The sequence below is a fragment of the Sunxiuqinia rutila genome (genome assembly GCF_050589705.1).
In the GTDB taxonomy this organism is placed as follows: Bacteria; Bacteroidota; Bacteroidia; order Bacteroidales; family Prolixibacteraceae; genus Sunxiuqinia; species Sunxiuqinia rutila.
The window spans coordinates 1-57671 of record NZ_JBNGOT010000008.1 but is presented as its reverse complement, the minus strand read 5'-3'; the positions used below and the strand labels follow the sequence as shown (position 1 = coordinate 57671).

General features: G+C 43.4%; 48 protein-coding genes and 1 tRNA gene (1 of these 49 running past the window's edge). 24 read left to right on the top strand and 25 right to left on the bottom strand.

Translation table 11 applies throughout. From position 1 onward, the window contains the following. The 5 genes from ACRD6K_RS11610 to ACRD6K_RS11590 all read right to left on the bottom strand — a co-directional run. Positions 1-1016: the start of a RelA/SpoT family protein gene (locus ACRD6K_RS11610; protein WP_430973384.1), read on the bottom strand. It extends 1237 nt beyond the left edge of the window; the window shows 1016 of its 2253 coding nt (coding positions 1-1016); its start codon is at positions 1014-1016; its stop codon lies off the left edge, out of view. Between the two features lie 176 nt (positions 1017-1192). Beyond that, positions 1193-2338 (bottom strand): glycosyltransferase, encoded by a 1146-nt coding sequence (locus ACRD6K_RS11605; protein WP_430973383.1) that lies wholly within the window; start codon positions 2336-2338, stop codon positions 1193-1195. A gap of 42 nt (positions 2339-2380) precedes the next feature. Further along, positions 2381-2842, bottom strand: a complete 462-nt coding sequence (locus tag ACRD6K_RS11600) for an NUDIX domain-containing protein (protein WP_430973382.1) — start codon at positions 2840-2842, stop codon at positions 2381-2383. Beyond that, the gene (miaA, locus tag ACRD6K_RS11595; RefSeq protein ID WP_430973381.1) at positions 2839-3744 is read right to left on the bottom strand and encodes a tRNA (adenosine(37)-N6)-dimethylallyltransferase MiaA; all 906 of its coding nucleotides are present in this window, start codon (positions 3742-3744) and stop codon (positions 2839-2841) included. The genes ACRD6K_RS11600 and miaA overlap by 4 nt, the downstream gene beginning before the upstream one ends. A gap of 62 nt (positions 3745-3806) precedes the next feature. Then, on the bottom strand, positions 3807-4334 hold the full coding sequence (locus ACRD6K_RS11590; protein WP_299579270.1) for an IS1096 element passenger TnpR family protein: 528 nt from the start codon (positions 4332-4334) through the stop codon (positions 3807-3809). 360 nt (positions 4335-4694) lie between these two features. On the opposite strand from ACRD6K_RS11590, the gene ACRD6K_RS11585 reads away from it, so the two are divergent. After that, complete coding sequence (locus ACRD6K_RS11585; protein WP_430973379.1) at positions 4695-5942, top strand: ABC transporter permease; 1248 nt, start codon at positions 4695-4697, stop codon at positions 5940-5942. Positions 5943-6106: 164 nt separating this feature from the next. Here the strand turns inward: ACRD6K_RS11585 and gap are convergent, their stop codons facing one another. Further along, positions 6107-7114: a type I glyceraldehyde-3-phosphate dehydrogenase gene (gene gap, locus ACRD6K_RS11580; RefSeq protein WP_299579264.1), complete on the bottom strand. Its 1008-nt coding sequence runs from the start codon at positions 7112-7114 to the stop codon at positions 6107-6109. A gap of 1214 nt (positions 7115-8328) precedes the next feature. Between gap and ACRD6K_RS11575 the strand changes: the two genes are divergently transcribed. Continuing rightward, positions 8329-11631: an Ig-like domain-containing protein gene (locus tag ACRD6K_RS11575; RefSeq protein ID WP_430973378.1), complete on the top strand. Its 3303-nt coding sequence runs from the start codon at positions 8329-8331 to the stop codon at positions 11629-11631. Positions 11632-11795: 164 nt separating this feature from the next. Next, the gene (locus ACRD6K_RS11570; protein WP_430973377.1) at positions 11796-12536 is read left to right on the top strand and encodes a nitroreductase family protein; all 741 of its coding nucleotides are present in this window, start codon (positions 11796-11798) and stop codon (positions 12534-12536) included. Positions 12537-12651: 115 nt separating this feature from the next. Here the strand turns inward: ACRD6K_RS11570 and ACRD6K_RS11565 are convergent, their stop codons facing one another. Genes ACRD6K_RS11565 through ACRD6K_RS11545 form a run of 5 tightly spaced genes read right to left on the bottom strand, consistent with a single transcriptional unit; the run spans position 12652 to position 16955 of the window. Further along, positions 12652-13359: a LytR/AlgR family response regulator transcription factor gene (locus ACRD6K_RS11565; protein WP_430973376.1), complete on the bottom strand. Its 708-nt coding sequence runs from the start codon at positions 13357-13359 to the stop codon at positions 12652-12654. Further along, on the bottom strand, positions 13356-14396 hold the full coding sequence (locus tag ACRD6K_RS11560) for a sensor histidine kinase (RefSeq protein ID WP_430973375.1): 1041 nt from the start codon (positions 14394-14396) through the stop codon (positions 13356-13358). The genes ACRD6K_RS11565 and ACRD6K_RS11560 overlap by 4 nt, the downstream gene beginning before the upstream one ends. Then, positions 14396-15106 carry a glycosyltransferase family A protein gene (locus tag ACRD6K_RS11555; protein WP_430973374.1) on the bottom strand — a complete coding sequence of 237 codons (711 nt, stop codon included), beginning with the start codon at positions 15104-15106 and terminating at the stop codon, positions 14396-14398. The genes ACRD6K_RS11560 and ACRD6K_RS11555 overlap by 1 nt, the downstream gene beginning before the upstream one ends. Further along, a complete protein-coding gene (locus ACRD6K_RS11550) occupies positions 15099-16187 on the bottom strand; it encodes an Ldh family oxidoreductase (protein ID WP_299579246.1) in 1089 nt (362 codons plus the stop codon). Before ACRD6K_RS11550 ends, ACRD6K_RS11555 begins: the two co-directional genes overlap by 8 nt. Positions 16188-16196: 9 nt before the next feature. Then, entirely contained in the window at positions 16197-16955 is a 759-nt protein-coding gene (locus ACRD6K_RS11545; RefSeq protein ID WP_430973373.1) for an SDR family NAD(P)-dependent oxidoreductase, read from the bottom strand. A gap of 63 nt (positions 16956-17018) precedes the next feature. On the opposite strand from ACRD6K_RS11545, the gene ACRD6K_RS11540 reads away from it, so the two are divergent. The 7 genes from ACRD6K_RS11540 (at position 17019) to ACRD6K_RS11510 (ending at position 22606) form a co-directional block, all read left to right on the top strand. Then, complete coding sequence (locus ACRD6K_RS11540) at positions 17019-18104, top strand: AIR synthase-related protein (protein ID WP_299579239.1); 1086 nt, start codon at positions 17019-17021, stop codon at positions 18102-18104. Beyond that, a complete protein-coding gene (gene ubiE, locus ACRD6K_RS11535; RefSeq protein WP_430973372.1) occupies positions 18101-18823 on the top strand; it encodes a bifunctional demethylmenaquinone methyltransferase/2-methoxy-6-polyprenyl-1,4-benzoquinol methylase UbiE in 723 nt (240 codons plus the stop codon). The genes ACRD6K_RS11540 and ubiE overlap by 4 nt, the downstream gene beginning before the upstream one ends. Before the next feature lie 176 nt (positions 18824-18999). Beyond that, positions 19000-19770, top strand: a complete 771-nt coding sequence (gene porT, locus ACRD6K_RS11530; protein ID WP_299579233.1) for a type IX secretion/gliding motility protein PorT/SprT — start codon at positions 19000-19002, stop codon at positions 19768-19770. 1 nt (position 19771) lies between these two features. Then, a complete protein-coding gene (locus ACRD6K_RS11525; protein WP_430973371.1) occupies positions 19772-21328 on the top strand; it encodes an NAD(P)/FAD-dependent oxidoreductase in 1557 nt (518 codons plus the stop codon). 140 nt (positions 21329-21468) lie between these two features. Beyond that, positions 21469-21705, top strand: coding sequence for a DUF3098 domain-containing protein (locus ACRD6K_RS11520; RefSeq protein WP_363322888.1), 237 nt, complete (start codon positions 21469-21471; stop codon positions 21703-21705). Continuing rightward, complete coding sequence (locus ACRD6K_RS11515) at positions 21681-22247, top strand: RNA polymerase sigma factor (RefSeq protein WP_430973370.1); 567 nt, start codon at positions 21681-21683, stop codon at positions 22245-22247. The genes ACRD6K_RS11520 and ACRD6K_RS11515 overlap by 25 nt, the downstream gene beginning before the upstream one ends. Positions 22248-22258: 11 nt before the next feature. Then, positions 22259-22606: a hypothetical protein gene (locus tag ACRD6K_RS11510; protein ID WP_299579224.1), complete on the top strand. Its 348-nt coding sequence runs from the start codon at positions 22259-22261 to the stop codon at positions 22604-22606. 103 nt (positions 22607-22709) lie between these two features. On the opposite strand, the gene ACRD6K_RS11505 is transcribed toward ACRD6K_RS11510, so the two are convergent. Beyond that, the gene (locus tag ACRD6K_RS11505) at positions 22710-25676 is read right to left on the bottom strand and encodes a glycosyltransferase family 117 protein (RefSeq protein ID WP_430973369.1); all 2967 of its coding nucleotides are present in this window, start codon (positions 25674-25676) and stop codon (positions 22710-22712) included. 241 nt (positions 25677-25917) lie between these two features. Here ACRD6K_RS11505 and ACRD6K_RS11500 point away from each other — a divergent pair, with 241 nt between their 5' ends. Next, positions 25918-26898, top strand: a complete 981-nt coding sequence (locus tag ACRD6K_RS11500; RefSeq protein ID WP_299579218.1) for an isoaspartyl peptidase/L-asparaginase family protein — start codon at positions 25918-25920, stop codon at positions 26896-26898. 1 nt (position 26899) lies between these two features. Here ACRD6K_RS11500 and ACRD6K_RS11495 read toward each other — a convergent pair whose 3' ends face one another. From ACRD6K_RS11495 to ACRD6K_RS11480, 4 genes are all read right to left on the bottom strand, one after another. Beyond that, positions 26900-29374: a helix-turn-helix domain-containing protein gene (locus ACRD6K_RS11495; protein WP_430973368.1), complete on the bottom strand. Its 2475-nt coding sequence runs from the start codon at positions 29372-29374 to the stop codon at positions 26900-26902. 424 nt (positions 29375-29798) lie between these two features. Continuing rightward, on the bottom strand, positions 29799-30407 hold the full coding sequence (locus ACRD6K_RS11490) for a copper homeostasis protein CutC (protein ID WP_299579212.1): 609 nt from the start codon (positions 30405-30407) through the stop codon (positions 29799-29801). An 11-nt stretch (positions 30408-30418) separates the two neighbouring features. Next, entirely contained in the window at positions 30419-31714 is a 1296-nt protein-coding gene (locus tag ACRD6K_RS11485) for a BaiN/RdsA family NAD(P)/FAD-dependent oxidoreductase (protein ID WP_430973367.1), read from the bottom strand. 199 nt (positions 31715-31913) lie between these two features. Further along, complete coding sequence (locus ACRD6K_RS11480) at positions 31914-32423, bottom strand: thioredoxin domain-containing protein (protein WP_430973366.1); 510 nt, start codon at positions 32421-32423, stop codon at positions 31914-31916. Positions 32424-32665: 242 nt separating this feature from the next. Between ACRD6K_RS11480 and ACRD6K_RS11475 the strand changes: the two genes are divergently transcribed. Beyond that, on the top strand, positions 32666-33349 hold the full coding sequence (locus ACRD6K_RS11475; protein WP_430973365.1) for a NigD1/NigD2 family lipoprotein: 684 nt from the start codon (positions 32666-32668) through the stop codon (positions 33347-33349). Between the two features lie 150 nt (positions 33350-33499). Then, positions 33500-35593, top strand: a complete 2094-nt coding sequence (gene dpp5 / locus ACRD6K_RS11470; RefSeq protein ID WP_430973364.1) for a dipeptidyl-peptidase Dpp5 — start codon at positions 33500-33502, stop codon at positions 35591-35593. 74 nt (positions 35594-35667) lie between these two features. Here dpp5 and ACRD6K_RS11465 read toward each other — a convergent pair whose 3' ends face one another. The 8 genes from ACRD6K_RS11465 to mutY form a co-directional block, all read right to left on the bottom strand. Beyond that, complete coding sequence (locus tag ACRD6K_RS11465; protein WP_430973363.1) at positions 35668-37377, bottom strand: sensor histidine kinase; 1710 nt, start codon at positions 37375-37377, stop codon at positions 35668-35670. Positions 37378-37734: 357 nt separating this feature from the next. After that, entirely contained in the window at positions 37735-38469 is a 735-nt protein-coding gene (gene pgl, locus ACRD6K_RS11460; RefSeq protein WP_430973362.1) for a 6-phosphogluconolactonase, read from the bottom strand. A gap of 28 nt (positions 38470-38497) precedes the next feature. After that, entirely contained in the window at positions 38498-40006 is a 1509-nt protein-coding gene (zwf, locus tag ACRD6K_RS11455; protein ID WP_430973361.1) for a glucose-6-phosphate dehydrogenase, read from the bottom strand. 74 nt (positions 40007-40080) lie between these two features. Continuing rightward, a complete protein-coding gene (locus tag ACRD6K_RS11450; protein ID WP_299579188.1) occupies positions 40081-40698 on the bottom strand; it encodes a 4'-phosphopantetheinyl transferase family protein in 618 nt (205 codons plus the stop codon). A 3-nt stretch (positions 40699-40701) separates the two neighbouring features. Beyond that, positions 40702-41277, bottom strand: coding sequence for a gliding motility lipoprotein GldD (gene gldD, locus ACRD6K_RS11445; protein WP_430973360.1), 576 nt, complete (start codon positions 41275-41277; stop codon positions 40702-40704). A 22-nt stretch (positions 41278-41299) separates the two neighbouring features. Beyond that, on the bottom strand, positions 41300-42619 hold the full coding sequence (gene gldE / locus ACRD6K_RS11440; RefSeq protein WP_299579182.1) for a gliding motility-associated protein GldE: 1320 nt from the start codon (positions 42617-42619) through the stop codon (positions 41300-41302). An 18-nt stretch (positions 42620-42637) separates the two neighbouring features. Beyond that, positions 42638-43078 (bottom strand): single-stranded DNA-binding protein, encoded by a 441-nt coding sequence (locus ACRD6K_RS11435; RefSeq protein ID WP_299579179.1) that lies wholly within the window; start codon positions 43076-43078, stop codon positions 42638-42640. 130 nt (positions 43079-43208) lie between these two features. Beyond that, positions 43209-44270: an A/G-specific adenine glycosylase gene (mutY, locus tag ACRD6K_RS11430; protein WP_430973359.1), complete on the bottom strand. Its 1062-nt coding sequence runs from the start codon at positions 44268-44270 to the stop codon at positions 43209-43211. Between the two features lie 130 nt (positions 44271-44400). On the opposite strand from mutY, the gene ACRD6K_RS11425 reads away from it, so the two are divergent. The 3 genes from ACRD6K_RS11425 to ACRD6K_RS11415 all read left to right on the top strand — a co-directional run bounded on the left by ACRD6K_RS11425 (position 44401) and on the right by ACRD6K_RS11415 (position 48710). Continuing rightward, the gene (locus ACRD6K_RS11425; protein WP_299579173.1) at positions 44401-44685 is read left to right on the top strand and encodes an HU family DNA-binding protein; all 285 of its coding nucleotides are present in this window, start codon (positions 44401-44403) and stop codon (positions 44683-44685) included. A 230-nt stretch (positions 44686-44915) separates the two neighbouring features. After that, a complete protein-coding gene (locus tag ACRD6K_RS11420; RefSeq protein WP_299579170.1) occupies positions 44916-46466 on the top strand; it encodes an Rne/Rng family ribonuclease in 1551 nt (516 codons plus the stop codon). Between the two features lie 222 nt (positions 46467-46688). Next, positions 46689-48710, top strand: a complete 2022-nt coding sequence (locus ACRD6K_RS11415; protein ID WP_430973358.1) for a protein-disulfide reductase DsbD family protein — start codon at positions 46689-46691, stop codon at positions 48708-48710. Positions 48711-48853: 143 nt separating this feature from the next. On the opposite strand, the gene ACRD6K_RS11410 is transcribed toward ACRD6K_RS11415, so the two are convergent. After that, on the bottom strand, positions 48854-49621 hold the full coding sequence (locus tag ACRD6K_RS11410) for a TrmH family RNA methyltransferase (RefSeq protein ID WP_430973357.1): 768 nt from the start codon (positions 49619-49621) through the stop codon (positions 48854-48856). A 98-nt stretch (positions 49622-49719) separates the two neighbouring features. Here ACRD6K_RS11410 and tamL point away from each other — a divergent pair, with 98 nt between their 5' ends. The 8 genes from tamL (at position 49720) to ACRD6K_RS11370 (ending at position 57670) form a co-directional block, all read left to right on the top strand. Continuing rightward, on the top strand, positions 49720-52050 hold the full coding sequence (gene tamL, locus ACRD6K_RS11405) for a translocation and assembly module lipoprotein TamL (RefSeq protein WP_430973356.1): 2331 nt from the start codon (positions 49720-49722) through the stop codon (positions 52048-52050). A gap of 120 nt (positions 52051-52170) precedes the next feature. Next, positions 52171-53250 carry a class II fructose-bisphosphate aldolase gene (fbaA, locus tag ACRD6K_RS11400; RefSeq protein ID WP_299579160.1) on the top strand — a complete coding sequence of 360 codons (1080 nt, stop codon included), beginning with the start codon at positions 52171-52173 and terminating at the stop codon, positions 53248-53250. Positions 53251-53438: 188 nt separating this feature from the next. Continuing rightward, positions 53439-54800: a sodium-dependent transporter gene (locus ACRD6K_RS11395; RefSeq protein ID WP_430973355.1), complete on the top strand. Its 1362-nt coding sequence runs from the start codon at positions 53439-53441 to the stop codon at positions 54798-54800. A gap of 135 nt (positions 54801-54935) precedes the next feature. Further along, on the top strand, positions 54936-55847 hold the full coding sequence (locus tag ACRD6K_RS11390; protein ID WP_430973354.1) for a helix-hairpin-helix domain-containing protein: 912 nt from the start codon (positions 54936-54938) through the stop codon (positions 55845-55847). Between the two features lie 135 nt (positions 55848-55982). Continuing rightward, positions 55983-56174, top strand: a complete 192-nt coding sequence (gene rpsU, locus ACRD6K_RS11385; RefSeq protein ID WP_299579154.1) for a 30S ribosomal protein S21 — start codon at positions 55983-55985, stop codon at positions 56172-56174. Positions 56175-56217: 43 nt separating this feature from the next. Then, entirely contained in the window at positions 56218-57102 is an 885-nt protein-coding gene (locus ACRD6K_RS11380) for a tyrosine-type recombinase/integrase (protein WP_430973353.1), read from the top strand. 21 nt (positions 57103-57123) lie between these two features. Beyond that, positions 57124-57426, top strand: coding sequence for a ribosome hibernation-promoting factor, HPF/YfiA family (gene hpf, locus ACRD6K_RS11375; protein WP_299579150.1), 303 nt, complete (start codon positions 57124-57126; stop codon positions 57424-57426). A gap of 170 nt (positions 57427-57596) precedes the next feature. Beyond that, positions 57597-57670, top strand: a tRNA-Thr gene (locus ACRD6K_RS11370). Position 57671 lies beyond the last annotated feature (1 nt).

The window sequence follows — 57671 nt, the reverse complement described above, 5'->3', positions numbered from 1 at the left end:
TTGCCTTCCGGGCCCATTACGGTAACATGAAGTGCTTCATAACCATTGGCCTTTGGAATGGTGATCCAGTCGCGAATACGGTCGGGCTTGGGTTTGTAAATGTCGGTAATCAGCGAAAGAATGTCGAAGCATTGCCTTTTTTCCGAAACATTGGGCTTAGGCTTGAATACAATCCGGATGGCCATCAAGTCATACACTTCGTCAAACGAAACGCCTTTGGTTTGCATTTTATTCCAGATGGAATAGATGGATTTTAAGCGTCCGGAAACCGTAAAGTCGATGCCCTCTTTTTCGAGCTGCTCCTGAACAGGCTTGATAAATTCATCCACCAGGTATTCTCTGCGTTCGCGCTGGCTGTGGAGCCTGAATACAATCTGATTGTAAGTTTCGGGCTGTTTGTACTTTAAGCTGAGGTCTTCCAGTTCTGTTTTGATGGAATAGAGGCCCAGCCGGTGCGCCAAGGGAGCAAATATGTAAAGGGTTTCAGCGGCAATTTTAAGTTGTTTGGGAAGCGGCATGCTGTCGAGCGTACGCATGTTATGGAGTCTGTCAGCCAGCTTGATCAGAATCACCCTAACATCATCGGAAAGGGTCATCAGCATTTTCCGGAAATTGGTGGCTTGTTTCGAATCATGCTGAGCGGTAATTTCATCGGATAGTTTGGTCAGCCCGTCTACAACCTTACTTACTTTCTCGCCAAACAGGTTTTGAATGTCCTCAAGGGTGTAATCGGTATCTTCAACAACGTCGTGCAGAATGGCTGAGATAATTGAGGTGGCCCCCAAACCCATTTCACCAGATACGATTTGAGCAACGGCCAGCGGATGAATAATGTAAGGCTCGCCGGATTTGCGTTTGACGCCAGCATGTGCACTGTTGGCAAATTCAAAAGCTCTTCGAATGCGCTCACGTCCCTCATCGGTAATTCGCTGGGCAAATGTATTGGTCAAATTATCGTAATAGTCAGCAATTAATCGCTGCTCTGCTTTCGTCTGTAATTTATTAATCTCCGTCATGCAACAAGTATTAATGCCTTTTCCGATTTGCAAAAGGTAAATATAGTCTATTTCGTATAAAATTTAGCCTGGTCTGGTGTCCGAAATAAACAGATTTCACCCATCGTTAATGAAAGCATTAAGTGGCTGTATTTGTTCAGACCGACCAGTCTTACTCGTAAAAAAAACAGGATTTTTTAAGGCTTGTTCAGTGAGTTGTAAACCGATTGAAATGCTTGAACCATGTTAGCCCAGGAAAATTTCTTTTTCTCTTCGATGATGTTTTCTTCGAATACTGCCTGGCGTTTGTTGTCGTAAAAATCGACAATGGCATCAGCAATGGCTTTTTCATTGGGGGGCACTACATAGCCAACTTTTTTGTGCGGTATAATTTCAGAAAGCCCGCCCACATCGGTTACCAGCATGGCCTTTTCGAAATGATAGCCAATTTGTGTTACACCACTTTGCGTGGCACTTTTATAGGGTTGTACTACCAAGTCGGCTGCGCTGAAATACTGATTGACTTTATCATTCGGGATAAAGTCCGTGTGTAGTAGAACCCGGTTATTGAGATTCCAATCGGCTAACATTTGCAGGTAGGGTTCGGGCTTGGTGTAAAATTCACCGGCAACAATCAACTTCACCGGAAGCTTTTGTATTCGTTCATCAGCAAAGGCTTTTAGCAAAATATCGAGTCCTTTGTACTCGCGAATAAAACCAAAGAAAAGTAAGTAGCTGGTTTCCTGGTCCAGTTGAAGCATACTTTTGGCTTTCGTTTGCTCCAGGCGTTCGCCAAAGTTATCGAACAAGGGGTGCGGGCAAAGTGCCCGGGGGAGCCCGGGAGTGAAGAGGTTAATGTCGTTGAGTACCGATTGTGACATGGCGACCATGCCATCAATGCTTTTCATGAAATAATGAGTGAGCAAACGATCACCGGGGCGTTTTTCGTGGGGCACTATGTTGTCGGCGAGGCAAACCACCTTGGTATGTGCGTTTTTGCGTACAATGCGACAGATGGTTCCTAAAACGGGACCCATAAATGGCAGCCAGTATCGTACCATCAACAGGTCGGGTTTTTCTTTCTGAATACGTTTTCCAACCCGAAACCAGTTGAGAGGGTTGATGGAATTTACGGTTCGCTTGATTTTTAACTGCTCTGGTGCTTGTCCGTCAACATACTGCGACTTGCCGGGAAACAGAAGTTTCGGATATTGAATGGTAAAGGTTTCTATTTCTACCTGGTAGCCCTGGTTCTGAAACTCAATAGCCAAACGTTCGTTATATGCTGCCAGTCCGCCGCGAAACGGATAAGCCGGACCTATTATTTTGATGGTTTTAGTCATTTCAAGCTATACTTTTGGAGGTAGGACCTCTATCCGTAATTTCTAGGAATTTTGTTGTTTCAGCAAATGTGCAACATGTTTATCAATCGGGAAAGAGAAATCGTCAGGATTTAACGCTTTCAGCTTTATCCATCGAAACGATTGTTGTCCGTTCTCCTCAATTTCAAAATCAAAGGGCTTTTGAGAAATTTTAAATCTGAGGGGCTTTTTTAATCGGGCCTTGTAGTAAATGCTGATGAGTTGATGACTCTCGTAAAAAAAGGCTTTTTGATAATAATCAGTGGTGTAGAAATGGGTGATTGATTCAATCTCCTGTTGACATTCTTCCAGCATTTCCCGTTTTAAGCAATCGATGGTTCCTTCGCCAAACTGCAAGCCGCCTCCGGGGAATTTGGTCATTTTTGTATTGAGTTGAAATTCGTCGGTAATCAACACCTCCTGTTGGTCGTTGATGAAAAGACCATAAACCCGAATGGTAAATTGATTTGGTTGCATTGGTTTCATGTCTTCAGAGTTTCATGAATAAAGCAGATGATCTCCTCCTGTTGATGGGGCTCAAACCAATGAATGTCCGGATCTTTGCGCAGCCAGGTGAGCTGCTTGCGGGCATAGCGCCGTGAGTTTCGTTTGATGAGTTCAACAGCCTTCTCCAAACTGGTTTCGCCATCGAAATAAGCAAAAAGCTCCTTATAACCTACGGTATTGAGTGAGTTTAAGTGTTTGAACGGATAAATGCTTCGGGCTTCCTCTTCCAGACCGGCTTCCATCATAAGGTCTACCCGTTTATTAATCTGGTTGTAGAGTTTTTCACGTTCCATGTTTAATCCAATTTTCAGGATTTTGAATGGACGCTCTTTGATTGTTTCTTTCCGGAATGAAGAATAGGGCTTGCCAGTCATCAGGCAGACTTCCAATGCCCGAATCAGCCGTTTGGGGTTTTTGAGGTCAACTTGCTGGTAGTAGCTGGCATCAAGTTGCTTTAATTTCATGCGTAAGTATTCAATGCCTTTTTCTTCAAAATCGCGGGTTAGTTTTTCCCGAATTTCATGATCAACGTCCGGTTGTTCATCAATTCCTTTGCATACCGCATCAACATAGAGCATGGAGCCACCTGTCATAACCAGCATATCTTGTTTGGAAAAACAGCTTGCAATTAAGTCCAGTGCGTCGGATTCAAAGCGACTGGCATTGTAATCATCATGAATGGAATGGGAATGGATGAGGTGGTGGGGAGCCTGGTTGAGCTCATCCGGTGTTGGAACAGCTGTTCCGATGGACAGTTCCCTGAAAATTTGACGGGAATCAGCCGAAATGATTTCGGTTTTGAAATGTTTGGCCAGTTGGATACTTAAAGAACTTTTTCCAATGCCCGTGGGCCCTTGAACGACTATTAATGTTTTCTCCATTCGTTGTTAAATCATTGAACGGACAAAGGTAGTGCTTTTGGGAAAATAAGGAAGGGGACCCTTTAGTCCCCTTCGATTAGATCCTCCATTTCGCCAAAAATTTCGGTATAATCATCTAAATCACCATAATCCTGATATTTATTCTCCTGATTGAGAATTTCGAGACCCTGGTCCTGTAATTCTTCTTCCAGAACTTGTGCAGGGGCATCACCCTGTTGATAGGTGACTTGGTTTTCGCGAAGATTCTTTTCCATGTAAATTTCAGTTAATTCAATATAAAAAGATCTGTCATTAAAGAAGTCAAATACATAGAGCAAACGTTGTCCTATGCTTGAGAGGATATTATGTAGTTGGGTTTTCCCCATGATTAAAATGGAGGACCCAGGTCTACCAAAATCTAAGAATGTGATTTCTGTTTGTTTCCCGTGGTGCTTGCTGGCCACAAAAAAGGAGGCCAGTTGATCGGAACTGTAATTGCAGCACTTTTGAATGCACCAGTGTAAATCTGCAAAACTGCTTTTTCCATCTATTTCGATTATCCTTAAAAAATCAGCATTCTCAATAGAAGTTATTTTTAACTGGAATACCATTCAGTATTTTTATGTTGTTGATTAATAATTTTAGTTGTTTTATTGGCACACAGGTTTTTTAAACGGTGATCGTTTCAGAAAGGTTAGGCAATAAATGTTAAAAAAGATTAATTGCCGGATTGATGCTTGTTATGTGTTGTTTTATAGCTTGTTGTGGGCTGTGTGTTTTTTGTGAAAAAGTGATTCCAAACTGAAGAATTGAACTTTTTATTTAGTGATTCGATGAATATTTGATTGAATAATTCTGTTTTTTCATGGAATGATTCGTTGTTTTCCTCCGAATAAATTTTGAACTTGGCTACCATTAAGTTTACACATTAATTCGGAACACAGTAACACAAGTCAAGCAAGATTGAGATTATGCAATACCGAGGACTACTCTACGAGAATTTGAAGATTTCACTTCAATCGATTCGCTCAAATTTGTTGCGGACAATTCTGACGGTATTAATTATTGCTGTTGGAATCACCGCTTTGGTTGGGATTCTGACGGCGATTGACTCCATTAAGTCCTCCATAACCAAAGAATTTACCTTTATGGGGGCGAATACCTTTTCCATTACCTCGCGCGGCATGACTGTGCAGGTGGGTAATGAGCGAATTCGTACCAAGAACCACGCTTACATCAGTTATTACCAGGCTCAGGAATTTCAAGAGCAATTTGATTTTCCGGCTACTGTCGCGGTTTCAGTAACGGCCACGGGTACGGCTACTGTAAAATATGGCTCAGAAAAATCGAACCCGAATGTGACGGTTCGAGGGGTTGATGAGAATTACATTGTGGCTTCCGGTTTCGAAATTGAACGGGGCCGCAACCTTATGGGGGCTGACTTGGTTGCAGGGGCTAATGTGGTGGTGCTTGGAGATGGATTGGTTCGGCGCTTGTTTGGAAAAGATGTGAATCCGTTACAAAAGGAAATCAGTATTGGAGGCGGACGTTACAGGGTGGTAGGGACACTAAAATCGAAAGGCGGCGGATTTGGCGATAACGGCGATGAGATTTGTCTGCTCCCATACTCCAATGTTCGAACTTATTTTTCGCGTCCGCAAATGAACTTTACTATTCAGGTTAAAGCTGCAAATACCCAGCTGGTGGATGCGGCAGTTGGTGAGGCTGAGGGGACATTTCGTGTCATTCGGGGACTGAGTCCAATGGATGAAACGGACTTCAATATTGAGAAAAGTGATAACCTGGTGAATATGCTTTTGAATAACATTAAAAACATCACCTTGGTGGCTACTATAATTGGCATGATTACTTTGTTTGGCGCTGCTGTGGGATTGATGAATATTATGCTTGTATCCGTAACGGAAAGAACACGGGAGATTGGCGTTCGCAAAGCAATAGGTGCAAACGGAAGTCTGATCCGCCAGCAGTTTTTAATGGAAGCTGTGGTGATCGGGCAAATTGGAGGTGCTTTGGGAATTGTGCTTGGCATTTTGGTGGGGAATATCGTTTCGGTTCTGATCGGCAGTTCTTTTATTATTCCATGGCTGTGGATTTTTACAGGGGTGATTGTGTGTTTTGGTGTTGGAATTATTTCAGGTTATTATCCTGCGCAAAAAGCAGCTCGTATGGACCCGATTGAAAGTTTGCGTCACGAATAGTTCGTAATCGGTAGCCAGGTGTTCCTGCTTCATTCGAGAGCTTTCTGTTTGTGGCGTTTGCTGAAGAAGAGAATGAATTTGCTCCCACAATTTTAATACAAAATAAAAAAGGCTTTCCGTCATCTTGACGGAAAGCCTTTCTTTTAAACTATTGTAGTCTGTAATTATTTTACAGAATCCATGTATTGGATCAATTCGCAAACTTTTGCAGAGTAACCCATTTCGTTGTCGTACCAAGAAACAACTTTTACGAAGTTTGGAGACAATGAGATACCAGCACCAGCGTCGAAGATAGAAGTACGAGTGTCACCAACGAAATCGTTAGAAACAACCATGTCCTCAGTGTAACCAAGAACACCAGCCAATTCGCCTTCAGAAGCAGCTTTCATAGCAGCGCAAATTTCTTCGTAAGAAGCACCTTTTTCTAAAGTAACAGTCAAGTCAACAACTGATACGTCAGGAGTAGGAACACGGAAAGCCATACCTGTCAATTTTCCGTTCAATTCAGGAATAACTTTACCTACAGCTTTAGCAGCACCAGTAGATGAAGGGATAATGTTTTGGCCAGCGCCACGTCCACCTCTCCAGTCTTTCATAGAAGGACCGTCAACTGTTTTTTGAGTTGCAGTAGTTGCGTGAACAGTTGTCATCAAACCTTCTTTGATACCGAATTTGTCATTCAATACTTTAGCTACAGGAGCCAAGCAGTTGGTAGTACAAGAAGCGTTAGAAACAAAGTTCATATCGTTTGTGTAAGAAGCGTTGTTTACACCCATAACGAACATTGGAGTATCGTCTTTAGAAGGAGCAGACATCACAACTTTTTTAGCACCAGCGTCGATGTGACCTTGAGCTGATTCTTTTGTCAAGAAAAGACCAGTTGACTCAACAACGTACTCAGCACCAACAGCACCCCAGTTAATGTCAGCAGGGTTTCTTTCAGCAGTTACACGGATTTCGTCACCGTTAACGATTAATTTACCGTCTTTTACTTCAACAGTTCCGTCGAATTGTCCGTGAGTTGAATCGTATTTAAGCATGTAAGCCATGTAGTCTACATCGATCAAGTCGTTGATAGCAACTACTTGAATTGTACCTTTTGCAACAGCTTGGCGGAAAACAAAACGACCGATACGGCCAAATCCGTTGATACCGATTTTAATTTTTGACATAGTTGATAATTTAAAAATTAATGAAAGATTATTCTTTTGATCTATTAGCTTTTAAGTATTTTTTCAAAGCCCCACAAAATAACTAACTAAATTTAAGACGATCAAATTTTTCGATTTTGAATTGATTTTTTTCCTCAGGGCTTAAAATACAGTTAATGTTGGGCGCGAGTTGTAATTGAGCCTACGGAGAATTGAACGATTGGTTATTGAAAGGCAGCAAAGGATTTGTTAAGAAATTGCCCGGAGTTTGTGTGTGGTTATGTTAATTTCATCGCAGAGAAAGATGATGATCTCTTGGTTTAAAACGCTTGGGAGGAGCATACTGCATCGTTCCACGAAAGCGTCAAATTGACTGCTTGTGAGTTCTGCATGGTTGGCGTCTTCAAGTCCTGAATATCCTGTTCTGGTGCCCTTTGGCTGTATGCTGGGCATTTGCATGTTTTGCAGGAACTAAGCATGAATAGCGCTAGAGACGTTGCTAGGAGTAGGGGTTTCCAAATAATTTTTGTTTGCATCTTGAAATGATTAAAGGAGTCAAAGTTATTGTATTAACGGAATGATGCAAGTAAAAAGTATTCGGATTGCCTTAAGGCTTGATCATTTTCAGATGATTAATCTCTTTTTTTTAGGCTGTCTGAATCTGGGTGTTTAATTAAATTTATTTATTAATCTCAAGAGATGACAAGTGGGTCATTTTTAGGGGGACGTATCGCTTGTTGGTGGATTTTTTAGATAAACTAAGTTTATTATTGTTCAAAAAAAACCTTGTGCTTTGGCGATAAATTTCATAGGTTTGTAAGTAATGTGTTACTTGAGGGAAATATGGCCGTAATGGTAGTAAATAAAGCCAGGATGGAAAACTTAAACTTAAACCCAAGAATATGAAGAAAAGACTGACACAACTTTTTCGTATTTCAAACTTAATTCTTTGTTCGGGCTGAATTGCAACGTTGCAATTGGAGTGCCCGGAAAACTCTGTGGGGGCCTTTCTAATAACGAATTGGGCGCCTGTTTGTAAGAATCAAAAGTTATGTTTGAATATCCCAATTTCCTGAGCCAAATTCAATGAAACATTCAATTGTTTATTTACGCTGGACTTTTCTCCATTTATGGAGCAAGACGACCTATGGCTGTTAATGTACGGCCTTACCTATTAAGTGGTGAAATGAACGAATATGATGATTATCAAAAAATAATAAATAAAACCAGATTCTATGAGCAAAAACTTTACTCGGTTTCTTAGTTTAACATTGCTTGTCGGCTTGTGCTGTATTTCTTCCTGGAGCTACGCTCAGTGCGCTTGGGAGCTATCTGCAAGTGATGTGGTAATGGTCACAGACCTGTCAACGGTCTGCGATGGGGATGAGCTTACCTACGAGGTGCAGGGATACGCCACCGATTTATACGAATTTGCGTTTAATGCGGGTAGCTTTTCTTCAGTTAACCAGTTTGGGGTAACTGAAGGAGAAAGCTTTACTGTTCAGGTCAAGGAACTTGCCAGCAATTGTCTTTCCACTGAGGTCACAATTGCTTCGGAAGATGTGCTGCCACTTTCTTTTGTAGTGACCAAGAAAGATATAACCTGCTATGGAGCGAAAGATGGAATGATTCACTTGGATATTTCAGGAGGAACGTTCGATGGTGACCATCCTTATCAGATGGTTATTTCAAACCAAGGATGGCGTAATATTGAAGGGGCTAGCAAAGATGTGGTCGTTTATACGCCAGGTGTTTACGAAGTTAGAGTAAGAGACGGCAATGGCTGTGAAACAGCTCCTCAGCAAGTAATAATCAACGAGCCAGCGCCGGTTACTGTCAGTTTGACTCCCAACTTTGCAGGGGATGCCTGTTACATGGATGAAGCGGGTTCGATTGACGTCAAGGTCAGTGGTGGAAACGATGTGGATTATACAATCCAATTAAAGGATTCGGAAGGTACAGTGCTCGAAACAGCAACAGCAATTGCCGGCCTGTACAGTTTTACAGCTGGCTATGCGGCCGGAACTTATTCGGTTGTCGCTTATGATAGCAAATCTTGTGAAGGAACAGGCGAGACCACAATCGAAGGAAAGAGCCCGATTACCTTTGCTGCTGAAGTTACAGAAGACTTGCTGTGTAAAGGGGCCGCCGCCGGAGTGATTGATGTGAGCGGAATTGAAGGCGGAACTGACGGGGCTGGTTATGTGGCTGAGCTATATGATTCAGGCAATACCTTGGTCGCCTCCCAAACCGCGATAGGCGGATCAGCTGAACTTTCCGGGTTAATGGCTGGCGATTATAGCGTGTTTGTCAGAGATGGTAATGGTTGCTTGTCTGAAGGTATCGAGCTTTCGGTGTGGGAACCAGCTGAAGCATTGTTGCTGGAGGCTGAGGTGGTAAGTCACATTCGCTGTACTGAACCGGGCGAATTTACTATTAGAGCTACTGGCGGAGTGCCAGGATATATGTATTACTATGCAACGGTAGACCCGGCAACAGGAGCTGTTCCGACAGCAACTCTGCCAGGTGAAAATACGGTATGGATGCCTGCAGCGGCTGATGGTACGTTGACAGTTTCTGTTGAAACTCCTGCAACGTATGTGGTTTGGGTGAAAGATGCAGATGGTCAGGGGTGCCTGGTTGGAGGAGAACTCGCCCCTGAGTGGCGGGTGCAAGTAGATCATGCTAACCCTCCGGTAACTTTCAATACAGATATTACGAAACTCATTGCTTGCAATGGCGAGTCGACCGGCGAAATTACCATCTCCAACATTGATGGTGGTGAAAGTGCCAATTACGAAATCACCGTTAATGGCGACGTGTTGGATGGAATGGTCATTTCTGACTTGGTAGCTGGAACATATGAGATTACGGTAACCGAAACGGTTGGCGGATGTGAGGCCACTGAGCAGGTGGTCATTTCTCAACCTGATGAGTTGGTAATTACTGAATTTATTCGGGTTGAAGGTGTTTTCTCATGTCCCGATGCAACCGAAGGATGGTTAGAAGCCAAAGCCGAAGGCGGAAGCGGATCCTATTCTTATCAGCTCTACCAAGATGGGACTCCATATGGTTCAGAAGTAAGCATCCCTTCATTTGTTGTGCCAATTGGTGCTGAATATGCCGTGAAGGTAATGGATGATAACTGTGAAGCGATGTCGGAGAGCATTGTGCTGGATCAGGTGCCGGATGTTCAGTTTACGGTTGAAGACCAAACGTGTTTTGGGGCGACTTCCGTGACTGTTCTTGTATCGGCCTCAGGAGCTCCGAGTCATCAGTTTGAAGTGTCTTATGCTCCTGTAGTTGATGGCGTAGAAGGCATGCGCTCAGCCTGGGAAACATTTGATTCAACCATCGAAATAGAAGGATTGTCTTATGAAGAAGCCAATGCCGGTAATTATAATTTTTATGTCCGCTATTTCCCTTACGAATGTGGTGAAACGACCCAGTTGGTGTCGTTGGCTGCAGTTGAAAGTGGACTGACAGCAACCGTGGAACAAGATGATTTGAATGCTACCGTAACACCAAGTGGAGGAGAGGCTCCCTATTCTTATTTGTTGAATGGTGTTTCGACTGCAGGTCCCGATTTTGTTCTTCCCGAAGGAACGAATACCATTACCGTTGTTGATGCGCGTGGGTGTACTTACGATGTTGTTGTAACTGTTGATCCGATAAGCCTGACAGCTAATCCAAGCTCAGGAGACGCCATGCCTCAGGAATTTGATGTTGTGCTGACCTTCAACCGCGAAGTGACACTGAACGAGGGAGATGTTGTAGGAGGAACTGTTACGCCTGGAACCGGAACTGAGTTTACCGTAAGTATGTCGGGCAACGATGGTGAAGTGTTGACCCTCACAGTAGGAACCGGAATTAAAGATGCAGCGAATAATAGTTTTGCAGGTGACGTGTTTACTTATACGCTTGGCAATACGCCTCCGGTGTTGGAGTCATTTTCGCCAACTGGTCAGCAGGATGACAATCATCCCGAGTTTGTGATGACCTTTAGCGAGGCCGTTCAGTTGTCGGGTGTTGCCGGTGATTTAATAATTACCAAAGCCGGAGAGTCGGAAGCCTGGATGGTTATTCCTTTGTCTTCTGCAGTGATTAATGGTAACACGGTTACGATAAGTTATGATTACGATGCTGATAAAGGAGGTCTGGACCGTCAAACCACCTATTTCGTGAATGTTGATGCTGGGGCGATTGAAGATTTGGCTGGAAACGATTTTGCCGGGTTGACCGACCAAACAAGCTGGACTTTTACCACGGGTGATTGGCTTACTTCAATTGAGGATCCAAGCGAAGTTGCTGAGATGTTTAGCGTCTATCCAAATCCGTTTGATACGTACATAACCATTAAAAATGCCAGTAAGTTGTCACGCATCATGATTTCGAACATTGCCGGGCAGCGGGTTAAAGACCTTGTTAATCCAACAGAAATTATCAATACCGGTGATCTGCGAAGTGGAATCTACTTCCTCACCTTAGTCGATAAAGATGATGCTGTTGTAAAAACAGAACGAATCATAAAGCAATAAGAAATTTGCACCAAGAATTTAAGGGGAAGCCAATCGGTTTCCCTTTTTTATTTTTAAGCGTCACTCGAAGTTCGTCTTGAATCCGGAGTTGGAACCTGAGTTCTGACCGATTGAAAGAAATCCTTAACTTTGGTGGCGTCAAAACAAAAAATCAAGGCATACCTATGGAACTTCTATTTCAACACCGTTCAATTCGTCAATACAAATCCACACCTGTTGCAGATGATCTGCTTAACCAGATTGTTGAGGCAGGAACACGGGCATCCAATACGGGCAACATGCAGCTTTACAGTGTCGTGGTAACCCGTGATGAAGAGAAGAAAGCGCAGCTGGCTCCACTTCATTTCAATCAACCCATGGTAAAACAGGCACCGGTTTTACTGACAATTTGTGCAGACATCAACTTGTTTAATCACTGGTGTAAACAGCGCAATGCCGATGCGGGCTACAACAACCTGCTATGGCTGATGAATTCAACGATTGATGCGTCGTTGTTTGCGCAAAATTTGTGTGTTGAGGCCGAGTCGCACGGGCTGGGTATTTGCTACCTTGGAACGGCTTTGTACAATGCACAGGAGTTTATTGATACGCTGGAGCTTCCCAGGGGGGTCATTCCTGTTACAGCAATTGTACTTGGCTACCCGGACCAGGAACCGCCACTGACCGATCGCTTGCCGCTAAATGCCGTTGTGCACCATGAAAAATATGTTGACTTTAAGGAAGAGCAAGTGAATGAACTTTTCTCTGAAAAAGAAAACCTGCCAAGTTCTCTGCAGTTTGTGAGTGAAAATAAGAAAGAAAATCTGGCACAGGTGTTTACCGATATTCGCTATAAAAAGCAAGATGCAGAGGCTTTCTCGGCAAAACTGATGGATACCTTGCGTAAGCAGGGTTTTGAGCTGTAGCTGTCCGTTACCTGAAACCGAGAAAAGATAAAAGCCCATTGCCCCGAGAAATAGTTTCTTCTGTGGGCAATGGGCTTTTATGCATTAGGTGTATTCTTTTGAGGCTAGAGCCCGCCTATTTGATAACATGTTTATTGATAAGTTCTTGAAAGCTCTGCCGGAAATTGTTCCCTACCGGAAGTTTGTTGCCGTTGATCTCGACCAGATTACCTTCAATGCTTTGAATTTGATCCAGGCGAATGAGGTAGGATTTATGGGTTCTGAAAAACTGATCAGCGGGTAGTAGCTCTTCCATCTTTTTCATGGATAGGTTGGTAACCAGATGTTTGTCTTTCAGATGAATTTTGATGTAATCGCCCAAGCCTTCAATAAAACAAATGGACTTAAATTCAACCCGAATGTTTTTTTTGTTGGCTTTTATGAAGATGTAGTCCGCCGCCTGCTTTTCTTCCTGGTGCAGCTGGCGCAGTTTCAGTTGTTCCTCGGCCTTTTGCACCGCCTTGAAAAATCGCTCAAACGAAAAAGGTTTTTTGAGGTAATCCAGAATGTTTAGTTCGTAGCCTTCCATGGCATAGTCCGAATAAGCGGTTGTTAGGATGACCAGCGGAGGATTATTCAGGTTTTTGAGCAGTTCCAGCCCGCTGAGACGGGGCATGTTCACATCCAGAAACATCAGGTCAATCGGGCTTTCTTTTAGTTTGCTGCTCGCCTCCAGGGCATTGTTACAGGTGCAGACAATCTGAAGCCCGGGAATGTCTTTTGCAAATTGCAGAATCACATTTTGTGCCAACGGTTCATCATCAACAATAATTGCTTTAATCATTTGGTCGTTTTTAGTAACAGTTGCAATTCAACCTTAAAGATATTTTCTTTTTTGCTGATATTTAAATGGTATTCCTCTTTTTTGTAGAGGTACTCCAGCCGTTTTTGGACGTTTTTAAGGCCAATGCCGTGTGCTTCGTTCTTGGTAGGTTGAAGCCCCTCCTCGTAGTTGTTGCTTACCTTAAAATGAAGCCAGTTATCTTTTACTTGAATTTGAATGTGGATGAAAGCCTTCTCACTGATGGATTTACTTCCGTGTTTAAACGCGTTGTCAACAAACGGCTCAAAAATGAGTGGAATAATAAGTTTGTCCCGAATAGCACCGTCCAGCTCAAAACGAATGTCTGTTTGATCGGACAGGCGAATGCGTTGCAGCTCAATGAAGTTTTGAATAAACTCCACCTCCTTCTGCAAGCTGATGAGGTTTTCCCGTGATTCATAGAGAACATGTCGCATCAAGTCCGACAGTTTCAGAATCATCTCAGGTGTTTTCTTCGAGTTGGTCAGCGAAAGGGAATAAATGTTGTTTAACGAATTAAACAAAAAGTGCGGGTTGATTTGGGCTTTCAGGGTGTTGAGTTCAGCCTTCAGTTTTTCCCGCTCCACTTTGTTGTACCGCAGCTCGATGTCCTGCATTTTTATCCAGTCGTTCACAAACTTGGCCAGCGAGCTGATGCCAATGTAAAAGCCAGTGGTGAAAAAATAGGTGGAAAACAGCCTGGGTTGGTAAAAATGCTGCAGGCTGTAAAACAGTCCGAGTATAACAAGCGAGGACATCGCCATGGAAATCAACAACCAGAAGGTGTAGAAAATGTAGTGTTTCTTTTTCAGAAACCTTGGAATCAACACCCAAAGGTTGATGTAAACACCAAGCGCAAATCCGGTATTCAAAATCAATGCCCGCAAAATATCTTTTGCCGGACTGAATCGGTAATCAGAAGCCACATAAAATGAAGCCAACGCAAAAGCGGTACTGCTTAGCCAGAATAAAATCTGCAGGAGTACTTTGTAGCGTTGGTAGTTTCTGATTAGTGGCATTAGATGCGGTCTTTTCGTTTGGTAAATTTATTGAAATAATATTTTACCGGGTTGGTGTATTTTAAATGCTTCCACGGACGGCTGCTGTGCGGTTTGTGAATGACGGGCAGCATGGTGGCCAGGTAATTTTTATAGCCCAATGTTTTTGACTTGCGCGAGATGAATACATCATACCAATCCTTTTCGCGTGAGAGCTCCTGAAAGGAAAAATTCCGGAGCAACTCGGGAGTGAGCAGGGTGCAGCAAAAACTTAAGCTGTGTGAGGTATCAATAAGGGGCTGCTTTTCATTTTTGAAATTCAGGTAAGGAAAGTTAATGGCTCCCTCCTCATTGGTGGTTACAGCTCCCAGCATACCGCAGTTTGGAGCAATTTGACTCAAATTCCGCATTTTGTCCAAAGTGTCTGGCTGAATGATAACATCCGATTCAATAACGATCAAAGGGATGTTGAGCTCCAGCGCCTTTTGCTGTGCCATTTGAAGCACCAAATTATAGTTGGGCGATGGTGTTTCTGTTAGATCCTTCAAGTTGACAAGTTTGTAGCCATAGGCCGCTTGCTTCTCCTCCAAAATGGCTGTTGTTTCAGGTGTACTGAAATCATTGTAAACCACATGCTGATGATCTCCATTGGCCCGGTGAATGGCCTCAATGGTTTGCAAGGTTGTTTCGATGGAGTTTTTTACAGGGGTAATGACCAGTGTCTTAGGCATATTGAGTGGCGTTAAAAGTTAATTCAAATTTTGAAGCCAGGTTCTCCAGGTCTTCAATAACTGCTTGTTGGACAGGAATTCCGTTAGCCAGGCGTTCCTGCGTCAAGAGGCGTTCCGGATCGCCCGGAATCAGCGTCTCATCTCCTGAGTTGACAGGCTCCGCTGTTCGGAAAGTACGAATCCAGGTGTCCATATGCTCTTTAAAGTCTTTGGCTGGGCGAAAAGCATCAATGCGGAAGGCGCCAAAAAAGTGTCCAATACCATCACCCACGGGGTTGGCCGGAGGATCGAGGAAAGCGACAAACGGAGGAACCCATGGTCCGTAGTTGGCTCCAGAGAGAACGGCTGAGAAAATGTCAACCATCGCACCTAGGCAATAGCCTTTGTGGCTGCCATGTTCGCGGTCTCCACCTAGCGGAAGCATGGCTCCGCCCTTTTTCAGCGCAAAGGCATCGGTTGTTGGGCATCCGTCTTTATCCTGTGCCCATCCAAGAGGGGCATCTTCGCCCTTACGTTGCAAAACTTCCAGTTTTCCATTGGCAACGGTAGTTGTGGCCATGTCCATCACAAAAGGAGGTTCATCCTGGGCGGGAATAGCCACCGCAATGGGGTTGGTTCCTAAAAAGCGACTTTTGGAAAAGGTCGGTGAAACCAACGGACTGGCGTTGGTCATCGAAATACCAATCATGTCTTCATCCAAAGCCAGCATGGCATGGTAACCGGCAATTCCGTAATGGTTCGAATTTTTCACAGCTACCCATCCGCTACCTACCTGGCGTGCTTTATCCATGGCAATGCGCATGGCTTTAGGTCCGGCAACAAGGCCCAGGGCCAAGTCGGCATCGAGCACCGCTGTTGATGGGGTTTCATGTACAATTTTCATTTGAGGGCTGGCGTTCAGTCGGTTTTTCTCCCACAAACGCACATAACCACTCAGGCGGGCTACTCCGTGTGAATCTACTCCGCGTAAATCTGCCTGGTTCAGGCAGTCAGCAGCCAATGCTGCTTCCTCGGGCGGGCAGCCTATTTTTTCAAAGACTTGTTGGGTGAAGTCTTTTAAATAACTTGAGCTTAACTTCATTTCTCAGCTTTATTTTTTGACAAAATCTCGTGCTGAGGCCTGGGCTGTCGGCATGATCAGTAAATCATCGATATTGACATGCGCCGGTCTCGAGAGCACAAAGTAAATACTTTCTGCAATGTCGCGGGCACTTAAAGGGGTAAAACCTTCATAAACTTTGGCGGCCTTCGCTTCGTCGCCTTTGAAACGAACCAGGGAAAATTCGGTTTCAATGGCACCGGGGCTGATGGTCCCCACTTTGATGTTGTAAGGAGCCAGCTCGATGCGCATGGCTTTGCTGATTGCATTAACCGCATGCTTGGTTCCGCAGTACACCGAACCATTGGGGTAAGCCTGAATGCCGGCAATTGAAGACACGTTGAGGATGTGTCCCTGCTGGCGGGCAATCATCCAGTTCGAAACTTCGCGGGTCATGTACAGCAGGCCTTTAATGTTGGTGTCAATCATTGCTTCCCAGTCTTCCCAGTCTGCTTGATTGATCGGGTCAATTCCGGCAGCCAGTCCGGCATTGTTGAGCAGAATGTCTACCTGTTTCCAGTTTTCGGGAAGTGACGCCAAGGCCTGGTCAACTTCTGTTTTCGAGCGAACATCAAAACAGAGGGGATACACCTGGCAGGTTTCGTGCTCTAATTCTTCTTTTAATTTTTCAAGCCGATCGTGTCTTCTTCCGGATATGATAAGGTTGAAATGATTCTCGGAGAGTATTTTGGCGGTTTCCAACCCAATGCCGGAGGTGGCTCCGGTAATTAAAGCAATTTTTTGTTTCATGGCATTTTGTTGTTTATTCTGAGGGAATTAAAATTCTTCTTTTTTTATGGAAAAATCAACTACTTGACTATTTTTGTTTTCATTATCGACCTAAAGATTTATACAATTATGGCTGAAATTGCTGAAAACCAAGCGGTGTTCTCTATTGATCAGATTGAAGAGCCCAAAGATATCAATGATATCGTTTTTAACCTAATGGTCAATCCCAATCTGGCCCCGGTTAATTACTTTAATGATTTTAGTGAAGAAGGATTTGATCTGGAAAGTGTGGCCAACGGAGAGACCGACGATGCCGGGATTTTCACGGCAGACAATGGGCAAATGATGGCCATGACGACACATGCCTTTCATCATCATCTGGATACAGACCCTAAAACGGCAATTGAAATCCTGATTAGCAGAGCAGCTCGCCGAATGGCTTGTTACGGGGCTAAACCTGAAGCAGTGAGTGCTTTCCTGTATCATATCAACATTGCTCATCCCAACGGACAGTTTATTGCCTCGGGAGCAAAGAAAGGGCTGGAAAATGCTTGCAAAAAGTTTGGAGTGAAAGTGTCGGACCGCAAAATTCGATTCGATTATTTTAGCGGACACGGCACAGTGACACCAACCATTATTGTGAGCTTGATGGGGAGTGTGGAAGATAAAAACAAAGTGATTACGCACAAGCTGAAAAACAAAGGCAACAATATCTTTGTTATCGGAAAATCGTTTGATGATATTAGTTCTTCGGAGTACCTGGAATTTTATCATGAAGTGTATGATTCGCCTCTTCCGCAATTTGACATTGACATGGAAGTTCGCTTGCAGGAAGCTATGAAGACACTTGTGGACCGGCAGTTGATTTCTTCAGCCAGCCCGGTAGGACGTGGAGGTCTTTTCTTTTCATTGCTGCGTGCCGGAATGCCGGCAGGTTTAGGTTTTGACATTACGACTGATGCTGAAATCCGCCGCGATGCCTTCCTGTTTGGCGAGTCTATGGGCCGATTAATTGTAGGGGTTTCGCAAGAAAACGAAGATGACTTTGTGGATTATCTGCAAAGCACAAAATTGCCATTTTTTACCTTGGGACATGTCACTAAAGGAGAAATCCGGGTTGATGATGAATCCCTTGGGTTTATTGATAAAATGATACCAAACGCTGAATGACAGTAGCTCCATATCAAGATTCTGATAAGAATAAAAAACAGCAGGTCGAGCAAATGTTCGACAATATTGCTCCTAAATATGATTTTTTGAACCACTTTTTAAGCCTGGGCATCGACAAGCTCTGGCGGAAAAAAGCGGTTCGTATTTTGAAAAAAGACCAGCCCAAACGCATCCTGGATGTAGCCACCGGAACCGGTGATTTTGCCATTGCCGCTTCCAAGCTGGAAGTGGACGAGATTGTTGGTTTCGACTTGTCGGAGCAGATGATCCGCGTGGGGGAAGAAAAAGTGAAGAAGCGCGGGCTTAGTTCGGTGATTCATTTTCAAAAAGGCGATTCGGAGAACATGCCTTTTGAAAATGAATCATTTGATGCGCTTACTGTGGCTTTCGGGGTGCGTAATTTCGAAAATCTTCAAAAGGGATTAGATGAGTTTCACCGGGTTTTGCGTGAAGGCGGTTTGGCATTGATTCTGGAGTTTTCGAAACCTAAATATTTCCCGTTTAAACAGCTGTATCGGTTCTATTTCTTTCATATTTTACCGCGGCTTGGGGGAATGATTTCAAAAGATGCCTCGGCTTATTCATACCTGCCGGAGTCGGTTATGGCTTTTCCTGATGATCAGGTAATGCTTGATATTTTGCGACAAACCGGTTTTACTGAGGTTAGCCAGAAAAGACTAACCTTAGGGATCGCAACGATTTATATTGCACGCAAATAATGACGTTCACGCGTGCTGCAAGACAATATTTCCTGAATATTGCGGTTTTTCAAGCATGAGATTGTTTGGAATTTGTTTTTGATCCTTATTTTTGATGTCAAAGTTCTCAAACATGGTAAATTAGAACAACTCGCTTTTGAAGGAATTGTTTCAGTTGTAAAATTTGATCAGAACCAGTGAAAAAGCTCATTAGCATTATTATCCTTTTGTATTTGTCAGCAAGTGCTTTTGCTCAGCATCAGCGTGTCAAAAATTTGACCACGTTTGATGACAAAAAACTACACTTTGGATTTACCATTGCAATCAATACGCTGGACTTTAGCATGGAACATTATCGTCCGATTGGTAATAATCCGGATTTTGTTTTTGAAGACTGGCAAAATGTTGATGGGCATGAGATTACCGCTCAGGATACGGTTTTTGCCGATATTGCTCAGCCCATTCCAGGGCTTACGGTTGGGATTGTAAGTAACTTGAGGCTGGGTGAATATTTTGACCTGCGCTTCTTGCCAGGCTTGTCTTTTGGAGAGCGACGCCTGGTTTACAATGTGCCGGTTTACGATATTTCCAATGTCAGTTCAGAGGCGCTGGAGTTTTATTCCATCAAATCAACCTATATTGACTTGCCTTTGCTGGTGAAGTATAAATCCAGCCGACTGAATAATCAACGGCCGTATTTAATTGCCGGACCTGCCATGCGCATTGATATCTCCAAAACAGGAAAAGAAGATCTGGTTCGTGTAAAACGCGGGGGCTTTTATTTTGAAGCTGGTGTCGGATGGGACAGTTACCTGCCTTTCTTTCGCCTGTCAACCGAGCTGAAAGTGAGTCTTGGTTTAGGAAATATGCTTAATGATGGTCCTGATGAAACCCAACGTCAGTATTATACTTCAGCAATCAAAAAGCTGACTTCCAATGTTTTTACTTTAAGTTTTCATTTCGAATAAGTTGAAAAAAGAATTGAATATATCCCTGACTCCTAAACAGGCGTCAGAAGAGCAGTGGTATCGTCCCATAATTGCGAAAAAATTAGGAGTGGCCGATGCTGATATTACGGCTATTGTTGTGCGTCGAAAGTCGATTGATGCGCGCCAGCGACAAATCAGGATTAACCTGGGGGTAGCTGTTTATCTGGGGGAACAACCCGATACCGAACGAGTTACTTACGAGTATCAGCATGTAGGTTCGAAACCGCCGGTAGGCATTGTAGGAGCAGGTCCGGCAGGATTGTTTGCTGCTTTGCGGCTGATTGAACTCGGCTTTAAGCCAATTGTGTTCGAGCGGGGGAAAAATGTGAGCGACCGTAAGCGCGACATTGCCTTGATTCACCGGGATCACCTGGTTGATCCGGATTCGAACTATGGCTTTGGCGAAGGTGGTGCCGGCACTTTCTCGGATGGAAAACTCTATACCCGCTCAAAAAAACGGGGAAATGTTCGAAAAATTCTGGAGGTATTTGTGCAGTTTGGTGCCGATCCTCAAATTCTGATTGATGCTCATCCTCACATCGGAACCGACAAACTGCCACAGGTTATTCGGGGCATGCGTGAGCAAATCCTGGCGTGTGGTGGCGAAATTCACTTCAGCAGTCGGGTAACGGATTTAATCATTAAGAATGATCAATGCAAAGGCTTGAAACTAGCCAATGGCAATTCGTATGAGTTTGGTGCCTTGATTTTGGCTACGGGCCACTCGGCACGCGATATTTACGAAATGCTTTATCGGAATGGAGTTAACCTGGAAGCCAAGACCTTTGCCATGGGCGTTCGGGTGGAACATCCACAAGCGCTGATTGACTCCATTCAATACCATCAACCACAGCGTGGCCCGTACTTGCCGGCTGCAACCTATTCCTTTGTTGAGCAGGTGAAAGATCGTGGGGTGTACTCCTTCTGTATGTGTCCGGGTGGTTTTATTGTGCCGGCTGCAACAGCTCCTGGCGAATTGGTGGTGAATGGCATGTCGGCCTCCAAACGAAATTCACCTTTTGCTAATTCGGGTTTGGTGGTGGAAGTCCGGCCCGAGGATTTGCGTGAATTTCAGCATCACGGTGTTTTTGCTGGCTTGGAATTCCAAAAGCAGGTAGAAAGACTTTGCTTTATGCTGAATGGACAAACCCAGCTGGCACCTGCCCAGCGGTTGGCCGATTTTGTGGCAGGCAAAAAATCGGCTGATCTGCCGGATTCTTCTTATCGTCCGGGATTGGTCGCATCGGCCTTGCACGATAAACTACCCAAACGCATTGCGAGTCGCCTTCGTGAAGGGATTCAGCAAATTGATAAAAAATCGAAGGGGTTTTTATCCAACGAAGCCTTGGCAGTGGGGGTGGAGTCGCGCACCTCTTCTCCGGTTCGCATCCCTCGAAATGACCTTGACATGCAGCATATTCACATTAAAGGATTGTATCCGTGTGGAGAGGGAGCCGGTTATGCCGGAGGAATTGCTTCCTCGGCCATGGATGGTGAGCGTTGCGCCGAAGCGCTGGCACAGAACTTCAAGAAATAAATTGATTACTTCAGACAACGAGTCGGGCTGGCGCATTATTTGCTGTTTGGGCGGTTCTGCTATTTTGAAAAAATGTGCTCGGAATTTACTTTTTAGGTGAACCTTTTTGTTTTCGCGTGTACTGTTCTAAAAAGCAGTCTATGTTATTCGACAAAAGGAAGTATTGGTGGTTAATTGCCGCAGTCGTTTTATTAACTTTAGCGTACGTTTTAATGAGCGGTCCGGCTAATTCAGAAGCCAGTCAGTTTGATGAAAGCATTTTTAGCTTTCGACGAATTACATTGGCTCCACTGCTCATTGTCGGGACCTATGCAGGTTTAATCTATCTAATTTTAAAGCGCACCAAAAACGCATGTTCGGAGCGAAAAGGAAAATAAAGAGCGATGAGCAGTTGATGCAAGCGATTTGTAATGGTAATCAGCAAGCTTTTAACCAGCTTTACGACCGCTACAAAGAGCGTTTGTATTATTACTTCTATCGGATGCTTGGAAATTCAGAAGCCTTGGCGAACGACTTTTTGCAAGATGTCTTTCTGAAAATCATCGAAAACCCAAGCCGCTTTAACCCAGACTTCCCATTTAAAACCTGGATATTTTCAGTTGCTTATAATTTATGCAAGAATGAATACCGGCGTCGGGAGGTTCGTCAGGAAAAATTGGAGAAGGAGCAGTTGGTTAAGCCGGTGATTCCTCATCTGGTTTCGCAGGATGAGTTGATCAGCCGCATTTTTGAAAGCCTGGATGCTTTGAGTCAGGAGCATCGCTCGGTTTTTCTGATGCATTACCGGGAAGGCTTTCCGATTAAGGAGATTGCTGACATGCTTGGGATTGCACCGGGTACGGTGAAATCACGACTGTTTAATACGCGCAGGTATTTGGCTGAAAAATTTCAGCATTTGAAAGGTGAATTTGAATTTTAAGGCAGAAGGCTATGAGGGAAAAACAATTAGAAAAAATCATTCGACAAGATGTTATTGGTAGCCCGGATCCTCAGGTGATCAATCGGCTAAACTATGCTTTTATGATCAAATCAGTTCAAAGCAAGCCCCGGCAAAATTCATTCAGCGGATTTCTGGGATGGATCTTTTCCTTAAAAGGTTTTGGCCTAAAAACCGGGGTGGCAACTGTACTCCTGGCTTTTGTGATGATTGGCCCAAAGCTGAATACTTCTTCAGAAGCTCAGCTATTAATTGATTCAACGCGCGTACAACAAAGTTTTGTTTTGGATTCAACACTGTTTAAGCAGGATTCCCAATCCCGAATTGACAGTGTCTTTTAGCTTGTTCCGGAGTCAGCTGGTTGCAATACGAAATTTATTATTTAAGAATTAAAGGGGCGAGAAGAGTATTTCTTTTCGCCCCTTTAATTCTTTTTCGATTTTGCTATTCAAGCCGGGCCATGTAGGTGTTTAGGCTTTCCATGAGCGTTGGTGCTAGTGCCAGCTGATTGGATTGCGCGATGGAAACCAACGTCTGAAAATAATATAGTTTTCGTTTTAGGTTTTGCATCATGTTTGCGTCCAGCTGTTTCGTCAGCAGGAGCTGATAATTGATCCATTCGCTCAGGTTGGCGGCCATTTTTTGAAGTTGTTTTTCTCCGGCCTCTTTTTCTTCAAGTTGAAAATACAGCTCACACATCAAAATTGAATAGTAGTCCAATTCCCGGTTTCGGAATGGAAGAATTTCTTCTGCCTCCTGAAGTACCTGAAGGGCTTCTGACTGGCGGTTCTCGTTGGCGAGCGCTTTGGCCAGCTGATAAAAGGATGGCCGTATTTGCGCCGAAGCAAACAGGTAACGATGGTACCAGTCAAAATAGATGCTTTCATCTTTCAAATTCTCCCAGTTGCAGCGCTTCATCAGGTTGGTATAAAGCCGGTCGGTTTCCACCTGCCCGTTTTCCAGTTGCGACTCACCGGCGTAGTACTCCGGAACCAGACGGTAAACCAATCCATCGTTCCGAATATAGTTTTGAAGACCATATTGATGAACATCGGCAAGAGATGTAAAGCAAATCGGGCGGTTGGCATTGTTCGAATTAAGAATATCCCAGAAAGCTAATTCATTGCGCATGAGGTATTCTTTTTGGGGTTGAACCGGAATCTTCTGGTTTGCCATTGTCAGGTACATATTTTCAACCGGAATAAAGTTTACCTTCTCACCTGAGTACAGCGCAACTTTGGTTTGCGAACTGTCATTTGTTATGAAATTCAGTACTTTTTGCAAGTCTTGTTCCCCCTTGATTTTAGGGATGATGGGCAAATAATCAACCTCACCCTGGGTGTATTTTTCTACCGGAACGGATAGCTTGAGGCCTTCGTTGTCATAGATTTTACGGGTTATTTGCTTGATGTAGGATCCGGCATTGAGGTAAGGCATCACCACGACACGTACGTCTTGGCGGATACCTTCCACTTCCTGACAATACCAAAGGGGATAAGTGTCGTTGTCTGCATGGGTGAACAGGATGGCGTTTGGTTCGCAGCACATCAGGTAATTGCGGACCACATCCCGGGCTGAATAGCGCCCCGATCGGTTGTGATCGTCGTAGTTTTGGTGAAGCAGCAAGCCCGGACCGGCCGCCAGAGCCAGTAGACCGGTGATTACCAAGGCCGGAGTTGCCAGATAGTTGGACTGTAACCAATTGAATAGGGCCAGTGTGCCCATCCCGATCCAAAAGCTAAAAACAAAGAATGACCCGACAAAGACGTAATCCCGCTCACGCGGAGTGATTGGAATTTCATTGAGGTAGATAACCAGTCCCACACTCATAATTCCAAATAGAACGATCAATTCTACAAAGCTTTGTTTCTCTCTTCGATAATGAAAGATCAGACCGACCAGACCCAATATAAGGGGGAAAAAGAAATAGCGGTTGTTGGCTTTATTCGTTTTAAGCTCATGGGGCAGGTGTTCCGAATCACCCAGTCGCTGGCGATCCAGAAAGGGAATGCCTGATTGCCAGTTGCCATATTCCAGTTCGCCACGGCTTTGAATATCGTTTTGACGACCAACAAAATTCCACAGAAAATAACGAACATACATGTGTCCGAATTGATAGCGCCAAAAGAAATTGAAGTTTTCAGCCAATGTCGGAACAGAGGTCTGTGCTTGTTCGCCCTTCATGCTTGAATAGGTCACCTTACGCTCCTTCAGGTTTACCCAATTGGCGTAGGCTTGCCGGTGCTGCTTGTCGGTGCTGTGCAGACGAGGAAAGAAACTGGTTGTTCCTTTGGCGTAGTTCACTTTCGGGGGAAGCCTCACCGGATAGTACTTTTCACCATCAAATTCGTAGCTGACACGTTTTTTATACGAAATGGGCACGGAGCCATAGGTTTCACCATGTAAAATCGGACGGCTGCCATAGCTTTCGCGGTTGAGGTAGTTAATCAGTTCGAAGGTCGTTTCTGGATTTCCCTGATCCAATGGAGGATTGGCTGCCGAGCGGACAAAGGGGACGAAATAAGAAGTATAGCCCAGCATCAGGAACAGCAAACACAATAAGGCCAGGTTGAGCCCGGGCTTTCGGCGAAGTTCTGAGTAAGCCAAGGCAGCAGAGATTACCGAGGCCAACAGCAGCAGGTAAAAGTAGAACCCGGAGTTGACAGGTAATCCAAGCTTGTTAACTGCCAGCAACTCAAATGGCCCGGCGAGGGAAAAGATGCCGGGAATGAAAATTTTCATCAAGAAGATGATGCATAAACCAGAAGTAGCCAATACGACCAGCGTACCTTTAAGGGAAGGTTTGTATTTCTTGAAGTAGATAATTAATGCAATGCAAGGTAATACCAACAGGTTGAGAAGATGCACACCAATGGATAGACCGGTGAAAAAGAAAATCAGTACAAGCCAGCGGTTGGCCGTAGGATCGCCGGCCTCGCGCTCCCAACGCGTGGCAGCCCAAAGTACCAATGCCATGAATAAGGAGGATAGAGCATATACTTCGGCTTCCAGGGCTGAAAACCAAAAGGAATCGGTAAAGGCAAAACTCAAAGCACCCACTGCCGAGGCCAGTAGGATGGCATTTGGCTGTTTGACGGCTATTTTTTCCATCACCCAGCTTGATATAAAGAAGAGCAGCATGACTGTTCCGGCGCTGGAAAGGGCCGATACCCCATTAATAAGAAGAGGCACACGTTCTACATGCCCAAAGCTGAACAAGGAAAAGATCCGCCCAAGCAGCAAAAATAGTGGAGCCCCTGGCGCATGACAAATTTGAAGTTTGTAGGCCGAAGCCAAAAACTCGCCGCAGTCCCACAAACTCAAAGTTGGCTCGATGGTTAGTCCGTAAACAATCAGTGAAATTGCAAATACCGACCAGCCCAGTGCATTTTTCTTACGTTGATAATTCATCTGATAGCTGTTGTTTTCTACTAATACACTTGAAAAAGGAAAGGTTCAGTTGTTAGAGGTTGACGTGGGGGCATTCTCTCTGTGGGGAATGGTCTTTAAGCTCTGCCCGTGGAGGTTCTTTGTTGGTTCACGATCGGTTTAAATCCGGTTGTTTTGACGATTTACTGGTGACTTGTTGGCTGAGAAGAGGGCCATTCTCCGTATTTTTCATTTATTTTGAAGCTTTAAATCATACATCAAAATGACAAACATGCTTAACCGACGTCAATTTTTACAAAAGGGAGCAGCAGCTTCTCTTGCAACTACTGTATTGTTTAAGGGAGCTCAGGCGATGAGTGCACCTGCCGCAAAGAAGCCCGTGGCTATTTCAACCTGGAGCCATGGAATACCAGCCAATGAGGCCGCCTGGAAAGTGTTGAAAGCAGGAGGAACGGCATTGGATGCGGTGGAGCAAGGCGTTCGGGTCCCGGAAGCTGACCCGAAGGAAATGAGTGTAGGTTACGGCGGACGTCCTGACCGGGATGGCCATGTAACCCTGGATGCCTGCATTATGGACGACAAAGGGAATGCCGGATCGGTTTGCTTTTTAGAGCATATCAAACATCCTATTTCGGTAGCCCGCTTGGTGATGGAAAAAACACCGCACGTAATGCTTGCCGGTGAAGGTGCTTTGCAGTTTGCCTTGGAAAATGGGTTTGAAAAGGAAGACTTGCTAACCGATGAGGCACGCCGTCAGTGGGAAGATTGGAAAACAAAGGCCGACTATCATCCCGAAGTGAATATTGAAAACCACGATACCATTTCGATGCTGGCCTTGGACGTGCACGGTAATTTGAGCGGAGCTTGTACGACATCAGGAATGGCTTACAAGTTGCACGGACGCGTTGGTGATTCGCCTATTATTGGTGCCGGAATGTTTTGCGACAACGAAGTTGGAGGTGCCGCGGCTACCGGTCATGGCGAATGGGTGATGCGTACCTTGGGGAGCTTTTTGGTGGTGGAACTGATGCGTCAGGGACGTTCGCCACAAGCCGCCTGTGAAGAAGCCGTAATGCGAATTGTGAAGTTGCAACCAAACTTTGATGAAGTGCAGATTGGGTATATTGCCATCAACAAAGCGGGTGAAACAGGAGCTTACTGCCTGCATCCTGGATTTAACTACGCGCTTTACGAGGATGATAAGAATGTGTTGATTGATGCCGAATCCTATTTGAAAAAATAGGTTAAGGCGTTCGCTGGGCTTCCAGATAACTCAATACAAAACGTATTTCAGAAAAGCTGCATTGGTCGCCCAGTGCGGCTTTTATTGCTCCCATAGACTTGTTTTTGCTCTTTTCGTAGGCTTTTGTAATGGCATCCTGCTTCTTCTTATCGACCAAGCCCTTGAGTTGTAAATCCCCTTGAGCGACAAAATGAGCCAGGTGACTTTCAATCGTTGTTGCTGCCAGCTGTCTTTCGCGGGCAATCTCGGTGATGGATTGTCCGGTTTTGAACAAAGCATAGCTGATGTGTTTAGAATCGAGCATGGCTTTGGCTGGCTCTTTGTCGGCATTGGCAGGCAGTTCCATGTCTTTTTCACGTCGGTAGGCAATTGTGAGTTGCAGAATATCTTTTCCAAACTGCTGCATTTTTTTTCCACCCATGCCCTTAATGGCTTTCAGCTCGTTGATGGTTGCAGGCAGCTGATCCACGATGGCTAATAAGGTTTTCTGTGGAAGAATTTTTGAAATGGGCAGGCTGTTGTCTTCGGCTTTTTGCACTCGCCAACTCAGCATCTGCTTGAAAAAATCGGGATGCTTTGAAATCAGTGTTTTGCTGGCTCCGCTGGCTGCCGCCCGACCACTTAAATCCATCGATGCTTTAGCCTTCACATCAATGTAGGTTTTCATTTCAAAACCCGACCGGCAGCATTCCAGCACCTGCCGTTTGCTGTTTAATTCGCGGTGCAGCTTTTCGAAGGCTTCCTGAAAACTTTTCCGGACGGCCTTGTTGTCGGTTTCAAATCCAAGTGCATCGATGGGCTGAATCAGCACCGTTTGCAGTTTTTCCAAGTAATAAGCACATGCCTTTTTGATGCGCTCCTGCAGTTGTTCGTTATCTTCAGCATCGGATGTCAGGGGGATTAGGTGCCGGATTTGCCGTTCAAAGGTGGATGATACTGCCATGATTTCGGTGTTCAATTGCGGGAAAATGGCTTGGAGTTGTTGAGGCAGATTGCCGAGCAGCAAAGCGCCGTGTTCATCGCATAGCTTCATTAAATATTGCAATTGCCATCGGATAAGGTTGAAATCAAACAGTTCGGTCAATAATTGAAGCTGATATTTTTTTCGGGATTCAAGCAATTCTCTTTCTCCGGGCTCATTGGCTTCTACCTGGCTGGTAAATGAAATGACGGTTTCATCATTTTTTACGCTGTGTGTTTCAATCGGCGTACTTAGAACCAAGCCCTCCAGCGATTTGCAGCGACTTAGCGCCACGTAAACTTGTCCGTGAGCGAATGATTGCTGTGCATTGATAATGGCTTTTTCGAAAGTTAGCCCTTGGCTTTTATGGATGGTAATGGCCCAGGCCAGTTTCAGAGGAAATTGTTCAAATTCGCCAATGAGGGTTTCTTCAATCTCTTGGGTTTGTTTGTTGATGCCGTATTTGGCATTTTGCCATTTGTCGCGCTCCACGATGATGGGTTTGACGTCGCCTTTGCATGTCACTTCAATGTAGTCCTCGTCAATTTCGGTAACCGTTCCAATTTTACCGTTGTAGTATCGTTTTTCTGGCGAACTGTCATTTTTTACAAACATGACCTGGGCACCGGGCTTCAGCACCAATTTATAGTCAGTTGGATACAGGTATTCCGGAAAGTCGTCATACACATTGGCTTCAAAAGAACTGGCTTTTGTTTTCAGTGCTTCCAATTTCGATTGGTTGAGCTGTTGAGCCTGGTAATTGTGCGTGGTGAGCGTAATGTATTCATCCTCTGTTTGGGCTTGGAAGTTGGGGATGTATCGTTTGTTGAGCTCGTTTAAAGTTGGGGCATCAGCTTGATTATCGCGTATTTTATTGAGAAGTCCAATAAAGCGTTCATCACTTTGCCGGTAAATGTGCTTCAACTCAATGCTGATAAACGAGGCTTGTTTTAAAGCGCGGCTACTGAAGAAATAGCAGGTGTCGTAATAACTTCTCAGCAAGTTCCACTCGTCCTCTTTAACTACGGGAGCCAACTGTTGCAAATCACCAATCATGAGCACCTGAACGCCCCCAAAAGGTTTGCGTCGGTCCCGAAAACGTCGCAATACTTCATCGATCCCATCGAGCAAATCGGCACGGACCATACTGATTTCATCAATTACCAGCAGGTCAAGACTACGGATAATGTTGATCTTTTCTTTGCTGTAACGTTTGATCGCTGTTGGCGCATTCAACCCATTTGGATTACTGATGGAGAAGGACGGATTAGTTTGTGGTATTTGAGGCCCAAATGACATCTGAAAAAACGAGTGAATGGTCACTCCTCCGGCATTGATCGCTGCAACGCCTGTTGGTGCAACAACCACCATCCGTTTGGGTGATTCATGCTTCAGGTTACGCAGAAAGGTGGTCTTTCCGGTACCAGCTTTCCCGGTCAGGAAAATATTTTGATTGGTATATCGAACGAAGTCCAGCGCCAGCTGTAATTGTGGGTTTTCGATGCTTGTTGTCATGTTATCAGCCGGTTTTATGGGGATTTTAAGAATAGCGGGAATGCTAAGTTTTGTTAAACTAAAATACGCAAAATCAATGGAGAATAAAAATGAGCAAACATTTTTTTCAAGACCTGTTTTTTCTTTTCTCCAGAGAAAAATTCAGATCATGTATATAATTTTATAGACTTACAAGGTTCCGGTAAGTGAGGCCGACAAGCATTTGGAGCCTCATATCCGGTTTATTTACACTTATTTTGAATATGGCGTTTTTCTGCTGTCGGGCAAAAAATATCCCGCAGTGAGGGAGAGCTCGATGCTCCAGTCGCAATGAACTGGAATAAATCATTCGTCAGGATCTCTTTTATGAACTAGGGATTGCCGATTTTGAGATTACTGAGTTCGCTGCAACCAGAGCAGGAAAGGGTTTGGACAGCCTACTGGACTAGACAATTGCCTTGCCGTGAAATTCAGTTGTTTGTATTGTTTGGCTTAAGTCAGCAAGATTGTCGCGCGTGACTTTTCCTGCGGCAACAATGGTCAACTTGCCATTGGCTCGCTCAATCAACTGGTTTAGAATTTCAGTTCCTTCTTTTGCGGTTGCCTTAGTTCCGGAAGTCAGCAGCCGGTCAACACCAAGTTCAACTAAGGTATCAATTCCTGCCAGCGGGTTAGCTAATTCATCAAACGCTTTGTGAAAGGTGACTTGCATTGGTCGTGCGCGCTCTACAAGCATGCGTGTATTGGCTACATCAATTTCGCCATCAGCAGTTAGCAAGCCAAAAACAACAGCGGGTACGCCCAGCTCTTTACAGCGATCGATGTCTTCTTGCATGATTTCTAATTCTTCCTCCGAATAAACAAAGTCACCACCGCGAGGACGGATCATAACAAAGGGGGGAATTGAGAGCTTTTCCATACAGGCTTTGATTGTGCCATACGAAGGAGTGGTTCCGCCTACGGCCAGGTTTTCACAAAGCTCAACGCGGTTGGCTCCGGCTTGTTGAGCTGCTAAGGCTTGCGTAAAGTTTTCAATACAGGCTTCTTTAATCATGATCTTTGGTATTAAGTATTTGAATTTGTTTTTGTTTGCTCTTTCATCAGCGAGTTGGCAGCCAGCCAGGCTGTGGAGTAGGCAATTTGCAGGTTATAGCCTCCGGTGTTGGCATCCAGATCCAGCACTTCGCCAGCGAAGTAGAGGTTTTTGACGTTTTTGGATTGCATGGTTTTTCCATCCACCTCGCTGGTGCTGATGCCTCCGGCAGTAATGATGGCTTCGTTGAAACCGCGATAGTCGACGACATCAAAAGACAGGCTCTTCATCATCAGCATAATTTTGCGACGCTCTTTGGCATTAATCTGGTGTCCTTGTTTTTTTCCGTCGATTTGGAGGTCCTCCATAAAAACGGGGATAAGCTTGGAGGGCAGCCAGCTTTTAAAAATATTTTCGATTTGCTTTTTACCATTGGCATCCAGATCACGTATTAGTCGTGCATCCAGCTTGTTTTCATCCAAAGCAGGCTTTAAATCAATGGTGATTTTGACCTTGTTTTTTTGATTCAGTTCATCGACAACCAACCGGCTTAAGGTAAGGATAATTGGTCCGGTGAGCCCGTAGTGTGCAAACAGCATTTCGCCAAAGGCATCCTTCTGCTTTTTGTTGTTCACCCAAACACTGGCGGTAACATTCTTCAGGCTTAATCCTTGCAGATCGGCAGCCATTTTTCCAGCGGTAACCAAGGGAACAAGGGCCGGACGTGCTGGAACAATGGTATGACCCAGCTGTTCGGCCAGCAAGTAGCCATCGCCGGTTGATCCGGTGGCCGGGTACGATTTACCTCCGGTGCATAGAATGACGGAGGAGCAAAGAATCTGTTCGGTTTGCCCTTGTCGTTGGATCTGAACTCCTGAGATTTGTCCTTCTTCTGCTATTATCTTGGTTACTTGCGAGGAGTAAAGAAAGTCGACCTTACGTTTTCTCACCCAACTCATCAAAGCATTCAACACTTCCAGGGCTTTGTTGTTGGTCGGGAAAATTCGTCCTCCGCGTTCAACCGTTGTCTCTACGCCTTCGGCATTCAGCAGCTCAACAATATCCTTGGAGAAAAAAGCACCAAAAGCAGGTTTTAGGTATTTGCCATTGGGAAAGATATTTTTGAAATACTCGGACTGATAGGCATCGTTGGAAATATTGCAACGGCCTTTTCCGGTAATCAGTAGTTTGCGTCCGGCCGATCGCATTTTTTCGATTACCAGGACGCGTGCGCCCAATTCGGAAGCCCGTCCGGCGGCAATTAAGCCTGCAGGGCCGGCCCCAATTACAACGACGTCGTAAGCAGGCGTACTTTTTGTTTTTGTCATCAAATAGCTTTTAGGCTGGCAAAAGTACAGGTTTTCGCTTAATTTTTGATGAGGCCTGGCAATTATGTCGGTGGCAATTGGAGCAATAAAAAAAGCAACCGGGTGGTTGCTCTTTTTATTCTGCATATAAATTATTGAAAACCTTTTTGCCGCACTTAGGCAAGAGTCGGTTTCTAATGTCAACAAGAAAACGGATGCTTTAGTTTTTTGTAAGCAGGTATTTATTGATGTTATCAACAAACATTTTTTTGGTTTCTTCATTGGATCGTCCAATTCCTGCCATCATAACAGGCTTTCCTTCAACAGGGATGTACAGAAAAGCCGGAATGCTTTGGATGCCAAAAACGCCAGCCAGTTCGCGCTCTTTTTGGGTGTCTACTTTGTAAACTTTGACTTTGCCGGCAAATTCGTTTGAAACTTCTTCCAGAATGGGAGAGGCGATTCGACACGGTCCGCACCAGTCGGCGTAGAAGTCAATGATGACCGGCTTTTCGCCCAGGAATTTCCATTCTTCGGGCGACTCTTCATAGTTCCAAACTTGTTTTAAAAACTCGTCTTTCGAAATCAAGCTTGTGCCACCTTCTTCACTGTTTGGTGAAACGGTGGTTGAAGGCGTATTGGACGGGGAGTCATTTGTTTTTCCGTTTCCTGAGGCACATCCCACTGTTGTGATTGCTGCAAGTGCAATGACTGCGAATAATTTCTTCATCTTATTTATTTTTTGTCGTTTCTTACTACTATTCAAACCCTAAAACACTTTAATGTGCATTTGGTTTGTTATTTTAATTGATAGATGCAAATATATAGAAATGTAAATATCAATGATTGTGCCAAAAGTTAAGAATTGTTATTTTTTAAAAGAATAAAAAAAAATGTATGTCCCCACGCAACCTATTTGGTAGCTGATCAATCTATTGGTTGTGTAATTCAAAACAGAAAAAAGAGAAAAAAATGAAAAGGTTTTTGAAATTTGGTTTAGTCGCTATGCTGAGCATGGTGTTGTTCAGCTGTGATTGGAATGATGATGATGGATATTCATTGGATAAATTTTGGGTTGGCTTCGGAGTAATCCATGTTAACGATGATGCTGGCTTTACCATTAAAATGGATGATGGATCCGAACTTTTTCCGGTGGATGGTTATTATCATTGGGATGAAGAGGATGACAGCACCCGAGTGCTGGTCAATTTTACCGTGTTAGGAGATAAGCGTGTTGATGATGAGGTTGAAGAATACTACGTGCGTATCAACTCCATCAGAGATATTTTATTTAAAGGAATTCTCGATATTACTGAAGAAATAGAAGATAGTATCGGGAACGATCCGATTCATGTTGAAAGTGTTTGGACCACCAACAACATGCTGACTTTTGAATTGGACTATTATGGAAATGGAATGATTCACTATGTGAACCTGGTGAAAGAACCTGGTGAAATTACGGCGGACAACCAGCCTGTTGCGCTAGAGTTGAGACACAATGACCGTGATGACGCTCCCAATTTCCGCATGTCAGCATTTGTTACTTTCGATCTGAGCTCTTTGCAAGTTGAAGGACAAGACTCGGTGGCCTTTAAAGTAACCGGAAAAGATTACGAAGGAGAAGTGTTTGAGTACGAAGGTACTTATCGCTATTGATGGGTGATTACATCAATTGGTTAAGATGACAGCACCTGTTCCCTGGCGGAACAGGTGCTTTTTTATTGCAATAAGTACTTTACAGCGGTGAATCTTTTTATTATTCTGGGCAAAGCTGTATTTTTCGGACGCTGAAAAATTGAATAACCCATGAAAAAATTAGTTGTTTTACCTGTTCTGGCTCTCATGCTTTGTGCCGGAATGAAATCAGAAGTTATGGCTGAAGAAAAGAAAACTTACGTCCCGGAAACACCCAAGCTGGAATCAGATGTTATGACTCCGGAAGTGTTGTGGTCTTTTGGGCAGCTTGGAAATGCCGAGTTGTCGCCGGATGGCAAGACGGTGTTGTATGCGGTGACCTATTACCATATCGAAGAAAATAAGTCGTACCGCGAATTGTATACCATTCCGGCTAAAGGCGGAGAAAGTAAGCAAATAACTCATACGGCACTTAAAGAGTCCGGAGCCCAGTGGCGTCCTGACGGGCAAAAAATTGGCTATTTATATGCCAAAGACGGCGAAACTCAACTTTGGGAAATGAATCCCGATGGGTCGGATGCGGTTCAAATTACCGAGATTGAAGGAGGCATTACCGGTTTTAAATATTCGCCGGACCAAAATCACATACTTTATACCAAAGCCGTGAAACTGGATGATGATATTCATGATTTGTTTCCGGATTTGCCCAAAGCCAATGCACGTTTAGAAAATGATTTGATGTATCGCCACTGGGATAGCTGGCATGATTATACTTACAACCATATTTTTATCGCCGATTATGGCAAGGGGAATATCTCTGAAGGACTGGATATTTTGGAAGGTCAGAAATACAGTAGTCCCGATAAGCCTTTTGATGGCTTGGATCAGATTGCGTGGAGTCCTGATAGCAAGCAGATTGTTTATTCCTGCAAAAAACTGACCGGAAAAGCCTATTCTTTGTCGACAAACACCGACTTGTATCGCTATGATTTGGAAACCGGAAGTACTGAAAATTTGACGGAAGAAAATAAGGGATACGACAAAAGTCCACTTTTCTCGCCTGATGGTACCAAGCTGGCCTGGACAAGTATGGCACGTGATGGTTACGAAGCCGATCAGACACGCTTGTTTGTCATGGACCTGAAGACCGGAGAGAAAACCAATTATTCGGAAGGCTGGGAGCAGCATGCCGGACATTTGAGTTGGTCAGCAGACAGTAAATCACTTTTCTTTATCAGTAATATTCATGCAACTGATGAAATTTATCAGTTGAACTTGAAAGACGGAGAGATTAAACGATTGACTGATGGCGTGCACAACTACCAGATGGCCATTGAACTTCCCGATGGGAAATTATTGGCCCAGAAGGTGTCGATGTCACAACCTGCAGAATTGTATGTGGTTAATCCCAAAAACGGGAAAGATGAACCTCTTACGGCAGTAAACAAAGGTTTGCTTGATCAGCTGGAAATGGGTGCTGTGGAAGAGCGCTGGGTGAAGACAGTGGATGATAAAGACATGCATATGTGGGTGATTTATCCGCCCCACTTTGATCCCAACAAAAAATATCCAACGCTTTTGTATTGTCAGGGAGGTCCTCAGGGAACTGTGAGTCAGTTTTGGTCAACCCGGTGGAACTTCCAGATGATGGCCGCGAACGGCTACATTGTTGTGGCTCCAAACCGGCGTGGCTTGCCGGGCTTTGGCATGGAGTGGCTTGAGCAAATCAGCAAGGATTATGGTGGGCTCAACATTCAGGATTACCTGGTTGCCATTGATGAACTGGCCAAAGAGCCTTTTGTGGATAATGAGCGATTGGGAGCTGTGGGAGCCAGCTACGGCGGTTTCTCCGTTAACTATCTGGCTGGTCACCACGAAGGACGTTTCAGTGCTTTTATTTCGCACTGTGGTATCTTCAACTTCGATCAGATGTATGTAACCACCGAAGAAATGTGGTTTGAAAACTGGGATATTGGTGGTCCATACTGGGATAAAAGCAATCAGGTGGCACAGCGGTCTTACAGTTTCTCTCCCCATTTATTTGTTGAGAAATGGGATACTCCGATTTTGGTTATTCATGGAGAGAAAGATTTCCGGATTCCCTACACGCAAGGGATGGGGGCTTTTAATGCTGCGGTGCTAAGAGATGTGCCGGCTCAGTTCCTGTATTTCCCCGAAGAGAATCACTGGGTGACTTCGGCTCAGAATGGAATTGTCTGGCAACGGGTTTTTAAGCAATGGCTTGATAAATGGCTGAAAAAGTAATTGTCCGGAGTTTAAAATGAAATAACGAAAGGAAGTAAGTTTAGGCTTGCTTCCTTTTTTTATGGGGTAAAAACTTACAGGTTGCGTGTTGCTTTTTGCAAATTTACAGCCGTCTCAATAGGGATTTTCAAGGTGAATGTACTTCCTTTTCCAGGAATGGAGCAAACCGTTAATTCTCCTTGCAGAATCGTTGTTATTCTTTTGGATATGGCTAGTCCAATACCTACGCCACTGTAAATACGGGTGCTTGAATCATCGACTTGCCTGAAGAAATCAAAAATGAGTTTTTGCTGGTCTTGTGTAATGCCTATGCCTGTGTCTTTAATATGGAAAGAAAGCTCTTTGTTTTTGATTTCTGCCCGGTATTCAATACTACCTGAGTTGGTGAATTTGATGGCATTTTTCAGCAAGTTGATGATGACCTGGTTGATCTTGCTATTGTCCGAAATGAAATAGCTGTTGAGGAAGCTGGGGCAGGGATTGTAATGCAACTTCAGGCTTTGTTCCTTGCTGGCCGACTTTAGCATCTCATCCAGCAGCGATTTGTGCTGAATAAACAGGTCTTTCCCCAGCAAGTATTCTTTCCGAACTTTAACAGAGCTCTCGTCAGCTTGCGCAAGACTAAGAATATCCTCAATAATTTGAAGCAGGTTTTTCCCGCTTTTGTAGATTTTGTCTGCAAAATTACTGATTTCAGCAACCGGAATTTTTCTCATTCTTAGCAGGTCGCTAAATCCTAATATATGATGCAGTGGCGTGCGTAGTTCATGATTAATCGTGGCCAAAAAAGCTGATTTAATCTGATCGCTTTCTTCGGCTTTCTCTTTGGCTTGCACAAGTGCTTCCTGAAAGTTTTTTGCGTTTAAAGCACTGGCAACGGCATGAGCAACAGTATTCATTAAATGAATGTCTGCTTCCAGCCATTCCTTTTCCCGAACAACAGAATCGAAACCTATAAAACCAAGCAGTTTTTGCTGGTAATGAATAGGAACTACTAATAGCGAAATAATGGACTGGCTTTGCAGAATTTCTTTTTCCGAGATGGCCTCTGTAGGCAAGTCTTTAACACGTTGGATGTAAAGATGCTCAAACTTGCTTAAGCTGTTCATCCACCAAGGGAAAATAGAAGATGGCAGATTTTGGAGATGCCCCATTTGTGGTTTGATCCCTTTGGTGTGCCACTCATGCGTATTGTTCATCAAGGTGCCATTTTCCCGAAACTGGAAAACATAGCAGCGGTCGACATTCATGAACTGACCTATTTTCTGGAGGGCTTGATCGATGGTTTTGTCTGTGTCCTGAAAAGGAATTCCAACAAAATTGGAGGTGATTTCAGAAACAAGCTTTTCGATCTCATAGCGGTAGCGAAGGTTGTTTTTGGAATGATAAAGTTCCGTAACATCGGTCAGAGTTCCGCTCAAGGCAGGCCTTTCATTAATAGAATCGGGTTCTGTTACTCCTCCGTTGAATTGCCCCCATATCCAATCACCATTTTTGTGTCTCAGCCTGGTTCGGAATGAGAAATGTTTGTTCTTCATTTTCAGCGCGCGACTGAGGGTGTCAGATACCCGTTTTCGGTCTTCGGGATGGCAAAGGTTTAGCCAGTGAGCAGTATCAAACGGGGCGAGTTCTTCAGGTGCGTAACCAATAAGCCGGGCCCAGGCATCATTAATCCGGATTCGGTCTTGGTCGATATCCCAATGCCAGACCCCGGTTTGGGCAGCATTGAAAGCATTCTGCAGAATACTTTCCTGAGGCGACTCTATTTGTTGTTTCTGTTCCAAATGGTTTGATATTAACGGACTAAATTACAAACCAATTTTTCATATCTCACATCTTCGTGTTGCTTTAACTTTTATTAAGATCTTGAAAAAGCATTTTATTTCAAGTTAAAACCTGACGATGGTTTGTTATAAAAAATAGGTAAAAGAACATGCGTTTGCTTCCTCTTGCTTTTGATGATGCTTTCCCTTTTTTGGGGAATGCTTTTCATTTGCTGCAACGCTAATTAAATGTACAAAATTTAATTAAGCAGAATTGCTTGTCCGACTAAATCTTATTCACACGATATTAACAATGAGGTGATTAGTTTTTGAATGAACATTTGTTTGCTATTTGTTTTTGGGAGTGACTATTTCTGTTTAGTTATTTTCGATTTCTGAAGCGGCATCCTGATCCAAAAAGAAGGTAACCGGCCCCTGTGCTACTTGGATGTGCGTAGTTGGAAGCTTGTTTGCTTCTTCGGTATTGTTTATGATTTCAGCCATGCGACTGGCTTTGGCCTTGCCCGAAATCAGAAAATAAATACGATCGGCGTTATTGATGGTTTTTCCTGTCAGGCTTACTCGCTTTTGTCCGCTGACCGGATGAGTGGCGACCTCGCATACCTGGTTCGATTTTAACAGGTTCATTTCATGCGGAAAAATAGAAGCTGTGTGGCCGTCGTCGCCCATCCCAAGAATAATCAGGTCAAACACCGGCCAGCCATCGCGCTCCTTCAGGTTTGATTTTATTTCATCAATATAATCACGAGTTGCTTCTTCCGGATTGAGTTCACCTTTTACCCGGTGAACCTGGTTTTCGGCCAGATTTACTTTTGAGAGCAAGTGTTTTTGGGTCATACCATAGTTGCTTTCCTCACTGGTTGGCGGAACACAGCGTTCGTCTCCCCACCAAAAATGAACCCGTTCCCAAGGCATTTGGGAAGCATAAGACCGGGCAAGCACTTCGAAAAGCAACTTGGGCGTACTTCCGCCTGAAAGGGCTATGTCAAAACGTTGTGATGTGTTTTTTACTGTTTCGTATAGTTCTTGGGCAAATGCCTCAGCTAACTCCCGGGCATTTGAAAATATCTTGATTTCTCTGGATGAAGTCATAGCAATGGAATTTTCTGATTATAGTTTTCTAAAGTTCGCAATAGGTGCCATCATTCGACAAGTTTTTGCAGGGATAGCGCCACTGTCCGTCCTCTACCAATTGATCGGCCACATCGGGTCCCCAAGTTCCGGCAGGGTAGCCATAAATCGGAATATCGGTGTTGTTTTGCCAGGCATTCATAATGGGCTGAACAAAATCCCAGGCTTTTTCCACGGCATCGCCCCGCGAGTAGAGGGTGGCATCACCCTGCATACAATCCAGTAACAACCGCTCGTAAGCTGCTGGTAAACGGTGGGAATCTGCCAGGTCTTCGTAATGAAAATCCATGTTAACGGTTTGCACCCGGAAACCTGCACCCGGCACTTTCATGCCAAATTTCAATAAAATTCCTTCATCGGGTTGAATACGGATAACCAATTGATTGGCGGTTTGCTCCGTTTCGTATTGATTGCCGAACAAATGGTGGGGTGTTTTTTTGAAATGAATGACCACTTCGGTAACCCGGGTTGGTAATTTTTTACCGGTACGGATGTAGAAGGGAACACCTGCCCAGCGCCAGTTGTCAATAAAAAACTTCATGGCCATAAAGGTTTCGGTCCGGCTTTCAGGATCAACGCCTTCTTCTTGTCGATAGCCTTTCACCAGCTCTCCTTTAATATGCGATTCAATGTATTGGCCACGAATGACGTATTGATCAACCTCCTCTTCTTTGATTGGGCGCAGTGATTGAAATACTTTAAGCACTTCGTTTCGAATGGCATCAGCTTCCACCACTACCGGCGGTTCCATGGCTACCATGCCCACTAGCTGGAGCAGGTGATTTTGAACCATGTCGCGCATGGCGCCTGAGTGATCGTAATAGCCACCGCGGTTTTCAACCCCAAGGCTTTCTGCTGAGGTAATTTCAATATGATGAATGAAATTCTGATTCCAGATTGGTTCGAAAATTCCATTGGAGAAGCGTGTTACCAGCAGGTTTTGAACCGATTCTTTTCCGAGGTAATGGTCAATCCGGTAAATCTGGTCTTCGGCAAAGTAGTGCAACAGGTTTTTGTTTAGCTCTTTGGCCGATTCCAGGTCGGTGCCAAAGGGTTTTTCCACAATGAGCCTCCGGAATCCATCGTCCGTTTTATTCAAATCGACACTTGCCAGGTTTTTGGGGATAATTTCATACAACTGGGGTGGTGTTGACAGGTAAAAAATGAAGTTTTCGGGAATCGAGTTCTCCTTGGCGATTGTGAATAAACGGTCTTTAAGTACCGGGTATTCATAGGATTCGGCTGTTGAAATGGATTGGTAATACAGTCGGCCTAAAAACTTAGCAACCAATTTTTGATCTTCTCCTGTCAGAAATTCAGTCATACGCTGACGGAATTCTTCATCGGTAAGGTTGGTTCGACTAACGCCAAGTACAGCGAATTGATCTGGAAGAAGGTTCTGTTTTTCCAGTTCAAGAAGTGCGGGAATTAACTTACGTTTGGTTAAGTCGCCCGAAGCTCCAAAAATGACTAATATATGTGATTCGGCTTGTTTCATGATCGTGTTTTTTCAGGGATAAACAAGTTTGAGCATGTGAAGTTCTACAAATTGTTTGTTTTTTTAAACTTCGGTCATGCCGCAATTAAAAAGACAATTAATTGTTCGTTGTATTCAAAGTAATTCAGGTGGAAGTGTTCATTCCTTTCAGGTGTCACTAATTGAGCTGTCAACCGATTGTTTTTTTCCGGAGAAAGCACAATCTGATCTGAAAAATGGATGCCAGGGATACCGGCTATCTTGTATACGGCTTCTTTGGCGCTCCAAAATAGACAGTGGCGTTTGTTATCTTGATGTGCCCACATGATTTCTGTGGGAGAAAGGTATTTTCGTTCAATGGTCTTGAAGTTTCGGCTCAGACTTTCGATATCCAACCCAACAGGCTTATTGGTGTGAAGGATGATTCCGGCTAACTGGCTGGAATGGCTAATGCTGATGTATTGGTAGCTCGGATGGTTGACCTGTGGTTGTCCTTTGCTGTTGTAGCTTATTTGGGTTGAGGGACATCCGATGTAACGGAGCATCATTTTTACCGATAACCATTCTTGTTGCCTTTTTTTGTTTTTCAACGCATGAAAGGCTTCATCCTTATCAAGCAAGGGGAACTGCGCTTTCAGCCATTCCAGGTCTTCTGTCAGTTCCCAAAGGAGCAAGACTCCTTGGTCGATATCAATTTCTTTGACTAAGGGCATGAGTTAATTCCAGTGGGTTGTTTCAATTAAACGAATCACATCGGGCTCCAGAAAGTCGATCACCGGTCGAATGGAGTCGATGTTTGGGATTTCGCGGATGTAAAGCGCTCCCCGCAAAAAGTGTTCCGTGCTGTCGGTTAAAAAAAACTGAATGGGCGAAGCAGCATTGCCTTCAATATAGTAAATCGTGCCATAGACATGTTGTTCCCGGTTGATGAATAAGCGTTCCTCAATAGCATCTGCCTTGATGGAGTGGTCGTAGGCAAGTCGCCGCGATTCTTCCAGGTGTTTCTGCAAGTCGTTGTTGAGTGGGGCATAGCTCAGGTGCAAGTCTGCCTTGTTGGCTGGCGTGCTAATGGTTAGCCAGCCCGAATCGGAAGTGTAGGTGTAGTCCGAAGCGGATCGGGGAATGGAGTAATCGGCAACCTCAAAGGAGTAGGGAAGATTCTGCCCTAACCGGTGATAGGTTTTTTCCGGAAACTCAATTCGAAAATAACCTCGGGGTTTGGGGGTATATTCTTTTTGGCAAGCGCTCAATAGCACAACGAGCAAGACAATCAGAGAAAACTGCTTTTGCATAGGATCATTCTTTTAGGAAGTCTCAGTTAATTTCGACTTTGATTTTTTTGATGCGCCGGTTATCCACTGCTTCAATGGTGAAAACGAAATTTTCGCAGTTTAATTTTTCGTGTTTGTCCGGAATTTCCCCTTTCAGTTCCAGTATCAGTCCGGCCAAGGTATCGGCATCTCCTTTGTAGTCGTCAAAAACATGATCATTGCTTCCGGTGACTTTATAGAAGTCGTTGAGGAGGATTTTCCCATCAAACAAGTATTTGTTTTCAGCAATCTTCGTGAAATAGTTATCGTCGTCATCAAACTCATCGGCTATTTCGCCCACAATTTCCTCCAGCACATCTTCGAGGGTGACAATGCCCGAGCTTCCGCCGTACTCATCAACCACGATGGCCATGTGTACCTTGTTTTTCTGGAATTCTTCCAGTAAGTCATCAATCTTTTTTGTTTCAGGAACATAGAAAGGCGGACGAATGATGGTTTGCCATTTGAAGTTTTCCTTTTTATGAATGTGCGGAAGTAAGTCTTTGATGTAAAGAATGCCTTTAATATTGTCAAACGATCCGTCATAAACCGGAACACGGGAATAGCCCGATTCGTTAATTTTATTAATGACTTTGGTGTAGGAGTCTTTGATTTCAAGTGCCTCTACATCAACGCGTGAGCGCATGATTTCAACTACATTTTTATTACCAAATTTGACAATTCCTTCCAAAATTTCCTTGTCTTCGGCATGTTCATGTTCGAGTGTTAGTTCGAGTGCTTGCGAAAGTTCATTGACAGAAATGTTTTGAGTTTGTTTCTGGAAATGTTTATTCACAAACGAAGTTGAATGAATCAGGATGGCATTGATGGGACTGAAGAAACGTTCCAGCACCGTTAAAGGAATGGCCATGAAGCGGGCAAAACTCAGCGGGTGACTACTCGCATAAACTTTAGGTACAATTTCTCCAAAAAGCAGAAGAACAAAGGTAATGACCACCACCTGGAAGATAAATCCAATGGTAGGGGCTGCTTCAAAATTGAACAGTTTGCCGGTAGCATAGGCCGAAAGAATAACAATGCCTACATTAACAAAGTTATTGGCCACCAGGATGGTCGCCAATAACTTTTCCGGGTTCTCCAGGTTCTTTAATATCGCATGATTCTGCTTGCTTTTAGTGGACTTGAGTTTTTCACGATCTTGCGGATTCAGCGAGAAATACGCTACTTCCGATCCTGAAATCAAGGCCGAAGAGAACAAGAGTATCAGTATAAAGGCAAGGCTTAGAATTACAGCGGTTGTCAGAGGATAAAATTCAATATCTCTGGTGATTGCTGTGAGTATCGGTAAAGGGTCTGTTTCCAATTAAATTAATTTTAATTACTAGAAAGGTAGATCGTCTTCTTCGTTGGGATTGAAGTCGGGTTCACTCACCTGATTTTCCTGTTGGTTTTGGGCATTTTGCTGTTGGCTGGCGTTGTTGTTCTGTTGGTTTCTTGAACCACCAAGCATTTCCATATTGTCGCCGTATATTTCAGTGGTGTACCGTTTGTTGCCCTCTTTGTCTTCCCAGGAGCGGGTACGAATACGACCTTCAATGTAAAGGCGGTCTCCTTTTTTCACATACTGCTCGACGACCTTGGCCAAGCCTCTCCAAATAACAATGTTGTGCCATTCTGTTGTGGTCACTTTTTCGCCGTTTTTGGCGGTATAGCTTTCAGAGGTGGCCAGTGGGAAGTTGGCGACTGCAACATCCTTGTCCAGGTATCTGACCTCAGGATCGCGACCGACATTTCCGACTAAGATTACTTTGTTTACAGACATAATTAAAGATTTTTAGAATTAACAATAATAAATTTACAAAAATTCCCTCTCTGAAAGGCAATGTTTTAGTAAGAATTTTATGAATTACCCATTTGGGGCCTTAAATCATAACCTGTTCAATATGAATAAATCAAAGCCAGTTGTTTCGGTTTAATTCCTTTTCAATTGGCTTTGGAACAGCAAAGTTAAAAATATCTTTTTTATTCACCTTAATTGCAGAGGAGGGGAGTTTTATTTTTCCACCTATTTTCAAATAGATAAAGCGATAAAAGATGTGTTGATGGCTGAGAACTTGCTTTTGCCAGGGCGTTTCCTCCTCGATTTCGATTTTGGCATTCTGTGGCAGAATGAGTTGACTTTCGACAAGTGTCTGGTGAAGCTCCTTTTTGTCAGAGGTTTCCGTGAGTGGGAACTCGTAGAGGTTCTTCCAAATGTCGTTCGAGGTGCGCTTGGAAAGGTAGGTGTGGCTGCCATCGTTTATAATAAGGTAATTGAAGAAGCGCGTTCTTATTTTGACTTTTCCTTTTTTTACAGGGAGTGACTCCGTTGTTTTATTTCTAAGTGCAACGCAGGACGTATTAAAAGGACAGTTTGCGCAGCCTGGCTTTTTAGGTGTGCAAAGCGTGGCTCCAAACTCCATTAGGGCTTGGTTGAAATTGCCGGCCTGCTGCGGGTCCAAAAGTTCGTTAGCCAAGGCTGTAAATTGCTTTTTCCCTTGTCCGGTATCTATAGGAGTTTCTATACCATTAATACGTGACAAAACCCGGAAGACATTTCCATCAACGGCAGCATGGGGTAAATTGTAGGCAATAGATGCAATGGCCGCTGCCGTATATTCACCGATACCTTTTAGGCGAAGCAGGCTTTGGTAGTCCGCCGGAAAATGACCTTGGTGCTGCGAGACAATTTCCCGGGCTGTGTGGTGCATGTTACGGGCCCGGGAGTAGTAGCCTAAGCCTTGCCATAGCTTTAATATTTCATCTTCCGATGCTTTTGCAAAATCGTTAACACTTGGGTAAGCATCCAGAAAACGTATATAATAGGCCATTCCCTGGTCAATGCGGGTCTGTTGCAGGATGATTTCCGATAGCCAAATAGCATATGGATCAGCGGTTTCCCTCCAGGGGAGATCCCGTTTGTTGAACTCATACCAGTGGAGTAGTTTTTGGGAAAAAGAGGTATCTTTTGTCATAACTGCTTTAAAATCTATGTGAATTGCAAAAATAATTCATTTGAGGTGTTTAAAGTTTTTAAATAATTTTTATTTTTGCACTCCGAAACATGTGAATATATAATTTATTGAAAACTAAATATTTTAAGAGATGACTAAAGCAGATATTGTTAATGAAATTAGCAAGAACACGGGAATCGAGAAAGTAACGGTTCAAAAAACTGTAGAAGCTTTTATGGAAACTGTAAAAGATTCATTGACTGAAGGAAAAAATGTGTATCTTCGGGGATTTGGCAGCTTTATCGTGAAAAAGAGAGCAGAGAAAACAGCACGCAATATTTCAAAAAATACAACAATTATTATTCCAGAGCACTTCATTCCAGCTTTCAAGCCTGCGAAAACGTTTGTTGCTCAAGTTAAAGACCAAGTAAAATAAAACATTATGCCAAGCGGAAAAAAAAGAAAAAGACACAAGATGTCTACGCATAAGCGTAAAAAGAGACTACGTAAGAACAGACACAAGAAAAAGAAATAGTCTTACGCTTTTTTTAGCAATAGCTATAAAAGAAAAATCTTGGTTAAACCTAAGGCGCATGGCGCCTTAGGTTTAATCCGTTTATTAACTAATGTGAACAGTTACATTATAAATCAAATTTTAATAACGTTGTGAGTAGCGATCTAATTATTGATGTCTCTCCCTCTGAAGTCGTTATTGCCTTATTAGAAAATAAACGCTTAGTTGAACTTACCAGGGAAAAAAGCGGAGCAAAATTTGCCGTTGGCGATATTTATTTAGCCAAGGTGAAAAAAATTATGCCGAGCTTGAACGCTGCATTCATCGACGTTGGTTATGAAAAAGATGCATTTTTGCATTATCTCGACATGGGACCTCAATTTTCAACTTTGAATAAGTTCATGAAAATTGCCAGTTCCAAAAAGAACCGTATTTCTTCACTCTCAAAAATTCACTCCTTACCAGATATCAACAAGGAGGGAAAAGTAACAGAAGTATTGCAAGCAGGCCAGAACATTCTGGTTCAAATAGCCAAGGAGCCAATTTCAACCAAAGGACCCCGGCTGACCTCCGAGCTTTCAATTGCTGGACGAAATTTAGTGTTGATGCCTTTTAGCGACAAAGTGAGTGTTTCGCAAAAGATTAGCTCAACCGAAGAAAAAAACAGGCTGAAAAGACTAATTCAAAGTATTAAGCCAAAGAAATATGGTGTGATTGTCCGAACGGTGGCTGAAGGTAAACGAGTTGCTGAACTCGACCAGGAACTGAAACGACTGGTAGCCAAGTTTGAAACCACTTTCCAAAAGTTAAAAAAAGCCACCGCCCCGGCTTTGATTGTTGGAGAAATAGACCGGACCACAGCTTTACTTAGAGATATTTATACCCCAACGTTTAACAGTATCATCGTAAATGATGCTGCTGTGGCAGAAGATGTAGCCGATTACATTGCCACGATTGCCCCTGAAAAGAAGAAAATTGTAAAGACCTATACGGGTGGACAACCGATTTTCGATTATTACGGGGTCGACAAGCAAGTAAAAGCATCATTTGGTAAAACCGTTTCGTTTAAAAACGGAGCGTATCTGATCATTGAGCACACCGAGGCTTTCCACGTGATTGACGTTAACAGCGGCAATCGCTCAAAAGCAGGCGTAGATCAGGAAACCAATGCACTGGAAGTTAATTTGGCAGCAGCTGAGGAAGTTGCACGACAGTTGAGGTTGAGAGATATGGGAGGCATCATCGTGATCGATTTTATCGACATGCATGAAGCCGCAAACCGACAAAAGGTTTTTGAACGTATGAAAGAGGCGATGGGCGCTGATCGTACCAAACACAACATACTTCCATTAAGTAAGTTCTGTTTGATGCAGATCACCCGTCAGCGGGTAAGACCTGAAGAGCATGTGGAAACTGCTGAAGTTTGTCCCACATGTAAAGGCACTGGAAAAATTACGCCGACCATTCTCTTTACCGATGAATTAAGCAGCAAAGTGAATTACATATTTAAGGACTTGAATAAGAAAAGTCTGACGCTGAAAGTTCATCCGTATGTAGCCGCTTTTTTAACGAAGGGAATTAATTCCATCAAACGAAAGTGGTCATTTAAGTATTTCAAACGAATAACTATTGAAGGTGTGAATGCCTATAGTTTTCTGGAATACCATTTTTATGACGATAATTTAGAAGAGATTATTCTTTAAATAAAAAATCCCGGATTGTAGATTCGGGATTTTTTTTGTTTAAAAACGTTAACAATCATTGCGGTTTTATAACAAGTATTCAAATATATTGATATTGAAATGTTTAAATAACCGTTTGTGATGTCGCTGGCTTTAAATGATTGAATGTCATTTCCGGAACCAGCATTTCCTGCTTATATTTGTGTTCATATCAAAATAAAATATTAAAGAAATTGGTTAACAATGAAAATACTAAAACATTGCCTTACATCGCTCTTGCTCTTGTTTGCCATTCAGGGGTTTTCGCAAATCCTGGAGCCGGTAAAATGGTCGTTTGATTCGAAACAGGATGGTAAAGAGGTTCAGCTTATCTTTAAAGCGACTATCGAAGATACCTGGCATTTGTATGACACGGACTTGCCCGATGGCGGTCCGGTAGCTACTTCGATAAATTATGCGGACACCTCGCAGTTCGAGTTTGTGGGAGATTTAAAGAAGAATCCAGCGCCAACTGAAAAGTTTGACAAGACCTTTCAGATGGATTTGCGCTATTTTAGTGATCAGGTAGAGTTTGTTCAAGTTATTCGCCTGAAAACTTCAGATCCTGTGACAATTGAAGGGTATGTTGAGTTTATGTGTTGTGACGATGAAACCTGTTTGCCCCCCACCGAGGCTGACTTTTCCTTTGCGCTAAATGGTGCCGGGGCAGATCAGGGCGTTCAGCCGGAAACGATGGATAAGGGCGAAAAAACGACCCGGGTATTGACCGATAAAGGGAAAGAAGGTTCGACAGAAACTCTGTGGCTGTTTTTCTTTTTCTCTTTCCTGGCTGGTCTGGCCGCAATTCTTACACCTTGTGTTTTTCCGATGATTCCGATGACGGTTTCTTTCTTTATGCACAGTGGTGAGTCTAAAATCAAGTCGCGACTTTATGCTGCTTTTTATGGGTTTTCCATCATTGCAATTTATACAGTTGTCGGAACCTTGGTGGCTGTTCTTTTTGGTCCCGATGCGGCCAACTGGTTAAGCACTCACTGGCTTCCAAATATCCTATTCTTTGTCATTTTTGTGCTGTTTGCTTTTTCCTTTTTCGGCATGTTTGAAATTGTCATGCCAAGTTGGTTGGTAAACCGCTCGGACAAGCAAGTAGACAAAGGAGGCTTTTTGGGATCTTTCTTTATGGCTTTAACGCTGGTGCTGGTTTCCTTCTCCTGCACGGGCCCAATTGTTGGAGCAATTTTGGTTGAGTCGGCTGGTGGTGCAGTATTGAAACCCATTGTGGGGATGTTTGGATTTGCCTTGGCTTTTGCCTTGCCATTTACCTTGTTTGCACTTTTCCCGGGCTGGTTGAGTAATTTGCCCAAGTCGGGCGGATGGCTTAATTCGGTTAAAGTAGTGCTGGGATTTCTGGAATTGGCGCTGGGATTGAAATTCCTGAGTATTGCCGATCAGACTTATCACTGGGGAATCCTTGACCGGGAAGTGTATCTGGCTATTTGGATTGTGATTTTCACCTTGTTGGGGCTTTACCTGCTTGGGAAATTGAAGTTTTCGCATGACAGTGATTTGAAATTTATTTCTGTTCCGCGTTTGATGATGGCAATCGCTTCATTCTCCTTTGTGATATATTTAATTCCCGGAATGTTTGGTGCGCCATTGAAAGCGTTGGCCGGTTATATGCCTCCGCAAAGTACGCACGACTTTGACTTGCATGAGATTATTCGCGACGAGGTGCGCCTGGTGAGTTCTTCCGGAACCAGTATTGGTTTTAATGAAGCACACGAGCAGTGCGAGGATCCTAAGTTTGGTGAATTCCTGCACCTACCTCATGGATTGAATGGCTACTTTGATTACGAGCAAGGACTGGCTTGTGCCAAGGCGCTGAATAAACCGGTCTTTATTGACTTTACCGGGCATGGATGTGTTAATTGCCGGGAGATGGAAGCTGCAGTGTGGTCTGACCCACGGGTGTTGTCCCGACTTCAGAATGAGTTTGTAATTATTGCGCTCTATGTTGATGACAAATCGAAGCTGCCTGAAAGTGAATGGGTAACTTCAAGCTACGACGGAAAAGTTAAAAAGACTTTGGGTAAGAAATATGCCGATTTCCAGATTACACGATTTGGCGTGAATGCTCAGCCTTACTATGTGCTGACCGACACTAATGGCGAATTGTTGGTTGACCCGAAAGCCTATGATTTGAATCCGGACAATTTTGTGGATTTTCTGGATCGGGCTTTGGAGGAGTTTGAAAAGCGGAATTAATTAACTGTTCCCACCAAAAGAGAAAGCTCATCGAATGGTTACTGCAAAGTAGCCTGCGATGAGCTTTTTTTGTTATCCTACAGGAGTAATGGATACCGTTGCTCCTGTTTGTATTCGATTTTGACTGGATATATCCGTCTGATTTAATAGGTTCTGCGCTTGAACTCCGAACAACAAATGGAGGCAGCGCTGGCTACATTGAGCGATTCGGAACCTTCAGTGCCCAAAGCAAATGAAGGGATGTGCAGTTTTTGCTGAACCAATTTCTCAACCTCGGGTGAAATGCCGTTGCCTTCGTTGCCCAATATCAGGATGCCATGAGGAGTTAGCTCAGAAGTGTATATGTTTTCACCTTCCAGGAAGGTGCCATAAACGGGTAATTGCGACTGCTTTGCTTCGATGAGCAGTTTTTCCAGGTCGAGGTAGTGAACCTGCACACGAAAAATGGCGCCCATGCTCGATTGAATGACCTTGGGGTTGAAACAATCTGCGGTATTGGTCGAGCAAATCAGGTTTCTGATACCAAACCAGTCGGCAATCCGGATGATTGTCCCCAAGTTGCCGGGGTCTTGAATGAAATCAAGTGCCAATGAAAATTCTTCATTGAGCTGGGTTAGGCTAAACTGGGGGGAGGGCATTTCAACCACAGCAATTGCTTGCTGTGGGGCTTGCTGTAAGCTGGCTTTGCGGATTTCATCCGAAGTGCATTCGATCTGTTCGTCAGCTACGTTGGAAGAGAGTTGATGTGATTCAAAAAACTTAGCAGTACCTATTAAGAGTCTTACCCGAAAAGGGGAGGCGATGGCTTCCAGTACAAGTTTGTTTCCTTCTACTAAAAAAACACCTTCTTTTTCGCGTGTTTTTTTCCGGTTCAACGACTGGATAAATTTTATTTTATTTTTACTTAGCATGGTATTTGGCAAACAATTTGTAAAAATAAACACCCTAATCGATTTGTTTGCGTCCGATAGTGTTTATTTTTGTTGAAATTCCCAGAGAAGGTATAAAAATGAGAAAAGAAAAGCTGTTTAAAATAGGGGTTGGTCTGTGTATTGCCATCATGTGCTTTTCTTGTTCTTCAACCAAATTTGTTCCGCAAGGAGAATACCTGCTGAATGACATCGATATTGAAATTGATAATCGATCGATCAATAATGAAGAGTTAAAGGCTCAGATCAGGCAAAAGGAAAATCTTAAAATTCTTGGTTTTATCAAGTTCCACCTGGGACTTTATAATTTGTCTTCTGCGAAAAAAACTGAAGGGTGGTTTAAGCGCATTGGTGAAGCTCCTGTGATCTATGACGAATATATGACCCAGCGGTCTAAGGAACAGTTGGAGCTTTATCTTCGGAACAAAGGGTACTACGATGCTTCAATTGAAGATCAGGTTGCCTTTAGAGAGAAGCGTCAGAAGGTCGATGTCGTTTATTCGATAGAAACCGGGCAACCTTACCGTATCCGAAATTACACTTACCGGTTCGATGATCCGGCGGTTAGTGCCTTGGTGTTGGCCGATACGGTCAGGCAGCTAGTTGGTCGCGGTTCTGTTTTTGATGTGGATGTGTTGAATGCCGAACGTAAGCGAATTGCTAATCGGCTTAAGGATTATGGCTATTATAATTTTACCGAAGAGCATATTTCATATGAGGCCGACAGTGCGCTGCAAAGCCGTCAGGTTGATTTGGTTGTTGTGGTGACCGATGATGATTTGGAACAGGAAGTTGATTCGGTTCAGCCGCATCGGAAGTTTATGATCCGTTCGTTTCATGTAACCCCCGACTTTGTGCCCTCTCAGTTAAGTTCGCGTCAGCCGGTTTTGGAGCCAGACACCCTTCGCAACTTTCCTTACACTTTTTACTACAAAGGAAAAATGAAGTATAAGCCGGAGCTGTTTTATAATGTCAACCGGATGGAAGATAGTTTGTATTATTCGCAAAAGAATGTGGAGCAGACATATCGGTCATTGGTTCAGTTAAGACAGTTTCGGGTTGTCAACCTCAATTTTGATGAAGTGGAAAAAATGGGGAATGACTCAATTGGAATGCTGGATTGCAATTTCCAGTTGTCGCCACTTCCGAGGCAGGGCTTCTCTGTGGATCTCGATGGTACCAACTCTTCGGGAAACCTTGGGGTGGCCGGAAACTTCAATTACCAGCACCGGAATGTGTTTCGGGGCGCTGAAATATTTAACCTAAATTTAAAAGGTGCTATTGAGCGCCAACAGACTCTGATTAAAAACAGTAAGCTTGATTTTAATACCCGTGAACTTGGGATAGAAGGGTCTTTGTCAATTCCAAAGTTTTTGAGTCCGATAAAGCAAGGGCGTTTGTTTGGTTATCAGGTTCCTCAAACCAATCTGACCTTGGGGTACAACTATCAGCGACGTCCGGATTATACACGTACCATTACCAATTTCAGATATGGATACAATTGGAAGACATCTCAAACGAAAAATCATTTTCTGAGTATTGTCGATTTTAACTATGTGAACCTTTATGAGTTTAATGATGAATTTTTGAATTCAATCAGGGACCTGTACATCAAAAGTAGTTTTACCGATCACCTTATTTTTGCCATGAACTACACGCAGGTTGATAATACTCAAAACCTGAAACGCCGGGATCATTACCGCTACTTTAAATGGTCTTTTGAAGCTGCGGGAAATGCCTTGTCTTTGTATTCGGCGGCTTTTAACCGTCCGAAAGCGAGTTTTACCGATACCATTACCGGGCAGGTATCCAATTATCATGAAGTTTGGGGAACGCGCTATGCGCAATACCTGAAGGCTGATTTTGAATACCGGTATGGCTATATGATTGATAAGTATAATTCGGTTGTTGGGCGTGCGTTTGCGGGTATTGGCTTGCCTTATGGTAACTTTGATGTTCTTCCTTTTGAGAAAAAGTATTTTACCGGAGGGGCCAACGGAATCCGAGCCTGGCAGGTTCGATCCCTCGGACCCGGAACTTACAAGGCGCCTGTAGGTGCTTACCCCAATCAGTCGTCCGATATTAAACTGGAGGCCAACCTGGAGTATCGTTATCGGTTTGTTTGGCGTGTTGAAGGGGCTTTTTTCCTGGATGCCGGGAATATATGGGCAATCAACGAAAAAGACAACCGCCCGGGAGCGCAATTCAAACTGGATCAGTTTTACAAGCAGATCGCCGTTGGTACCGGTATGGGGCTGAGATTCGATTTTACCTATTTTGTTTTCAGGTTAGACCTGGGGATGAAATTACGTGATCCATCGCTTGAGGAAGGAAAAAGGCTGATTATTGGCAACTACCCCCTTTCGGCAGAGCATTTTAATCTCAGCTTTGCTATTGGATATCCGTTTTAACCTGCATTTAATGTTGGTTGCGATTATTTTTTGTTTTTTATTCGTAAATTTGCACCCGATCAAATTATTGGATCTCAAAGAGGAATAATCCCGTTTAATTTACTTAATAAAATACGAGCTATGAGCGAAAAACTTTTTGATAACATCAAGCCAGGTGTTGTAACTGGAGAAGACTTAAACTATCTTTTCAAAGTGGCAAAAGAAAATCAGTTTGCATTGCCTGCTGTTAACGTTACTTCTTCAAGTACGATCAACGCTGTAATGGAAGCTGCAAAAGATGTTGATTCTCCTGTAATCATCCAATTCTCTAATGGTGGTGCACAGTTCTACGCCGGTAAAGGTTTGAAACTGGATGGACAACAAGCTCAGGTTGCTGGTGCTGTTGCTGGTGCAAAAACAATTCACTTGTTGGCCGAAGCTTATGGTGTAAGAGTTGTTTTACACACAGACCACGCTGCCAAAAAATTATTGCCTTGGATTGACGGTCTTTTAGATGCAGGTGAAAAGCACTTCGAAGAAACTGGAAAACCTTTGTTCTCTTCGCACATGCTTGACCTTTCAGAAGAGCCATTGGAAGAGAATATCGCAATCTGTAAAGATTACCTGAAAAGAATGAGCAAAATTGGTATGACCCTTGAAATCGAATTGGGTATTACCGGTGGTGAAGAAGATGGTGTTGACAATTCAGATGTTGATAACTCACTGCTTTACACGCAACCAGAAGAAGTATGCTATGCTTACGAACAATTGAGCGAAGTTTCTCCTAACTTCACAATTGCTGCTTCATTTGGTAATGTACATGGTGTGTACAAACCAGGTAATGTTGTATTGAAGCCATCTATCCTGGATGCTTCTCAAAAATACATTTCTGAAAAATTAGGTTTAGGTGAAAAACCAGTAAACTTTGTATTCCACGGTGGATCAGGTTCAAGCTTGGAAGAAATCCGCGAAGCTATTTCTTACGGTGTAATCAAAATGAATATTGATACCGATACTCAGTGGGCTTACTGGGATGGTGTTCGTGCTTTCGAAGCCGCTAACCGTCCATACCTGCAAGGTCAGATTGGTAACCCAGAAGGAGCTGACAAGCCTAACAAAAAGTACTATGACCCTCGGGTTTGGGTACGTAAAGGTGAAGAAGCTGAGATTGCACGTTTGAAAATTGCATTTGAAGATTTGAACTGCATCGGAAGAAACTAATTCCGGCATAAATTTATAAAAAAGGCCCTTCAGTTACTGAAGGGCCTTTTTTATTTTTCACACATATCTATCTATCTCTAAGGATGTTTTTTTTGAAGGAAAGGGAAATATTTTGCATTTTTGCGCCCTTAAAGAGAGGAACTAGAAGCAAAACGCAGCGAATTGTGTTAAATTAAAACTTAGAGAGTATGTCTGAAATACTGAATACCCGTGATTCATTTGGGAGCAAATTTGGCGTGATCGCTGCAACCGCAGGTTCTGCTATTGGATTAGGAAACATTTGGCGTTTCCCGTATGTGGTTGGTGAAAATGGCGGTGGCGCTTTTTTAATCATCTACCTGGCTTTTGTTTTAGCCATTGGGTTGCCGGTTATGTTATCTGAGTTTATAATCGGGCGTAGCTCCCAGCGGAATGCTTTTGGAGCTTTTAAGGTTTTAGCTCCGGGAAAGCCCTGGTATTTGGTTGGCGTGATGGGTGTGGTAGCTGCATTTATGATTTTATCTTTTTACACGGCCGTTGCAGGATGGACGTTGGAGTATATCTATCAATCGTTTGCTAATGGTTTTGCGGGTAAGTCTTCGGCCGAACTGTCCTCAATGTTTACTGATTTTAGAAGCGAAAGTTGGCGCCCACTACTTTGGTTTTTTGTCTTTATGGCTATGACAGCCTTGGTGATTATTGCGGGAGTGAAGAATGGCATCGAAAAATACACCAAGATTTTGATGCCCGTTTTATTGGTGATTCTTGTCGTTTTATGTATCCGCTCGGTTACTTTGGAGGGTGCAACCGGAGGGTTGGAGTTTTTATTTAAACCCGACTTTTCGAAAATTACGGCCCGAACCGTTCTGGAGGCTCTGGGGCAGGCCTTTTTCTCTTTGAGTATTGGTATGGGCACGTTGATTACCTATTCTTCATATGTCTCAAAAAAGGAAACCCTAGGGAGCATTAGCTTCTCTGTTGCAGTGGCCGACACGATGATTGCAATCTTGGCAGGTGTGGCCATTTTTCCGGCTGTGTTTGCTTTTGGCATCGAGCCTGGCTCGGGAGAAGGACTGGTGTATATTACGCTTCCCAATATTTTTCAGCAAATGGCCGGCGGCTACGTCTTTTCATTGCTTTTCTTCTTGCTGTTGGGTGTTGCAGCCTTAACCTCTACAATTTCAGTATTGGAAGTTATTGTGGCTTATTTTGTTGAAGAGTTGAAGCTGAGTCGCAAGAAAGCAACTTGGCTGGCTACTGGTTCGGTGTCAGTAGTTGGCATCATGTGCACTTTATCCTGGGGCGCCATGAAGAATGTGGAGCTGTTTGGAATGAATGTGTTTTCGCTGCTTGATTTTATTTCTGCAAATATCTTATTGCCTTTGGGCGGCCTGCTTATTGTTGTTTTTGTTGGCTGGTTCTTAGGACGGAATAAGGCCAAGGCAGAGTTATCAAACGAAGGGCGCTTAAAAGTCGTTTATTTTCCGGCTTTCATAATGATTGTGAAGTTTATTGCCCCCATTGCTATTGCTTTGGTTTTTCTTCAGCAAATTGGCCTGATTCGCTTATAGGATAGCCATTTTCTTTTCATTGGTAGGAGGTATTGGGAGTCTTCGTGTTTTTATTTCGAAGTTTTTGTTGTAATTTTTAAAGTGTTTTTGTTAATCAGTCAATTGTTTGTTGGCTGGCACTTAAAGACTTGAATTGTGAGATTTCAGCAAATTATTCGGGAATATTTTTCTTTTACAAAAAATGAGCGCATTGGGCTGGTTGTTTTAGTGGTGCTTATTGGCTTGATTTTAGTCGCCAATCACTTGATTTTTTATTTTGAGAAACCCGGTAAAATTGATCCTGATAAGTTTCAAAAACTTATTGCATTGCTTGAAGAGCAGGAACGGAGGGGTGAAAAATCTGCTGAGGGATATCTTTTCTCATTCGATCCCAATGCAATTGACAGTATAAAGTTGGATAGTCTTCAGTTGCCTTTTTATGTGAAAAGGAATCTCTTGAATTATCGTTCCAAGGGCGGACGTTTTTATGAAGCTGCTGATTTTCGAAAGATTTATGGAATGACCGACTCAATTTTTGATACCATTCAGCCTTACATTCATATTGCCGAGTCTCGCGAGGTTCGTTTGGCCCCTGAAGTTGAAAAGGAGAGGCCTCAGGAGCGTCCGGTGCAATTGCCGGTAACACCAAAGCCTGAAACAAGGGTTGAGCCTATAGAAATTAATGCAGCTACTGCTGATGAGTTGAAAGAGCTTCGCGGAATCGGGGAGGTTCTTTCGGTGCGTATTGTGAAGTACCGGCAGCTCTTGGGAGGCTTCTGGGGTTTGGATCAGCTCCACGATGTTTATGGACTTAAACCGGAAACCATTGAAAACATTCTTCCGTATCTTAAATTAGATTCAACGCGAGTCGTACAAATTAATGTAAATTTTGCTTCTGCTGAAGATTTAGCCAGGCATCCTTACATTTCATATGAGCTTGCCAAAGCGTTGGTTCGTTTCCGTTCTGAGAATGGATTTGTGAATGAGCTTCAAATTTTATGCGAAAAAGAAGTAATCAGCGAGGTGGATTTTCCGCGAATCTCACCTTATTTGAGAACTAAAAACTAAGTGTATTTGTTTGTTTTAGTAAGTTTTAAAGGAATTGAGGGTTTTATCTTTTTATTTTTCAATTATAAATTTGATTAATGTCATAGAATACATATATTTGCGGCTCGAAATTTAAACAGTTAAAAATATAATAATATGATCGTTATTCCTGTTAAAGAAGGCGAAAATATCGAAAGAGCCCTTAAGAGATTTAAAAGAAAGTTTGAGAAAACTGGCGTGATTAAAGAGTTACGTGGAAGACAGGCCTTCACGAAGCCTTCAGTAGAAAGAAGAGCTGAGATTAAAAAGGCTATCTATATTGAACAAATGCAGCGCGAAGAAGACTAATTTATTTTAGCCGATTCCTGATGCAATGTAAAGACTTTGTTTAATGTCCTACCGGGAATCATTTCTGAAATATTTGAAATTCGAGAAAAGGTGTTCGAAGAACACCCTTGTAGCATACAGAAAAGACCTCGATCAGTTTGAAGAGTTTGTTTTCAAAACGGTCGGGGATTTTGATGTTCAGACGATTGATGCGAAACTAATTCGTAGCTGGATGGTTGAGTTGATGGAGCAGGGAATTGCGGCGAAAACCGTAACACGTAAAATTACGTCACTTAAGTCCTTTTTCAGATACTTGCTTCGCCAGGAAGTAATTGGTATTAGTCCGGCTGACGGTGTTATTTTGCCGAAGGTGCCCAAGAAGCTCCCCGTTTTTGTCGATGAGAACAGCCTTCATCATTTATTGGATGATGGTTATTTTCAATCCGACTTTGAAGGGGTGAGGGATAAATTAATCCTGAGCTTGTTTTATGGCACCGGTATTCGACTTTCAGAGTTAGTTAATCTGAGGCAAAGTCAGATTTTTTTTAGCGAGCATCTGGTTAAAGTGCTTGGAAAGAACAATAAAGAGCGAATCGTTCCATACCCCCGAAGTTTAAATTCATTATTTGAAGAATATATTTTGATTCGGGATGCAAACTTTGGTTCTAGTGAGCAACCATTTTTTTTAACCTCGAAAGGAAAAAAGGTCTACGAAAAATTGGTTTATCGTGTGGTGAAAAAGTATCTTGCACTGGTAACAACATTGGAGAAAAAGAGTCCCCATGTATTGCGTCATAGTTTTGCGACGCATTTGTTAAATCATGGGGCCGATTTAAATGCCGTTAAGGAGTTGTTGGGCCATAGTAATCTTGCTGCAACGCAGGTTTACACCCATACAACCACGGATAAACTTCAAAGTATATATAAACAAGCTCATCCAAGAGCCTAAATTTTTAGAGGAGGAAAAATTATGAACATTAATTTGAATGCCGTTCATTTTACACCAGACCAAAAGTTGGTAGATTTCGCTAGTAAAAAGATAAATAAATTGGATACCTTTTTCGAAGGTGTCATATCCGCAGAATTAACGCTGAAAGTAGTGAAACCGGAAACCGTCGATAATAAGATGGCTGAACTGAAATTGTCTATTCCCTCCAAAGGATATTTGTTTGCCAAAAAGGAAGCCGACACATTTGAAGAAGCAATCGATTTGTCAACCGATGCAATACGTCGCCAGCTTACTAAATTCAAGGAAAAACTGAAAGAAAAATAATTTCAAAAAAAAAATCAATTCCTGTGAATTAATTAAAAATATTTATACATTTGCAAACCCTTTTTGGACAAGTCTCTGATTAGTCAAGGCTTAAGCGAAAGGAGCATCGAAAAGCCTGTTTTTAGAGTAGTTTTTGAAGCTCTCGGTCGAGAAAGGGTTTGTTAAATACTGCCGAATTAGCTCAGTTGGCCAGAGCACGTGATTTGTAATCTCGGGGTCCTCAGTTCGAATCTGAGATTCGGCTC

Bases quoted from the DNA above. Each gene is read 5' to 3' on its own strand.
- ACRD6K_RS11415 (WP_430973358.1), top strand. From the start codon at position 46,689: ATGAAAATACTAAAACATTGCCTTACATCGCTCTTGCTCTTGTTTGCC.
- ACRD6K_RS11560 (WP_430973375.1), bottom strand. From the start codon at position 14,396: ATGCCACTAATCAGAAACTACCAACGCTACAAAGTACTCCTGCAGATT.
- ACRD6K_RS11450 (WP_299579188.1), bottom strand. From the start codon at position 40,698: ATGCCCTTAGTCAAAGAAATTGATATCGACCAAGGAGTCTTGCTCCTT.
- miaA (WP_430973381.1), bottom strand. From the start codon at position 3,744: ATGGAGAAAACATTAATAGTCGTTCAAGGGCCCACGGGCATTGGAAAA.
- ACRD6K_RS11605 (WP_430973383.1), bottom strand. From the start codon at position 2,338: ATGACTAAAACCATCAAAATAATAGGTCCGGCTTATCCGTTTCGCGGC.
- hpf (WP_299579150.1), top strand. From the start codon at position 57,124: ATGAACATTAATTTGAATGCCGTTCATTTTACACCAGACCAAAAGTTG.
- ACRD6K_RS11585 (WP_430973379.1), top strand. From the start codon at position 4,695: ATGCAATACCGAGGACTACTCTACGAGAATTTGAAGATTTCACTTCAA.
- dpp5 (WP_430973364.1), top strand. From the start codon at position 33,500: ATGAAAAAATTAGTTGTTTTACCTGTTCTGGCTCTCATGCTTTGTGCC.
- ACRD6K_RS11520 (WP_363322888.1), top strand. From the start codon at position 21,469: ATGTTATTCGACAAAAGGAAGTATTGGTGGTTAATTGCCGCAGTCGTT.
- ACRD6K_RS11380 (WP_430973353.1), top strand. From the start codon at position 56,218: ATGTCCTACCGGGAATCATTTCTGAAATATTTGAAATTCGAGAAAAGG.
- ACRD6K_RS11515 (WP_430973370.1), top strand. From the start codon at position 21,681: ATGTTCGGAGCGAAAAGGAAAATAAAGAGCGATGAGCAGTTGATGCAA.
- ACRD6K_RS11510 (WP_299579224.1), top strand. From the start codon at position 22,259: ATGAGGGAAAAACAATTAGAAAAAATCATTCGACAAGATGTTATTGGT.
- ACRD6K_RS11570 (WP_430973377.1), top strand. From the start codon at position 11,796: ATGGAACTTCTATTTCAACACCGTTCAATTCGTCAATACAAATCCACA.
- zwf (WP_430973361.1), bottom strand. From the start codon at position 40,006: ATGAAACAAGCCGAATCACATATATTAGTCATTTTTGGAGCTTCGGGC.
- ACRD6K_RS11425 (WP_299579173.1), top strand. From the start codon at position 44,401: ATGACTAAAGCAGATATTGTTAATGAAATTAGCAAGAACACGGGAATC.
- ACRD6K_RS11475 (WP_430973365.1), top strand. From the start codon at position 32,666: ATGAAAAGGTTTTTGAAATTTGGTTTAGTCGCTATGCTGAGCATGGTG.
- ACRD6K_RS11500 (WP_299579218.1), top strand. From the start codon at position 25,918: ATGACAAACATGCTTAACCGACGTCAATTTTTACAAAAGGGAGCAGCA.
- ACRD6K_RS11485 (WP_430973367.1), bottom strand. From the start codon at position 31,714: ATGACAAAAACAAAAAGTACGCCTGCTTACGACGTCGTTGTAATTGGG.
- ACRD6K_RS11555 (WP_430973374.1), bottom strand. From the start codon at position 15,106: ATGCCTAAGACACTGGTCATTACCCCTGTAAAAAACTCCATCGAAACA.
- ACRD6K_RS11545 (WP_430973373.1), bottom strand. From the start codon at position 16,955: ATGAAACAAAAAATTGCTTTAATTACCGGAGCCACCTCCGGCATTGGG.
- ACRD6K_RS11600 (WP_430973382.1), bottom strand. From the start codon at position 2,842: ATGAAACCAATGCAACCAAATCAATTTACCATTCGGGTTTATGGTCTT.
- ACRD6K_RS11565 (WP_430973376.1), bottom strand. From the start codon at position 13,359: ATGATTAAAGCAATTATTGTTGATGATGAACCGTTGGCACAAAATGTG.
- rpsU (WP_299579154.1), top strand. From the start codon at position 55,983: ATGATCGTTATTCCTGTTAAAGAAGGCGAAAATATCGAAAGAGCCCTT.
- ACRD6K_RS11590 (WP_299579270.1), bottom strand. From the start codon at position 4,334: ATGGTATTCCAGTTAAAAATAACTTCTATTGAGAATGCTGATTTTTTA.
- fbaA (WP_299579160.1), top strand. From the start codon at position 52,171: ATGAGCGAAAAACTTTTTGATAACATCAAGCCAGGTGTTGTAACTGGA.
- gap (WP_299579264.1), bottom strand. From the start codon at position 7,114: ATGTCAAAAATTAAAATCGGTATCAACGGATTTGGCCGTATCGGTCGT.
- ACRD6K_RS11495 (WP_430973368.1), bottom strand. From the start codon at position 29,374: ATGACAACAAGCATCGAAAACCCACAATTACAGCTGGCGCTGGACTTC.
- ACRD6K_RS11435 (WP_299579179.1), bottom strand. From the start codon at position 43,078: ATGTCTGTAAACAAAGTAATCTTAGTCGGAAATGTCGGTCGCGATCCT.
- ACRD6K_RS11480 (WP_430973366.1), bottom strand. From the start codon at position 32,423: ATGAAGAAATTATTCGCAGTCATTGCACTTGCAGCAATCACAACAGTG.
- pgl (WP_430973362.1), bottom strand. From the start codon at position 38,469: ATGACTTCATCCAGAGAAATCAAGATATTTTCAAATGCCCGGGAGTTA.
- tamL (WP_430973356.1), top strand. From the start codon at position 49,720: ATGAGAAAAGAAAAGCTGTTTAAAATAGGGGTTGGTCTGTGTATTGCC.
- ACRD6K_RS11490 (WP_299579212.1), bottom strand. From the start codon at position 30,407: ATGATTAAAGAAGCCTGTATTGAAAACTTTACGCAAGCCTTAGCAGCT.
- gldD (WP_430973360.1), bottom strand. From the start codon at position 41,277: ATGCAAAAGCAGTTTTCTCTGATTGTCTTGCTCGTTGTGCTATTGAGC.
- mutY (WP_430973359.1), bottom strand. From the start codon at position 44,270: ATGACAAAAGATACCTCTTTTTCCCAAAAACTACTCCACTGGTATGAG.
- ACRD6K_RS11410 (WP_430973357.1), bottom strand. From the start codon at position 49,621: ATGCTAAGTAAAAATAAAATAAAATTTATCCAGTCGTTGAACCGGAAA.
- ACRD6K_RS11575 (WP_430973378.1), top strand. From the start codon at position 8,329: ATGAGCAAAAACTTTACTCGGTTTCTTAGTTTAACATTGCTTGTCGGC.
- ubiE (WP_430973372.1), top strand. From the start codon at position 18,101: ATGACAGTAGCTCCATATCAAGATTCTGATAAGAATAAAAAACAGCAG.
- ACRD6K_RS11505 (WP_430973369.1), bottom strand. From the start codon at position 25,676: ATGAATTATCAACGTAAGAAAAATGCACTGGGCTGGTCGGTATTTGCA.
- ACRD6K_RS11395 (WP_430973355.1), top strand. From the start codon at position 53,439: ATGTCTGAAATACTGAATACCCGTGATTCATTTGGGAGCAAATTTGGC.
- ACRD6K_RS11550 (WP_299579246.1), bottom strand. From the start codon at position 16,187: ATGAAGTTAAGCTCAAGTTATTTAAAAGACTTCACCCAACAAGTCTTT.